Origin of the sequence: Rhizobium sp. NXC14, assembly GCF_002117485.1 — a bacterium.
Classification (GTDB): domain Bacteria; phylum Pseudomonadota; class Alphaproteobacteria; order Rhizobiales; family Rhizobiaceae; genus Rhizobium.
Genome location: NZ_CP021032.1, coordinates 1 through 57,671, shown reverse-complemented (window position 1 = coordinate 57,671; position 57,671 = coordinate 1). Strand labels below are relative to the sequence as shown.

Genomic DNA, 57,671 nt, shown 5'->3' with positions numbered 1-57,671 from the left:
GAGGGCCATAAATGGTCGGACGGAGCGCCGTTTACGGCCGATGATTTCCGCTACTGGTGGGAAGACGTCATCCTCAACGACAAGCTAACACCCGGCGGCGGTGCGCTCGAGCTTCGTCCACACGGCAGCCTGCCGCGCTTCGAGATGCTCGATCCGCTGACGGTGCGTTATACCTGGGAAAAACCCAACCCGATGTTCCTGCCGAGCTTGGCAGGCCCGCAACCCCTCGTCATCTTCGGGCCGGCGCATTACCTCAAGCAGTTCCACAAGAAGTATCAGCCCGACCAGGCGAAGATGGAACAGATGATGCAGGCCAACCGCGCCAAGAAATGGCAGGACCTGCACATCAAGATGGCGCGCTCCTACCGGCCTGAGAATCCCAACCTGCCGACGCTGGATCCCTGGCACAATACGACGGCGCTGCCAGCCGAGCAGTTCGTCTTCGAGCGCAACCCGTTCTTTCATCGCGTCGACGAAAACGGCAGGCAGCTTCCCTATCTCGACCGTTTCGTCCTCAACGTCTCTTCCTCGTCGATCATCGCCGCCAAAGCGGGTGCGGGCGAGGCCGACCTGCAGGCGACCGGCATCGATTTCAACGACTACACCTTCCTTAAAGAGGCGGAGAAGCGCTTTCCCGTAAAGGTCAATCTCTGGAAGGTCGCGCGCGGCTCGCGCATCACGCTCTTGCCGAATCTCAACTGCGCCGACGAGGTGTGGCGCGGCCTTTTCCGCGACGCGCGGCTGCGCCGGGCGCTGTCGCTGGCAATCAACCGGCACGAGATCAACATGGTCGCCTTCTATGGCTTGGGCACTCCGAGCGCCGATACCGTGCTGCCCGACAGCCCGCTCTTCAAGCAGGAATATGCCGACGCCTTCGTGAAGTTCGATCCCGATGAGGCCAACCGCCTGCTCGACGAGCTTGGCCTAGCCAAGCGCGGCGACGACGGCATAAGGCTGCTGCCTGACGGACGGCGCGCCGAGATCACCGTCGAGACCGCCGGCGAAAGCAATCTCGATACCGACGTGCTGGAACTGGTGCACGATCACTGGGCCGATATCGGCCTTGCGCTTTATACCCGCACCTCGCAGCGCGACGTCTTCCGCAACCGCGCCATGAGCGGCACGATCATGATGTCGATCTGGTATGGTCTCGACAACGGCGTGCCGACGGCCGACATGTCGCCGTCCGGTCTTGCGCCGACGCTCGACGATCAGCTGCAATGGCCGCTCTGGGGCATGCATTATCTCTCCGCCGGCCAGGAAGGCGTCGCACCAGACCTCCCGGAAGCTGCAGAGCTGGTGGACCTGCTCGGCCAATGGGGCTCGACGGCGAAGTTCGAGGAGCGTCAGGCGATCTGGCACAAAATGCTGTCGCTCTATACGCAGCAGGTCTTCTCTATCGGCCTCATCAACAGCACGCTGCAGCCGATCCTTCGCGCCGCCAAGCTGCAGAACCTGCCGGAGAGAGCACTCTACGGCTTCGATCCCACCTCCTATCTCGGCGTCTACATGCCGGATGTTTTCTGGTACAAGGAGGCCTGAGGCGTGCTCAGATATATTCTCTGGCGCATCGCCGCCATGGTGCCGACGCTCTTCGTCATTTCGGCGCTTGTCTTCACGATCATCGAGCTGCCGCCCGGCGACTTCTTCGAGAGCCAGATCGCCGAGCTGCGCGCCTCTGGCGAGACCGCCAATCTCCAGGAAATCGAGGAAATGCGGGAGCAATACGGCTTCGACAAGCCGGAAATCGTGCGCTACTTTTACTGGGTCGCCGGCATGCTGCACGGCGATTTCGGCTATTCCTTCGAATACCAGCTGCCAGTCTCGGACGTCGTCGGCGAACGGCTGTGGCTGACGATCCTCGTCTCCTTCACGACGATCCTGCTCACCTGGCTGATCGCCTTTCCGATCGGCATCTATTCGGCGACGCATCAGTATAGCTGGGGCGATTACGGGCTGACCTTTCTCGGCCTGCTCGGCATCGCTGTTCCGAACTTCATGCTGGCCCTGATCCTGATGTATTTCGCCAATGTCTGGTTCGGGCTGTCGATCGGCCACCTGATGGACCAGCAATATCTCAACGCGCCGATGAGCTGGGAAAAGGCGAAGTCGATCCTTGCCCATCTCTGGATCCCCGTCATCATCGTCGGCACGGCCGGCACGGCCGGCATGATCCGGCGGCTGCGCGCCAATCTTCTCGACGAGATGCAGAAGCAATATGTGACGACAGCCCGCGCCAAGGGCCTGCATCCGATGCGGGCGCTGGTCAAATATCCGCTGCGCATGGCGCTCAATTTCTTCATCGCCGACATCGGCTCGATTCTGCCGTCGATCATCTCGGGCGCCGAGATCGTCGCCATCGTCCTGTCGCTGGAGACGACCGGGCCGATGCTGATCAAGGCGCTGCAGAGCCAGGACATGTATCTGGCCGGCTCCTTCCTGATGTTCCTCGCTTTCCTCAACGTCATCGGCGTGCTGATCTCCGATATCGCCCTCGGCTTCCTCGATCCCCGCATCCGACTGCAAGGCAGGAGCACCAAATAATGTCGCCCCTTCCCGCACCCGGCGCGCCGCTGCCGCATTACGTCTCCACCGCGCCCTTCGATCCGCACGCGACCGAGAGCATGACGGCGGCGCAATCGCGCATCCATCTCGCCTCGCAGAAACAGCTGATGTGGTGGAAGTTCAAGCAGCACAGGCTCGCCTTGATCTCCGGCATCTTCCTTGCCGCCATCTACCTGATGATCCTGATCGTCGAGTTCCTGGCGCCCTACGGCCTGCACACGCGCAATGTCGATTTCATCCACGCGCCACCCCAGCGCGTCCATTTCTTCGACAAGGGCGAGTTCGTCGGTCCCTTCGTCTACGGCCGCAGCATGACGCTCGATCTCGACACGCTGCACCGCGTCTATACCGACAGGCCGAACGACGTGCAGCCGATCCGCTTCTTCTGCCGCGGCGATTCCTATAAGTTCTGGGGCCTCGTCGCCTCGAACTATCATCTCGTCTGCCCCGCGATCGGCGGCCAGATGTTTCTGCTCGGCACCGACCGGCTCGGCCGCGACGTGCTGTCGCGCATCCTCTACGGCGCGCGCATATCGCTGACGATCGGCCTGATCGGCATTTCGATCAGCTTCGTCCTCGGCATCGTCATCGGCGGCCTTGCCGGCTACTGGGGCGGCGTCTTCGACCTCATCGTCCAGCGCCTGATCGAGGTGCTGCAATCGCTGCCGAGCCTGCCGCTGTGGATGGCGCTCGCCGCCATCATGCCGGTGACCTGGAGTCCGATCGTCATTTATTTCGGCATCACCGTCATCCTCGGCATCATCGACTGGACCGGACTGGCGCGGGCCGTGCGCTCCAAGCTTCTCGCGCTGCGTGAGGAGGATTACGTACAGGCCGCGCAGCTGATGGGCGCCAGCACGCCGCGCATCATCGGCCGCCATCTGGTCCCGGGCTTCATGTCGCATCTCATCGCTTCGGCGACGATTTCGATCCCCGGCATGATCCTCGGCGAGACCGCGCTCTCCTTCCTCGGCCTCGGTCTTCGGCCGCCGATCACCAGCTGGGGCATTCTGCTCACCGAGGCAAAAAGCGTCAGCGTCATCGCCTTCTATCCTTGGTTGCTCTTTCCGATCATTCCTGTTGTTCTTGTCATTTTGGCGTTCAACTTTCTGGGAGACGGCTTGCGCGATGCGGCAGATCCCTACAAATAGCGGGACGCTCGGCGGCGCCTTCCGGCACCGCGCCCGCCTCTTGGCCTCCGGACGGTGGGGGTACTAATTCATGTTGTTCACCCCGGAGGGAACACCCATGGCCAGACGTCTCGAAGATGCTCGCATCCTCATGTACAGCCACGACACGTTCGGCCTCGGCCACCTCAGGCGCTGTCGCACCATCGCCCATGCGCTGGTCGAAGACTATCGCGGCCTCAACATCCTGATCATTTCGGGGGCGACGATCGCCGGCGCCTTCGATTACCGCGCCCGCGTCGACTTCGTGAAGATCCCGAGCGTCATCAAGCTGCGCAACGGCGAATATACGTCGCTCGCCAGCCATATCGATCTCCACGAGACGCTGAAGATGCGCGAATCGAGCATCCGCCATACGGCCGAGACCTTCCAGCCGGATATCTTCATCGTCGACAAGGAGCCGATGGGATTGAAGGGCGAGGTCGAGGATACGCTCGCCTATCTCAAGGCCCGCGGCACCGTGCTGGTGCTCGGCCTGCGCGAGATCATGGACGCGCCGCATCTGCTGGAGGCCGAGTGGAAGAAAAACAGCATCATGCAGAAGATCGACCAATATTACGACAGCGTCTGGGTCTACGGCCCGCCTGACTTCTACGATCCGCTCGTTGGTCTCGACGTGCCGGCCAGCCTGCGCCGGAAAATGGATTTTGTCGGCTTCCTGCAGCGCAGCGTTTCCAAGGGCAAGAGCTCGATCAACGCCCGCAAGGACAATTACCTGCTCGTCACCACAGGCGGCGGCGGCGACGGCTCCGATCTCGTCCACGACGTCATGAACGCCTACGAGGCCGATCCGACGCTGACGCAGAAGGCGCTCGTCGTGCTCGGGCCCTATATGCCGGCCGCCGAGCGCGCCAAGCTGGTGCAGAAGGGCGAAGCCATTCCCTATATAGAGGTGATCGAGTTCGACAATCATATGGAAGAGTTGATCGCCGGCGCCACCGGCGTCGTCGCCATGGGCGGCTACAACACCTATTGCGAGATCCTCTCCTTCGACAAGCCGGCCCTTATCGTGCCGCGCGTCAAGCCGCGCGAGGAACAGCTGCTGCGCGCAAAGCGGGCAAGTGAGCTAGGCCTCGTCGACATGCTGCTGCCGGAACAATCGGCCGATCCGGCCATCATGGCCGCGGCGCTGAAGCGCCTGCCCTCCCGGCTGCCGCCGTCGAAAAGCGGCAGCAATATGCATCTCGAAGGGCTGGACCACATCTCGCAGACTGTCGGCCGATGGCTCGACGGCCGCGCCACCCACCTTGCCGTCGTCGGCGCAGAATAGGGCACAGCCTTGCCGCCACGCCGCAAGATCCTCGTCGTGCTGAAAGGCTATCCCCGCCTTTCGGAAACCTTCATCGCCCAGGAACTGCTCGGCCTCGAACGGGCCGGCTTCGACCTGACGCTGATTTCCATGCGCCGACCGACCGACAAGAAACGCCATCCGGTGCATGACGAGATCAAGGCGCCTGTCCTCTATCTGCCGGAATATCTGCACGAGGAGCCGATCCGCGTACTCAAAGGCTTGGCAGCCGGCTTCGGCAAACCCGGCTTCAAGCCACTGATCAAGCGCTTCTTCGCCGACCTCAAGCGTGATCTCTCCCGCAACCGCTTCCGTCGCCTCGGCCAAGCGCTGGTGCTGGCGCGCGAGTGGCGTGACGGCGGTGAGTGGCTGCATGCCCATTTCATCCATACGCCGGCCTCGGTGACGGAATATACGAGCATCCTGACGGGCACGCCCTGGACCTGTTCGGCCCATGCCAAGGACATATGGACCTCGCCCGACTGGGAATTGAAGGAAAAGCTGAAGAGCGCCCGCTGGACCGTCACCTGCACCCGGACTGGCTATGAACACATGCGCATGCTGACATCGCGCAAGCAGGCCATACATTTGAGCTATCACGGCCTCGATCTCGCCCGCTTCGGCCATTTTTCCGGCGCGCATTCCGAGAGAACCGGCAACGACCCGGCCGATCCGGCCTTCATTCTCAGCGTCGGCCGCGCGGTCGAGAAGAAAGGCTACGACGTGTTGCTGCGGGCGCTGGCGCAGCTGCCGGCTGATCTCCATTGGCGCATGGAGCATATTGGCGGCGGCGACGAGCTTGCCAGGCTGAAGGCGCTCGCAGCCGAGCTCGGCCTCTCCGGCCGCATTGTCTGGAAGGGCGCCATGGCACAGGAAGACGTGCTCGATCACTACCGCCGCGCCGATCTCTTTGCGCTCGCCTGCCGCATCGCCGCCAACGGCGACCGCGACGGTTTGCCGAACGTGCTGGTCGAGGCCTCGAGCCAGCGCCTCGTCTGCATCTCCACCACGGTATCCGGCGTGCCGGAGCTGCTGACGGACGGCGAGAACGGCCTCGTCGTGCCGCCGGAGAATCCGGCGCTGCTCGCCAGCGCGCTGGAGGCGGCGATTCGCGATCCGGCGCTGCGCCAGCGCCTCGGCGACGCCGCCGAAAGGCGGGTGCGCGAGGACTTCGATTATCATTCCAGCATCAGGCAGCTCGCCGGCCTGTTCGAGGCCGAATGGCAGAAGGCGTCATGATGGCACCGCGCATCTTTTTCTATGTCCAGCATCTGCTCGGCATCGGCCACATCGCCCGCGCCAGCCGCATCGCCAATGCACTCGTCAGGGACGGCTTCGACGTCACCGTCGTGACCGGCGGCCTGCCGGTGCCGGGTTTTCCCGGCGAGGGCGTGAAGACCGTCGCCCTGCCGGCGGTCGTCGCCAGCAATGCCGGTTTCTCCGGCCTTGCCGATGCCGATGGCCGGCCGGCCGGCGAAGAATTCCTGGCCGCTCGCCGGAACTTGCTGCTCGACGCCTTCCATGCCGCAAGGCCCGATGCCGTCATCATCGAGGCCTTCCCCTTTGGCCGGCGGCAGATGCGCTTCGAACTTCTGCCCCTGCTTCAAGCGATCGAAGAGGCCGAACCGCGGCCAAAACTCGTCAGCTCGGTGCGCGACATCCTGCAGCAAAACCGCAAGGCCGGCCGCGACGCCGAGACGGTCGCCCTGGTCAAGGATCACTTCGACGCCGTGCTTGTCCATGGCGATCCCGGCTTCGTCAGGCTCGAGGATACCTTCCCGCTGACGCCTGAGATCGCCGACAGGCTGCGGTATACCGGCCTCGTCGCGCCGCCGCCGGCGCCCGAACCGACGGAAACCTTCGACATCATCGCCTCGGCCGGCGGCGGCGCGGTCGGCGCCGAGCTGATCGGCGCGGCGAAGGAGGCGGCGGCGCTGCTGCCGGTCGATCTTCGCTGGCTGCTGATCTCGGGTCCCAACCTGCCGGAGGCCGATTTCGCCAGACTGTCGCGGGACGCAGCCCCGAATGTGACGCTGGTGCGCTTCCGCAGGGATTTTCCTTCGCTCTTGCGCGGTGCCAGGGTATCGATCTCGCAGGCCGGCTACAACACCGTCGGCGACCTCTTGCGCACCGAGTGCCGGCCGATCCTCATCCCTTTCGTCGCCGGCGGCGAGACCGAGCAGACGGTGCGCGCCGAACGGCTGCAGGCGCTGGGCCTTGCCGATATCCTGCCGGAACAGGGGCTGACCTCGGCCCATATGAAAGAGGCTGTCGAAAAGGCGCTGGCAGCGCCTCGGCAGGAGCCGGTCTCGCTCGATCTCGACGGGGCGGAGAAGACGGCTGCCATCATTCGCTCGCTGATTGCCGAATCGCTCGCCTTATTTAAAAGTCCTGTGATATAAGCAGAGTTCCGGCGAGAATCGGCCTGTCTGCAGCCGGTCCCTTCGCCTTGTTTTCATTGCGATATCGGCGGTCCGGCTGCATGGTCCTGTTCTCGACAATTCCTACCCTCCCCGCGCCCGGATCGCGCCTTCGGAATTTCCCAGCACGCTGAAGGTTAGCCATGGAAAAGAGCCTCGCCCGCTATATCTGGAAGAACACGCGGCTGCAGCAGCTGTGGATCCTGGCTGTCGTCGCGGCCTCGATGATCCCCTATTTCCTGTCCTTCGATCTGCCGAAGCAGATCGTCAACGGACCGATCCAGGGCGACGGCTTTGAAGGCCCCGGCGCAACCCAGACTTTCATGCATATCGCCTATGACATTCCGCTGATCGGCCATGTGGAATTCTTCAAGGGCGTGCAGCTCGACCGTTTCCAGATGCTGATGGCTCTCAGTCTGGTATTCCTGGCGCTGGTGGTGCTGAACGGGCTCTTCAAGTTCTACATCAACACCTATAAGGGCCGGCTCGGCGAACGCATGCTGCGGCGCATCCGCTTCGAACTGATCGACCGGGTGCTGCGGTTTCCGCCGGCCCATTTCAAGCGGGTGAAATCGGCCGAGATCGCTACGATGATCAAGGACGAGGTGGAGCCGATGGGCGGCTTCACCGGCGACGCCTTCGTCTCGCCTGCCCTGCTCGGCGGCCAGGCGATCACCGCGCTCGCCTTCATCATCGTGCAGAATTTCTGGCTCGGCATGATCGCCGCCGCCATCGTCGGCGTCCAGGCGGTCGTCATCCCGCGCATGCGCAAGCGCCTGCTGGATCTCGGCCGCCAGCGGCAGCTGACGGCGCGCGAGCTTTCCGGCCGCGTCGGCGAAATCGTCGAAGGCATCGGCACGATCCACGGCAACGACACATCCAACCTCGAACGCGCCGATATCGCCTGGCGGCTCGGCCGCATCTTCTCGATCCGCTACGACCTTTACCAGTGGAAGTTCCTGGTGAAGTTCATCAATAACTTTCTCGCCCAGGTCACGCCTTTCCTGTTCTACGCGATCGGCGGTTATCTCGCGCTGCAGGGCCGGCTCGACATCGGCCAGCTCGTCGCCGTCATATCAGCCTACAAAGACCTGCCCGGGCCGCTGAAGGAGCTGATCGACTGGGACCAGATGCGCCAGGACGTGCAGGTGAAATACCAGCAGGTCTACGAGCAGTTCAACGTCGAGCCCCTGATTGACAGCCACATCCAGGAATTGGCGACCGCACCCGTGGGCCCACTGACCAGCGCACTCGTCGTCACCAATCTGACGCTCTCCGACGACAGCGGCGCCCGCCTCGTCGACCACGTCTCGGTCGAAATCAAGCCGAATGAGACGGTTGCGATCGTCGGTCCGAACGGCAGCGGCGCCGAAGCCTTCGCCGAAGCGCTCGGCCGGATGATCTGGCCCGACTCCGGCCGCATCACCATCGACGGACGCGACCTGCTCGAGCTGCCGGAATCGATCACCGGCCGCCGCATCTCCTATGCCTCGGCCGACACCTTCTTCTTCCATGGCACGCTCGCCAGCAATCTGCTCTACGGCCTCAAGCACGCGCCGATGATCGACGCCGTCTACGACGAGAAGGAAGCGCAGGAGTATAAATGGCATTCCATCGAGGCGGTGAAGGCCGGCAACCCGACGCTAGACCTCAACAGCGATTGGGTGGATTACCAGGCGGCCGGCGCCAATGGACCGGAAGATCTCCTGAAAGCGATCCGGCCGGTGCTCGACGCCGTGCAGATTTCGCAGGACATCCTCGATCTGGCGCTGCGCTCGAACGTCAATACCGAGGTGCATGTGGCGGTCAGCGACCATGTCGTGGCGCTGCGAGCCTCGCTGCGCGACCGGCTGCGCGACGAAGGTCTTGACGGCATCGTCGTGCCTTTCGATTTCGACGCCTACAATGCCCAGGCAACGGTCGGTGAGAACCTGCTCTTCGGCACGATGAAGCGGCCGCTGATGACCAACCGCCGGCTGGCCGCCCATCCCTATTTCCAGCAGCTGTTCCGCGAGACGGGCCTCAGCACCGATCTCTACGCCATGGGCCTGGAGATTGCCGAAAACGCCGTCGAACTCTTTCACGACCTGCCGCCGGATCATCCTTTCTTCCAGCAGCTGACCTTCATGACGGCGGATGACATTCCGACCTATCAGGCGCTGCTGCAGAAGCTGCAAAGCCGCCGCTTCGAGGATGCGACACCTGAGGAGCGCTCCGCCATCATCCGGCTGAGCTTCGCCTATATTGAGCCGCGCCATCGCTTCGGCCTTTTGACCAACGAGCTGATGGACAAGATCGTCAGCGCCCGCAAGCAGTTCCATGCGCATATTCCGGCCGATCTCGCCGAGCTGATAGAGCGCTACGACGCCGAGCGTTTCACCCCGTCGGCAAGCCTGATGGACAATGTGCTCTTCGGCCGTATCGCCTATCAGCAGGCCGACGCCTCCGACCGCATCCGCGCCATCATGGGCGAGCTCTTCGACGCACTCGACCTTTATGACGATGTTCTGTCGATCGGCCTCGAATTCGACGTCGGCTCCGGCGGCAAGCGGCTGACCATGGTGCAGCGCCAGAAGCTGAACCTGGCCCGCGCGCTTCTGAAGCGCTCGGACTATTTCGTCTTCAACCGGCCGCTGTCGGCACTCGACCAGCGCGTTCAGGATCAGATCACCCGCAACATCATCGAAGACCTGCATAAGGAAGGTGAGCGCCCGGCGATCATCTGGGTGCTTTCGAATGCGCGGCTTGCCGAAATGTTCGACCGGATCCTGCTCTTCGACCGCGGCGGGCTGGCGGAAGCGGGAAACTATCCGGAACTTTCCGAGAAAAACGGTATGTTCAAGGAACTGTTATCGTAATATTCTATGGGGGCGGCGATGGTAGGCGTTCCCGGGGGAACGCCCGGAATTGAGGCGCCTGGTTCCAAGAACCCTGCGTCAGGGGATTGAAACGCTCATGCTGTTGAGAGACGAAGTCGAAATGCTGCGCCGGGTGCCGATCTTTTCCAGGATTGCACCAGCGAAACTCAAGCTTTTGGCCTTCACCTCCGACCGCATGACCTACAAAGCCGGTCAGGATCTCTTCCACCAGGGCGATGTCGGCGATGCCGCCTATGTCATCCTTTCCGGCAGCGCCGACATCATCGTCTCCTCGCCGGCAGGCGAGATCAAGGTCGCCGACGTCGAGCTCAATTCCATCGTCGGCGAAATCGCCATTCTCTGCGATGTCTCACGCACGGCGACAGTGCGGGCCACCTCGCCCCTCGAAGTATTGCGCATCAGCAAAGAGCACTTTTTAAAGCTGCTCAGCGACTTCCCCGAAATGGCCGTGGAAATCATGCGCGTGCTCGCCGACCGCCTTAATCACACGACGGCGGAATTGACCGCAGCGCGGGCGGCAAAGCAGCCGCAGATGGCGCAGTAAGATCAAATCAAGATTTCGGCGGCCATTTCTGCGCGCCATCGACGAGGCGCAGCATTTCGACCTGTTTGATGTCCTGACGTGTTGTATTTGCAATGTCCAGCAGATGCAGGCGGCAGGCCACCGCTGCTGCAGCCTTTGTGCCGCGTGGCTGCCCCTCACCCTAACCCTCTCCCCGTAAACGGGGCGAGGGGACGTGCCCAGCGAGAGGCTGGCGAGGAACAGAGGGCTCGCCGCTTGCCCCCTTGGCCCCGCAGGCGGGGAGCAGGTGCTGGCAGGCGGATGAGGGGCTGTTGTCCGAGGCGCGAGCTCCCGTGTCCAAATCCGCCTATTCACGCTGCTCCAGCGCCCTGCTGAAAGGCGAGTGCTGCCGCGCGCAGATGGCGCCGGGCAGTAGTAATCGACGAAATTCAGGCCAAAGCGGCCAAGCGACACAGAATACGCCCTATTCAAACGGGCCTCGGCCTTCGACAAAGGCGGCAATATCCGACCTCAACGGAGATCGCACTGTAAGCGCATCGAGCCGATAAAAATCATGCTGCTTGCCGGCGTAGATTTTCCAGCACTGGGGAACAGCGTTGTTCCAGCTTTCAGTTGGCCGGTATGGATCGAGCTCTCCCCAGAAGACCATGGTGGGTATATCGAGGGGACACGTTTCGAAGCGCAACCTGGTTGATGACACGCAGATCAGCGCCTGGAGTTCAAGACCCTCTCTGACCGCATTCCACAGAGCCGTCCCACCGGCGCTAAAACCGATCCCCAAGCACCCGCGTCCGTCGATCTCACGAAGTGCCCGGATCGCATGCCGCATACCGTCCTGGTTGAAGAGATGGTCATGAAGCGCGTCCCCACGTAGATCAGGACGCCCGCTCAGGTCGGCCAGTTGCAAACCATGGCGCTGAAAGCTGCCAGCATCCAGCAGCTCGACAAAGGTTTCGGGAAAGCCGTGGATATCGCCAACGACCAAATGTTGCATTTCGACGATGCCGCTCTTCTCTGCGATAGATGCTAAGGCAGCCGCCGGTTTCCCGGCGGACTGTCTCGATCCTATTCCCGCTGTTCCAGCGCCTTGCTGAAGGCCAGCGCGGCCAGCGTGCAGATGGCGCCGGAGAGAAGGTAGTAACCGACGAAGGTCAGGCCGAAACGGCTGGAGAGGCTGAGCGCCACCAGCGGCGCAAAGCCTGCGCCGACCAGCCAGGCGAGATCCGAGGTGAAGGCTGCACCGGTATAGCGATAGCCGCGGCCGAAGCGCGACGAGATCGAGCCTGTCGCCTGGCCGAAGGACAGGCCGAGCACGCCGAAGCCGATGATGACGAAAGCGTCGTGGCCATTATTGCCGGAGGCGATCAGGATGGGCCCGATAAAGCTGAAGACGGCGATGATGACGGCGCAGATGGCAAGCTGGGCGCGGCGCCCGATGCGGTCGGCGATCAGGCCCGAGGCGATGATGGCGATGACGCCGACCATGGCGCCGATCACCTGCACCACCATGAAAGTGCCGATCGGCTGGTTGCCGTAAAGGCTCATCCAGCCGAGAGGGAAGATGGTGACCAGGTGGAACATGGCGAAACTGGCGAGCGGCACGAAGGCGCCGATCAGGATGTCGCGGCCGTGAACGCGCAGCACCTGGAGGATCGGTGCGGCCTCCAGCTCATGCTGCTCCAAAAGCGTGCCGAATTCCTTGGTCATGACCAGGCGCAGACGCGCAAACAGCGCCACGACGTTGATCGCGAAGGCGACGAAGAAGGGATAACGCCAGCCCCAGGAGAGGAAATCCTCGCTGGACAGGTTGGCGACGAAATAACCGAAGAGCGTGCTTGCCAGCGCAAAGCCGATCGGCGCGCCGAGCTGCGGGATCATCGCGTACCAGCCGCGGTGATTGGGCGGCGCGTTGAGCGCGAGCAGCGATGCCAGACCGTCCCAGGCGCCGCCGAGCGCGAAGCCCTGGCCGAGACGGAAGAGCGCCAGCAGGGCGATCGACCAGACGCCGATCTCAGCATATCCGGGCAGGAAAGCGATCGAGGCCGTGGAACCGCCGAGCAGGAAGAGTGCAATCGTGAGCTTCGTGCCGCGCCCGTACATCCGGTCGATGGTCATGAAGACCACGGACCCGACGGGGCGGGCGAGGAAGGCGAGCGAGAAGATGGCGAAGGAATAGAGCGTCGCCGTCAGCCTGTCCGGTGCGAAGGGAAAGACGAGCTGCGGAAAAACGAGGACCGAGGCGAGGCCATAGACGAAGAAATCAAAGAATTCCGACATGCGGCCGATCACCACGCCGATGGCGATACTGCCCGGCGAAACCGGCTTGTCGTCGTGAATGCGCCGCGCGTCGCGTTCGAGCGACGACGATGACGGTCCGTAATGCGATGTTGTAGCCATGAAAAACGCCTCCTCGTTAAGGCGCTTCCGGCAAGGCGCCCCAGGCTGATCTTGATCAAACCCGCAGGCTTATCAAGTCCGCAATATGGAAATAGTTCATCATCGCGGCGCAAATCGAGCCGTGTCAGGAAAAATTGCGTGGCCCCAGCCGCTATTTTTCCGGTGCAAAAGCTGGCCTGGCCGGCTCTTGCGGATATATTGAGGGGACATGCGCGCGCAAAAAATCCTTCTCGATTTCATCAGGATTTCAAAGCGGTAGCGCAACATGATTTCTACCGCACTGCGGCATCTTTGCTGCACTGCGACTTTCCGCCTCATGTCGCTATCGGGTTCAGTGCTTTAGTCGCGGTCAAAACGAAACAACAAGAGCTTAGAGACGTGCAAAAACTCGTGAAGTTTTCCCGCCTTCTATCCGTCTTGCCGCTGCTTTTCCTGGCAGGATGCAACATGGTCGTCATGGCGCCCTCAGGCGACATCGCCGTGCAACAGCGCGATCTCATCGTCATCTCGACGGTGCTGATGCTTTTGATCATCGTCCCGGTGATCTTCCTGACGCTGCTCTTCGCCTGGCGCTACCGCCGCTCCAACACGGCCGCCGCTTACGCGCCGGAATGGCATCATTCGACCCGCCTCGAAATCGTCATCTGGGCGGCCCCCCTGGCGATCATCATTGCGCTCGGGGCCGTCACCTGGATTTCCACGCATAAGCTCGATCCCTACCGACCGCTCGACCGCCTCGATGCCGAGCGCGCCATCCCGGCCGATACCAAGCCGCTGACCGTCGAGGTCGTGGCGCTCGACTGGAAATGGCTGTTCTTCTATCCCGAACTCGGCATCGCCACAGTCAACGAGATGGCCGCCCCTGTCGACACGCCGATCAATTTCAAGATCACCGCCTCCTCGGTGATGAACTCCTTCTACATCCCGGCTCTTGCCGGCCAGATCTACGCCATGCCCGGCATGGAGACGAAGCTGCACGCCGTCATCAACCGGGAGGGCGAATATGAAGGCTTCTCCGCCAATTACAGCGGCGCCGGCTTCTCGCACATGCGTTTCAAGTTCCATGGCCTAACCCGCGAAGGCTTCGACGCCTGGATGGCCAAGGTCAAGCAGCAGGGCACGATGCTCAACCGCGACGCCTATCTGACGCTTGAGAAGCCGAGCGAGAAGGAGCCGGTGCGCTACTATGCAGGCGCCGACGCCGATCTCTACGACGCCATCCTCAACATGTGCGCCACGCCAGGCAAGATGTGCATGAACGAGATGATGCACATCGATATGATGGGTGGCGGCGGCAAGGAAAGTGCTGAAAACCGCGAGAAGCTGCAATACGACAACCGCCATGCCGGTGAAGGCGTCGTCGAGCCTGGGGCCACCGTGCCGGCAACAGGCGTCCCGGCAAAGGCAGAGCCGCCGCGCAATTCCGGAGGCAGCATGCAGCACGACATGCCCGGCATGCAGGGCATGCCCGGGATGGATATGCAGCATGACGGCCATTCCATGCCGGGCTCGGGCAACGGCGCCGACCCGGCGCCGACGCAGCTCAACAACAACAATTAACCTGGCGCTTTGCGTCGCAAGACATAATGAACGGGTTGTTCCATGTTTTCCAATCCTGACCTCCTGAAGTTGATCTTCGGCCGGTTGACCCTCGACGCCATCCCCTATCACGAGCCGATTCTGGTCGTGACCTTCATCGGCGTCGTCATCGGCGGTCTCGCCGTGCTCGGCGCCATCACCTATTTCAAATTCTGGGGTCCGCTCTGGCACGACTGGATCTGCAGCGTCGATCACAAGAAGATCGGCATCATGTATGTGATACTCGCAGTGATCATGCTGCTACGCGGCTTTTCCGACGCGATCCTGATGCGCGTCCAGCAGGCGATCGCCTTCAACGGTTCCGAGGGCTACCTGCCGCCGCACCACTACGACCAGATCTTCACCGCCCACGGCGTCATCATGATCTTCTTCGTGGCGATGCCCTTCGTCACCGGTCTGATGAACTTCGTGGTGCCGCTGCAGATCGGCGCGCGCGACGTCTCCTTCCCCTTCCTCAACAACTTCTCCTTCTGGATGACCACCGCCGGCGCGATCATCATCATGCTGTCGCTTTTCATCGGCGAATTTGCCCAGACCGGCTGGCTCGCCTATCCGCCGCTGTCGGGAGCCGCCTACAGTCCGGGCGTCGGCGTCGACTATTATATCTGGGGCCTGCAGGTGGCGGGTGTCGGAACGACGCTGTCGGGAATCAACCTGATCGCCACCATCGTCAAGATGCGTGCGCCCGGCATGACGTTCATGAAAATGCCGGTCTTCACCTGGACGGCGCTCTGCACCAACGTGCTGATCGTCGCCTCCTTCCCGATCCTGACGGCAACGCTAGCGCTGCTGTCGCTCGACCGCTATGCCGGCACGAATTTCTTCACCAACGACCTTGGCGGCAATCCGATGATGTACATCAACCTCATCTGGATCTGGGGCCATCCGGAGGTCTACATCCTGGTGCTGCCGGCCTTCGGCATCTTTTCGGAAGTCGTCGCCACCTTCTCCGGCAAACGCCTGTTCGGCTATGCCTCCATGGTCTACGCCACCTGCGTGATCATGATCCTGTCCTACATCGTCTGGCTGCACCACTTCTTCACGATGGGCTCGGGCGCCAGCGTCAACTCCTTCTTCGGCATCACCACGATGATCATCTCGATCCCCACGGGAGCGAAGATCTTCAACTGGCTCTTCACCATGTATCGCGGCCGTATCCGCTACGAGGTGCCGATGCTGTGGACGGTCGGCTTCATGGTGACCTTCGTCATCGGCGGCATGACCGGCGTCATGCTGGCGGTGCCGCCGGCCGACTTCGTGCTGCACAATTCGTTGTTCCTCATCGCCCATTTCCACAACGTCATCATCGGCGGCGTTCTGTTCGGCATGTTCGCCGGCGTGAACTACTGGTTCCCGAAGGCCTTCGGCTTCAAGCTCGATCCCTTCTGGGGCAAGATGAGCTTCTGGTTCTGGCAGATCGGCTTCTGGTTCGCCTTCATGCCGCTCTACGTGCTCGGCCTGATGGGCGTCACCCGCCGCATGAGCCAGTTCGAGGATCCGTCACTGCAAATCTGGTTCATCATCGCCGCCTTCGGCGTCGGACTGATCGCGCTCGGCATCGCCGCTTTCCTGATCCAGATCGTCGTCAGCTTCGTGAAACGCGAGGAACTGCGTGACGACAGCGGCGATCCCTGGGACGGCCGTACGCTGGAATGGTCGACCTCCTCGCCGCCGCCGGACTACAACTTCGCCTTCACGCCCGTCGTCCATGACCATGACAGCTGGTACGACATGAAAAGGCGCGGCTACGAGCGCCCGCTCGGCGGCTTCAAGCCGATCCACATGCCGAAGAATACCGGCACCGGCGCCATCCTGTCGGCAATCAGCGTCGCGCTTGCCTTCGGCCTGATCTGGTACATGTGGTGGCTGGTGATCGTTTCCGCCATCGGGCTGCTTGCCGTGGCGATCGGCCATACCTTCAACTACAAACGCGACTTCTACATTCCCGCCGGCAAGGTGACCGAAACGGAAGGCAAGCGCACGGCGCTGCTTGCCGAGCAGGTGTAATGACCATGAGCGATCAAACCATCGATACGGCCGAAAAGCCTGAATTCTACCTGACGGAAGACCATCATCCGGAGGGGAGCACCAATCTCGGCTTCTGGCTCTACCTGATGAGCGACTGCCTGATCTTTGCGGTGCTGTTTGCGACGCACGGCGTGCTCGGCCGCAACTATGCCGCCGGCCCGTCGCCGGCCGATCTCTTCGATCTGCCGATCGTCGCCCTCAACACCTCGATGCTGCTCTTCTCGTCGATTACCTACGGCTTCGCCATGCTGCAGATGGAGCGGAACGCCAAGGCGGAAACGCTGTTCTGGCTCGCCGTGACCGGCCTGTTCGGCGCGGCCTTTATCGGGTTGGAACTTTACGAGTTCATACACCTGATCCACGAGGGCGCCGGGCCGACCCGCAGCGCCTTCCTCTCCTCCTTCTTCACGCTCGTCGGCACCCACGGGCTGCACGTCACCTTCGGCATCATCTGGCTGATCACGCTGATGGTCCAGGTGTCGATGCACGGGCTGATCGAGGCCAACCGCCGCCGCCTGATGTGCCTTTCGATGTTCTGGCACTTCCTCGACGTCGTCTGGATCGGCGTCTTTTCCTTCGTCTATCTGCTCGGAGTTCTCGGATGAGTTCGCAAGCACCCACCCATGAGGATGCCCACGAGGCGCATCACGGCCACAGCCACGGCCACCAGGCCGGCCATGGCACGTTCCGCAGCTATATGGTGGGCTTCGCGCTCTCCGTCGTCCTGACCGCCATCCCCTTCTGGCTTGTTATGGCCGGCGTGTTCGCCAGCCCGGCGCTGACGGCGGTGCTGGTGATGGGTATCGGCGCCATCCAGATCGTCGTCCATATGGTCTTCTTCCTGCACATGAATCCCAGGAGCGAAGGCGGCTGGACGATGATGGCGCTGATCTTTACCCTCATCATCGTCGCCATCGCGCTCTCCGGTTCACTCTGGGTCATGCATCATCTCAACTCCAATATGATGCCGATGAGCCCCGAGATGATGAAGAACATGCCGTAACGGCAAACGAAGGGCGGCGGCAGCGCCGCTCTGAGACCAATGAGCGAAGCCTCCACGCAAAAATCGGAAAGACGGCATTTCCGGGCAAAACGCGCGCTTTTCGCCGTCTGCCTGGCACTGCTCGCCGCCATCCTGTTTGGTCTCGGCACTTGGCAGGTTCAACGCCTGGGCTGGAAGCGCGACCTCGCCGCCCGCGTCGACCAGCGCGTGCACGCAGCCGCCGTGCCCGCCCCGGGGCGCGCCGACTGGGACAAGGTCAATGCCGGCAGCGACGAATACCGCCGTGTGACCGTCGAGGGAATGCTGGCAAACGACAAGGAAACGCTGGTCTACGCCTCGACCGTTCTCGGTCCGGGTTATTGGGTGATGACGCCGCTGATGCTCGCAGACGGCACCGCCATCCTCGTCAATCGCGGCTTCGTGCCGACGGACAGGCGCGACCCCGCCTCGCGCCGCGAGGGTCAGCTGTCTGATGTCATCGAGATCACCGGGCTGCTGCGGATGACCGAGCCGAAGGGATCGCTGCTCCAATCAAACGACGTCGCCGCCGACCGCTGGTATTCGCGCGATGTCGCCGCGATCGCCCAAAAGCGCGGCCTCGGCGCGGTCGCGCCCTATTTCATCGATGCCGACGCCGCTGCCAATCCCGGCGGTCTGCCCGTCGGCGGCCTGACGATCATCCATTTCCCCAACAACCATCTCGTCTATGCGATCACCTGGTACGGGCTGGCGGTGATGGTGCTGGTATTGCTGGTGTTTGTTGTTCGCGGCGAGATCGGAAGAGGCCGCCGGACGTAAGTCGCTGCCGCTTTGCAGCGGTGCAAGCGCTCCGGCAAGCAACAGTTGCACAGCGGTCGTCTCCGCGCTTCGGATTAATCTCTTGTAAAGCGATGTCCGATACTGCTTGCCTGAACAGAACTCATAAAGCTGCACATGAGCCGGCCGGATTACATCCCCAGTCTCGATGGTCTGCGCGGTCTCGCCGCGCTTCTGGTCGTGCAAGCGCATATCGGGCTTGTCTTTCCAAACACAGCCTTGCATTTCATCACAATGGGCAGCGAAGCCGTCGGCCTGTTCTTCGCCCTCAGCGGCTTTCTGATGGCCCATCTCTACGGCTCACGACCGGTCACCAAGGAAACCGTCCTGGATTTTCTTGTCAGCCGCTTTGCCCGCATCTATCCGGTCTATCTGGCTGCAGTCCTGCTCGTGGCGGCGCTGTCCGGCATGCAAAGTCTAAACTTCGTTCAGCCGATCATCGGCGGCACGGAGTTTCTCCGCCATGTCTTTCTTATGGGCTCGAGCGGGGTTTTCTGGTCAATTCCACCCGAAATTCAATTCTATCTGTTTTTCCCGATCCTTTGGCTCTGCTTGACCCGCCCGCAGCGCTATAGCGGTGTGATCGCAGGTTTGGCGGTGCTGGTCGTGGTGGAGGGTCTGCTCGAGCTGCCGGGACCAGGTATACTGCTTCTTTCCAAGCTCCCCTATTTTCTGTTCGGCGCGCTTGCCGGGGCGATGCATTCCTGCTGGGACAGGTGGAGGCCATCCGCCCTCACGGGCGCTTTCACGCTGTTCCTTCTGGCGGTGTTCTTCACGTACAGGCATGTCTTGCCCGGTTTCTCGCCTGTATTCTGGGGGCTTCAAAGTGCGCTCGCGTCAGCCGTCATCGTGGCGCTCGCCGCTCGACAGCCTCCGATCGCAGCCCATGTCCTGGCAGCGGCGCCCATGCGGTTCTTGGGCGCGATCAGCTTTTCGCTCTATCTTTTCCACGTCCCCATCACGTTCCTTGTACGCCGGGCTTTCGACGGTCTGATTCCGGAACCAGTACTCGTCCTGGTGGCGCTTGGCGTTGCGGTGGCAGGAGGATGGTTCATTCACGAGACGATAGAAGTCCCGAGCCGACGCCTGCTCTTCGCGTGGTGGCGGCATCATCGGCGGCGCGCAGCCTCGCGCGAAACTCCGGCTGAGACGATCGAACAGGCGATCCTCGACCTGCAAGAGACCGAAAAGCGCTTGCTGGACGGCGCAAATGCGGCCACGACGGATAAACAGCAAATCCCGATGACCTCAGAACTCGGAGCCGGCCGCACTGTCATTCAGAATAGTGACGACGAGAAGCTTCACGCCTAAAGCGCCGGTCAGCTTACGGCTAAACCGCAATCCGACTGATCGCTTCGGCAAGCTGCGCCTGCGAGAAGGGCTTGCCCAGGCGGGGCAGATCGGCGGCACCGGGCCCATCGGGCAGATCGGCGTAACCGGTGGCGAGAATGATCGGCATCTCAGGCCACTCGCTGCGGATCGCCTCGGCGAGCTGCGCCCCCGTCATTCGCGGCATGGCGTGATCGCAGATGACCAGATCGACAGGCTCCTTGCGCAGAATATCGAGCGCCTCCGGACCGGCCATCGCCTCGAAAACGGTGTGTCCGAGATCCTCCAGCATCAGCGTCGTATTCATCAGGACCAGGCCGTCGTCATCCACGGCGACGATGCGCAGCCCCTGCTGCGGGTTATCCGGTTTTTGTGGGATGTCTGCCGGTGCTTCGGCAGTCTGTTCGGCAATGACGACAGGAAACCATAGCTCGGCCGTCGTGCCTTCGCCCAGCGTGCTCTTCAGGATGAGCCGGCCGCCGGACTGGCTCGCGAGACCCTGCACCATGGAAAGGCCGAGGCCGGTGCCCTTGCCGACACCCTTGGTGGTGAAGAACGGTGTGACCGCCTGCTCCAGCGTCTTCGCATCCATGCCCTCGCCTTCATCGATCACCGCGATTCTTATATAGCGGCCGGCCGGCAGCGGCCCCTTGCCTGCGGCTATCGTTTCCTCGGATGCGCGAAGCATGATGCGGCCGCCGGAAGGCATGGCGTCTCGCGCGTTGACGACAAGATTGAGGATCGCCATCTCCAGCTGGTTGGGGTCGGTGAGGATTGTCGGCAGCCTGACTGGGAAGGAAGTCTCGATCGTGGTGAGGGGGCCGAGCGACCGGCTCAGAATTTCCATCATGCCGCGCACCAGGCCCGATACGTCGATCGGCTCCATGTGCAGCTCCTGCCGGCGGGAAAAGGCAAGCATGCGCTGCGTTAAGGCAGCACCCCGCTGAGCGCCCTGCATGGCATTGTCGACCAGCGACGTCAGCGAGCGGTCCTGCGGCATGCGCTTCTTCAGGAGTTCGAGACTGCCGAGCACGGCCATCAGCAGATTGTTAAAATCATGGGCGATACCGCCGGTCAATTGGCCGATCGCCTCCATCTTTTGCGATTGGAAAAGCTCTTCGCGCGCCTGCTCCAACGCCCGCTGCGTTTCCATCTTTTCGGTGATGTCGCGGGTGATCTTGGCGAAACCTAGTACTTCGCCGTCTTCGTCGCGGATAGCGTCGACGACGACACTCGCCCAGAAACGGCTGCCATCCTTGCGGACACGCCAGCCCTCCCTTTCGAACCGGCCTTCGGCGCGCGCGACCCGGAGCGCCTTCTCCGGCAGGCCGGCCGCGCGATCCTCGGGCGTATAGAAGGTCGAGAAATGCCGGCCGATGATTTCATCAGGCCGATAACCCTTGATGCGCTCGGCGCCGAAATTCCAGCTGCTGACATTGCCGTCAGGATCGAGCATGTAGATCGCATAGTCCGAAACGCCCTGAATCAGACGGCGAAATTGCTCCTCGCTCTGGCGGATCGCGTGTTCGGCGGCCCTGCGTTCCGTCAGATCGCGGGTGATCTTGGCAAAGCCAACCAGTTCGCCGGAGGGATGGCGGATGGGATCGATGACCACATGCGCCCAGAAGCGGCTGCCGTCCTTGCGCCGGCGCCAGCCCTCCCCCTCGTACCGGCCCTCTTCCACCGCCGTGGTGAGCGCGCGCTCGGGGATGCCCGCGGCTCGGTCCTCTTCCACATAGAAACGGGAAAAGTGCTCGCCCAGAATTTCCGAAGGTTTATAGCCCTTGAACCGTTGAGCGCCGGTATTCCAGCTGGTGACGATGCCTTCCGGGCTCAGCATGTAGATGGCATAGTCGGTGATGGCATCGACCAGAAGGCGAAAGCGTCCCTCTTCATCAAGAGACGTATCATGTCGATCCAGCACTTCCATCTGCCCCTCTCGGTTACCAGCGCTCTTAACGCTACACCGGGCAGAAGGTTCCCAAAATATCACACTTTTCACATGGCCCTGACCTGTGGATGGAACCGCTCACCGATGTGCTCGGCAGCGGCATAGGCCTGCGAGACGATCTCCGGCACGAGATCGATGTCGGGCAGGCTACCAAGCCCAAGCGGGCCGACGGCAAAAAGCCCGGCAACCGTCGAACCGTCCCCCAGGAAAGGCTCGCCGCGCGCATTGACCGCCAGCCCGAGCGAAAGTTCGTCCGGCATGGCGAGACCGGCGGAAAACAGGCTCTGCATCAGCGGCGCGGAAAGATCCGGCGCCCTGCAGCGGCAATCGATGATGCGCTCGGCATGGATGACCTCTTCGATAGAGGAGCCGGCTGGCGTGAAGAACAGGCCGCTCAGGCCCTGACGCCCGGCTCGGCCGCGGCGCAGCACCGTGCGGCCTTCGGCAAGCTCGCGTTTCAGGCGCAGGTGCATGGCCTCGGGCAGGCGATTGCGGTGGCTGTCGTAGATCGCCCGCAAATGACGGTTGAACTGATGTTTGTGGCGGGCCGGCAGCGATCTCCACAGAGAGCGCGCATGTTTCCTCAGACCGTTCATCACCGATTGCCAGCTTCGCCCCTCTTCTTCCGCCTCGCGACAGGCCTGGCGGATGAAACGCACAATGTCGGGCAGGCTCTCCGGCAGCGCTTCGGCCGGAAACACCGGATCGGCGGAATTCGGCGTATGGCTCTGGGGCAGGAAGCCGCGCCGGGAAATGATCGTCACCTGGCCGGCATAACCGGAATCGCGCAGCTGCAGCAACTGATCGACGACGCGAATGCCGCTGCCGAGCAACACGGTATGCGGCCGCGCGACGAGGCGCTGGGCCCTGACCGGCGACGCGCCCGGCTCCTCAGCATCCGGATCGCCCAGGCCGTAGCCGGTGGCGAGAATCACCGTATCGAACAGCGGATTGGCTGGATTGGCGCTTTCGAGCAGGAAGCGGTTGCCGTGGCTGCGGCGGATCGCCACCACGGGATCGTTGCAGACCTGGACGGTGATGTCCCGGCGCGCGGCGAGCGCTTCCGAAAAGCGCTGGTAGACATAATCGCTGAAGATCTCCTTCGGCACGAAGATTTGCCGGAAACCGGGAATGGCGGCCGGCACGGCGGCGCGGAAAGCGGCGTTGCTACAGAGCCAGTCGTTGAAATCGTCGCTGTCGCCCACCGAAACAGAGAGATCACGCACGCGGGTGTTGAGGATCGTCGAGGCGCGGGCCGAGGCCAGCGCCTGGCCGCCGCTGACCGACGAATTAGGATCGAACAATTGCAGATGGAAGGGTGCGCGCACCGTCTTCATCAGCGCAATGGCCGTCATCATTCCGGAGAAACCGCGGCCGACAATCGCTATGCGCGGCACGGCCGAGATCTGCGCTGCCGCCTTGGCTCTTCCGGAAAAAAGTCCCTGAACCGTCATCGCAACTCCTTTGCGCTTCATTCGCAGCCTGGGGTCGATCGAGGTTTCAACGCGTAAACAGCGGCTCACGCGTTGATGAGGGTCACGCGGCCATTGACGCCGCAGCTCGGGGTCCACCGGGAGCCCGCAAGTGAACGAGGGCCTGATCCCTGGCGATAGTCTATCAATCTGGTCGTGTATGAAAGCGCCAAAAACCGAAAGTGGCAAGAGATTTGTTGAACACGAGCTTAAACCACTGAGAACGCCAAGTATTTTCACACCGCGCCCAAAGTGGCCACGCCGCTGCCTTCGCCGCGGTCGTGCTTGCCAAGTCTGCTCGAACTGCTCAGGCGATCCTGAAGGCGACGTTCAATCAAGCGCCCCATACGCCAATTAACATCTTGAGAAACCTCTCCGCCGCGGGCGACAAGGTGCCGCCGCGGCGGCGAACCACGCCGATCGTACGAGATATATCGGGATTGCGAATGGGGCGGGTGATCAGGAACGGATGATCTTCCCGCGGGGTTGCCATTCGTGGCAGCACCGAGATCCCAAGGCCCGCCTCGACGAGCCCAAGGGAGGTGGACAGATGAGTTACCTCATAGAACCAGCGCAGCTTGATGTTCGACTTTGCCAGTGCCGCGTCGAGCAGCGTTCTGTTGCCACTCGACCGATGAACGGTGATCACGTGATAAGGCTCTAACTCCGCCCATTCGACCCATTGTTTTGCTGCAAGAGGATGATCCTTGCGCGCTGCAAGTACGAATGGGTCTTCCGCAAGCCGCTCGAAGGTAAGGTCCGGGTCGGAGGTACCCATGATATTTATACCGAATTCCACTTCCCCGCTTGCTACGGCTTGAAGACCGTCGGTTGCAGGCAGATCGAGGATACGAAAACGAATGTTCGGATATTCTTCATTGAACTGGCGAATGACCGTGGGCAGGAAGTAGAATGCCGCGGTCGGAAGACATGCAATAGTCACCAACCCCCCTCGATTGGGTCCAACGTCACGCACGGCAAAGAGGGAGCCATCGAACTCCTCCAGCATGCGTCGGACGAGGGGCACCAGTTCCGTGCCGAGCGCCGTCGCGGACACATGCCTGGTTGTGCGTTCCAGGAGCGGTGCGCCGATGGCCTGCTCCAGTTTTTGAATACGGCGGCTCAACGCGGGCTGCGACATGTGCAGGGCATCGGCGGCGCGATTGAAGCTCTCCAGTTCTACGACGCTCAGGAAGGCTCGCAGGTCGAGGATCTCACAATTAATGCTCATTTCGCATCAATCCTCCAAATCTTAGCATTTTACAAATAAAAAATTCTTTCAATAATCGGATCAAACGGCGCCGATTAATACGGTCGCAGCATAATTCCGGCGAAAGCACAACCGATGAACGATCTGATGCCTATTCCTTGCGTACTGATGAGAGGCGGCACCTCGAAAGGGCCGTTCTTCCTCGCCAGGGATCTTCCCGCGGACACCGACCAGCGCGACAAGATCCTGCTGTCGATCATGGGCTCGGGTCATCCGCTGCAAATCGACGGAATTGGAGGCGGCAACCCGGTTACGAGCAAGGTCGCCATTATCGGACCTGCCAGCATTCCCGGCGCAGACGTGGATTATCTCTTTGCGCAGGTACGAGTCGATCAACAGATCGTCGACACCTCGCCGAATTGCGGCAACATGCTCGCCGCAGTCGGCCCGTTTGCCATCGAGGCTGGACTAGTTCCGGTTCGTGGAGAAAAGACGCTCGTTCGGATCCATAACGTCAACACCAGCAAGCTGATCGAGGCCGAAGTTCCCACTCCGAATGGCAGCGTCTCCTATCTCGGTGAAGCTGCAATCGACGGAGTGCCCGGGCGCGCTGCGCCAATCGCGCTTACTTTCATGGACGCAGCCGGAGCTCGTACCGGACAGCTCTTTCCCACCGGCAAAGCCATCGACTTGATCGGCGGCGTGGCTGTCACCTGCATCGATTGCGCCATGCCGATGATGCTGATCGAGGCAGTTTCGATCGGCGCAACCGGCCTGGAATCGGCAGCCGAACTCAATGCTGACAGGGAATTGCTGGAACGGCTGGAAGAGCTGCGGATTGCGGCTGGCGAACGGATGGGCCTTGGAAACGTGCGCAATCAGGTAACGCCAAAGCCGGTGCTCATATCGCGGCCAAAGGCCGGAGGCGACCTCAGCGTACGTTATTTCATGCCGCATCAATGTCATCCGTCGCTGGCAACCACGGGCGCCGTCGGAATTGCCACAGCCTGCATCACCGAGGATACGGTCGCTTCGCGTCTGATCGGCCGGAGGGCCCCTCCGCTTGTTCTTTCCATCGAGCACCCCAGCGGCCACCTCGACGTCAAGCTGTATGAACGGGACGGCAAGACCGTCGCCGGCATCCTTCGCACCGCCCGCCGGCTGTTCGAGGGACATGTGTTAGCAAAACCTGTCACGCAACTGGGTTGCGCGGCATAATAGCTCTGGCCGCCAGGAGGGCGCCAACAACAGGAGGAGAATGTCATCATGCGCAAGCTTATGCTCGCCCTCGCAGCAACGGTCGCGCTCGCCGGCCCCGCACTTGCGGATCCGGTCCGTATCAGCGTCGGCTCTTACAACCTCAATAATCTTCCCTTTCCTGTCGCCCAAGGGCTTGGCCTTTATGAAAAGGAAGGGCTGGAGGTGACCGTTGAAAATTTTGCGTCGGGCGGTTCCAAGACGCTTCAGGCGCTTGTTGCCGGCTCAACCGATATCGGCGTCGGCTTCTACGATCATACGATCCAGATGCAATCGCAGAAGAAGGCCGTCGTCGCCTTCGTGCAGCTCGCCCGCAATTCAGGGCTCGTACTGGCTGGCGGCAAGGGCAGCAATTTCGATCCGGCAAAGCCGGAAACGATCAAAGGCGCAAAAATCGGAATTACGTCGCCGGGTTCGTCCTCCGATTTCTTTGTCCGCTATTACCTGCAGCGCAACGGCTTGTCCGCAAGCGACGTGTCGCTGATCGGTGTTGGCTCCGGCTCTTCCGCCGTCGCAGCACTCGAACAGCAGAAGGTCGACCTGCTCGTCAACTACGATCCGGCTGCGACGTTCATCGAAGCCAAGGGTGTTGGCAAGATCCTGATCGATGGGCGCAGCGACGACGGTGCGAGAGCGATCTATGGCGGGATTTACCCGACCTCCGTCCTCTATGCCACGCAAAGCTATATCGAGGAAAATCCCGAGACGATCCAGAAGGTCACCAATGCGACGGTCAAAGCGCTCGAATGGATGAATAGCCACTCCGCGGAAGAGATCGTGGAGAAGCTCCCGAAGGAGTTCATTTCAGGCGATCGTGACACCTACGTCAAGGCGGTCGAGAACGCGAAGGCGATCTTCTCGAAGGACGGGCGCATTAACGAGGATGACATTAAAATCCCGCTCGCCGTCCTGAAGAGCTTCAACGATAAAGTCGCCGCGGCCGACATCGACCTTGCAAAAACCTACACGAACGAGTTCGTCGGCAAAGTCCCGAATGCCGCTGCCAACTGATAGGAGGAGGTCATGGAATTGGCCGTCGTGAAAACTGCACCCCCGACCAACCGTCCGGATCATTCGAAGCCGATGGTTTCCATCGATGCAATCACCATGTCCTTTGGTGCTTACGTAGCGGTGCAGGATGTTAATCTTAGCGTCTCCAATGGCGAATTCCTGGCCATCGTCGGACCGACTGGATGCGGCAAAAGCACCATACTCAACGCGATTGCCGGTCTTCTGAAGCCTGCCAGCGGCACTGTTTCCATCGATGGTCAGCCGGTCCGCGGAGTTCAGACCGATATCGGTTACCTGTTCCAACAGGACGCACTGCTTCCGTGGAAGACCGCAATCGAGAATGTGGAACTCGGTCCCATGTTCAAGGGTGTCGGCGCTGCCGACCGTCGCGAGCAGTCGATGAGATGGCTGGCGAAGGTCGGATTAAAAGGGTTCGAGCATCGATATCCGCATCAACTTTCCGGCGGTCAGCGCAAGCGTGTGCAGATGGCACAGGCGCTGATCACCGGCCCCAAGGTCATCCTGATGGACGAGCCTTTCTCCGCGCTCGATATCCATACCCGCCACCTCATGCAGAACGAGCTGCTGCGGCTTTGGCAGGAGGAACGGCGCGCAGTGGTGATGATAACGCACGACCTCGAGGAAGCGATCGCCCTTGGCGATCGGGTCGTCGTGCTTGCCGCCGGACCGCGCTCGCGCGTCATCGACAGCTTCCCGGTCGACCTCGTACGCCCGCGTGATGTCGCCGAAATCAAGCTCGATCCGCGCTTCTTGGATCTCTATCGTAACATCTGGTCATCGCTGCGCGGTGAAGTGGAGAAAAGCTATGAACGTCATGACTGAACGCCTCATTCAAATCGTGCTGCTCGTGGCAATTGTCGGCGGTTGGCAGCTTGGTGTCGCGGCTGGCGTCATTGACGTCTTCTTTTTCCCGGCTCCTCTCGACATCTTCGACCAGGTCTTATCCTGGGTGGCCGACGTCAGCTTCTACAGCCATGTCGCCATCACGCTGACGGAAACCGTGCTCGGCTACCTCGTCGGAACTGCACTCGGGGTCGCCGCAGGCGTGTGGCTTGGTCTCAGCCGTTCGGCTGCGCGTATTCTCGACCCCTTCATCAAGGGGCTGAACGCAATACCGCGCGTCGTGCTCGCGCCGATTTTCGTGCTGTGGCTTGGCCTTGGGCTGTGGTCCAAGGTGGCGCTCGCCGTGACGCTGGTGTTCTTCGTCACCTTTTTCAACGCGATGCAAGGGGTGCGCGAAGTCAATCCGGTGGTGCTGTCGAACGCCCGCATTTTGGGAGGCAATCGGAGGGACCTGCTTCGCCATGTCTATTTCCCGGCAGCGGCGAGCTGGATTCTGTCGTCGTTGCGCACTTCGGTCGGCTTCGCCGTGGTGGGGGCGATTATCGGCGAATATCTCGGCTCCTCTGCCGGGCTCGGCTACCTGATCGCTCAGGCCGAAGGCAATTTCGATGCGGTCGGCGTCTTCGCGGGCATTCTGATCCTGGCGATCTTTGTCCTGATCATCGACAGCATTCTGGACATAGCCGAGAAGCATCTCATCAAGTGGCGCACAAGCGCTGCCGAACGGCCGGCCTGACAATCGTTATCGGCAACTTCAACACCTGCCAGCAAGCGCTCTCCCTTTCCTCAAAGGGAGAGCGCAAACATGTGAGCGACAGAGTGTCCCGGTCCACACGTCTTGGCGGCGCTGCGGGCCTTCAGCGTACGATGAGCGAGGCTTCAGCAACGGCCGGACGGAGGTGCTGCTGCAACCCACCCGCGCGTTGACTGTTCCCGCGGGGTAGCCTCACGTAAAAATAACCAGTTGGTGAATTCTTTACTTGAACCCCCAATTGGAATCGGCAAAAATGATGGTGCTATCAATCCCTTCATGGATTTGCCGTCTTTTCGGGCCAGCGTCCGAGCACCACATCTATTGGAAAAATACCGTGAGCAGCGATGCGTCAACACGCGCGACGAAGCCTTCGGCTTCGATGGCGCTTGCAACTGCGGCAGGCTGGGGCCGAGGCCTCTATACACTGGTGCGCATCACCGTGATGGCCTTCCGCCACCCCTGGCAGGCGGGCTTTGCGATCGGCGCCACCCTCATTGCCTCCACCTTCCAGCTGATGATCCCCCGGCTTCTCGGCCGGGCCGTCGACCACACCCAGATGGCGATGGGCGGCGGCGCGGACGGCCAGGCGGCGCAGGATGCGCTTCTGACCACGGCGCTGCTGCTGCTCGGCTCCAGCGTGCTGCGCGGTCTCTTCACCATGGTGCAGAACTATTTCAGCGAATCCGTCGGTCACCACATGGGCTACGAGCTGCGGCTGGCCTGCTACGAAAAGATCCAGCGCCTCTCCTTCAGCTTTCACGACACGGTCCATTCCGGCGACCTGATCACCGTCGGCCTGCTCGATCTCGAGGGCGTGCGCATGTATTTTTCGACGGCGCTCGTCCGCATGATCCTGCTGTCGATCCTCATCGGTATCGGCGCCTATATGCTGCTGTCGACCGACGTGGTGCTCGGCCTGCTGGCGCTCTCCTTCGTGCCTTTCGTCGGCTGGCGCTCCTCGGTCACGCAACTCAGGCTGCGCGCGACCTGGCTAGAGCTGCAGGAGCGGCTTTCGGTACTGACCCGCATCATGGAAGAGAATCTCGGCGGCATCCGCGTCGTGCGCGCCTTTGCCGCACAGGAGCACGAACTGTCGAAATTCGAGGCGGCCTCGAAGAACGCGCTGGCGCTCGCCCATCAACGCGTCGGCATCCGTGTCGTCAACACCAGCGCCATGACCTTCTCCTTCTTCGCCGCCATCGGCCTCGTGCTGTGGGTCGGCGGCGGCAAGGTGATGTCGGGCGAGATCACCGTCGGCACGCTCGCCTCATTCCTGACCTTCATGACCATCCTGCAGATGCCGGTGCGCCAGCTCGGCCTGATGGTCAACGCCTTTGCCCGCGCCTCCACCTGCGGGTCGCGCCTCTTCGACCTTCTCGACCTCGACATCGCGATCAAGGACGCGCCGGATGCCAGAGAATTGGCGGTGACGGACGGCGTGCTGCGCTTCGAAAATGTCAGCTTCGCCTATCCCGGCGCGGAAAAGCGCAGTGTGCTTCACGACGTCTCCTTTGAAGCCAGGCGCGGCCAGACCATCGGCATCGTCGGCCCTCCCGGCAGCGGCAAGTCGACCATCGCCCATCTCATTCCGCGCTTCTACGATGTCAGCCGCGGCAGGATCACCATCGACGGCCAGGACATCCGCAAGGCGACGCTGCAGTCGCTGCGCCGTTCCGTTGCGGTCGTCCAGCAGGATTCCTTCCTGTTCACGACGACGATCGAGAACAACATCGCCTATGGCGATCCCTGGGCGAAGGAAAGCCGCATCGAACGCGCCAGCGAGAGCGCTCAGCTGCATAATTACGTCCTGGGCCTTCCCACCGGCTACGGCACCGTCGTCGGCGAGCGCGGCGTGTCGCTCTCCGGCGGTCAGCGGCAGCGGCTGTCGATCGCCCGCGCGCTGATGCTCAAGCCGGCTGTCATGGTGTTCGACGACTCGACGGCGGCGATCGACGCGGCCACCGAGCAGCGCATCCGCAGCGCCATGCGTCGCTATGCCGCCGACCGCGTGACGATCATCGTCGCTCATCGCCTGAGCTCTCTGATGCATGCCGACCTGATCCTGTTCGTCGAAGACGGAAGGATTGTCGAGCGCGGCACGCATCAGGCGCTCCTTTCGCTCGGCGGGCGCTACAAGGCGCTCTACGACCTGCAGGTGCGGCCGGGCGACGAGGTGTTGAGCGCGTAATCATACCCGCTTCTCCCCAGCTGGGAGAAGTGCCGAGCAAAGCGAGGCGATCAGGGGGCGAGGAGCGACGAGTGTCCTGAGCGGAAGCGAAGGGCAAATAGGGCGTGCCGTGCGGCCCCCTCATCCGCCCTCGGGCCACTGACCAGGGTCGAGCCGCGGTCGACTCGTCCTTCGGACCCCCGCTGGGGAGAAGGGGGACAAGCAATGGGATGCAGGCCACCCGACGTCATGGCCGCAGGAGGAATGTGATGGCCGAGGAACTGGAAACCGAGCGTCCCGACGTTCGCGAGGATGGCCGCCGCCCGCCGCGGGCGGTGGTCGGTTCGCATCGCGTCGAGGAGGAAATGTTCGGCAAGGCCTTCGACGGCAATATCATCAAGCGGATCTGGGCTTTCGTTCGCCCTTACCGTACCCAGGTCCTCTGGGCTGTTGTCGCGGTATTGACTTTCACCACGATGCAATTGCTGATTCCGCTGATCATCCGCTACGCCATCGACCACGGCATGTCGCCGGGCGGCAATCATGCGGCGCTGATCTGGGCGATAGCCGCCTTTGCCATCGCCATCCTGATCAACTATGCGGCAAGCTACGCCCAGGAGACGCTGGTCGGCAATGTCGCGGAAGAGGTGCTCTTCGACATCCGGAAGGCGATGTTTTCGCATCTCCAGCGGGTTTCGCTCTCCTTCATGGACAAGACCGAGGTAGGCCGGCTGATGTCGCGCCTGCAGGGCGACGTCAACTCGATGCAGGAATTCCTCGAAACCTCGGTGCTGTCAGTCGGCGACATCGTGCTGCTCTTCGGCATCATCTTCGTGATGCTCTATCTCGATTTCAAGCTGGGGCTGCTGACCCTCTCCGTGCTGCCGGTGCTGTTCATCGTCCGGCTATTCTGGCTGCCGCTCGCCCGCAAGTCCTTCATGGCCGCGCATGAGACCAATTCGGTTGCGAATGGCGCGCTCGCCGAAGCCATCCACGGCGTGCGCGCCGTCCAGAGCATGGACCGGCAGGGCGTCAACTTCATGCTCTACGACGACAAGGCGCATGCCAATCTCAAGACGCATCTGACCGCGGCGCGTTATGCGCAGGTCATGGTGCCGATCGTCGACAGCCTGACCGGCGTGGCGATGGCGCTCGTCATCGTCGTCGGCGGCGCCCGCGTTCTCAACCAAGCGCTCGATGTCGGCGTGCTCGTCGCCTTTCTGTTTTATATCCAGCGCTTCTTCGACCCCATCCGTTCGCTGACGTTGCAATATTCGGTGATGCAGCGCGCCATGGCCTCGGGCCAGCGCCTGACCGAAGTGCTCGACGTGCCTGTTGACATCAAGGACGCACCCGACGCCAAGGCATTGTCGCGCGACATGGACGGCTCGGTGGAATTCAAGGATGTCGTCTTCGGCTACAATCCGAAGCATCCGGTGCTGAAACATGTGAGCTTCAAGGTCAATCCCGGCGAGACGGTGGCGCTTGTGGGTCCGACGGGATCGGGCAAATCGAGCTGCATGTCGCTGATCCATCGCTTCTACGACGTGCAGCAGGGCCAGGTGCTGGTCGGCGGCCACGATGTGCGTGACCTGACGCAGGATTCGCTCGGGGCACAGATCGCAATGGTGCTGCAGGAGCCCTTCCTCTTTACCGGCACCGTCTTTGAAAACATCCGCTATCACAAGGTAGATGCGACCCGCGAGCAGGTGATCGAGGCGGCCAGGGCCGTCGGCGCGCATGATTTCATCATGCGTCTGGCCGATGGCTACAACAGCGTTCTCGGCGAGCGCGGTGGCAATCTCTCCCTCGGCCAGCGCCAGCTTTTGAGCTTTGCCCGCGCCCTTGTGGCGGATGCGAAGATCCTGGTGCTCGACGAGGCGACGGCCAATATCGACAGCTATACCGAGATGCTGATCCAGAAGGCGCTGGTGAAGCTGCTCGAAAACCGCACCGGGCTCGTCATCGCCCACCGCCTGGCGACGATCCGCGAAGCCGACCGCATCATCGTGCTGCAGAACGGCGAAATCATCGAAAGCGGCGACCACCGCCAGCTGATGAAGAATGGCAAGCTCTATTCCAGGCTCTATAGCCTCAACTACGCCTCGTTCGACGATATTCCCGAGGATGTGCTGGAAGAGGCGACGGCTGAAGGATCGGCGACCTGACGGGGGATGACTTGCATTAACGCGTGTCGTAAAGATTGAACGAACAAACGCGTTCCTGCCGCATTTCCCTCTTATCCGGGGCAAGTGCCACTGAGGAGAATGTCATGAAGAGAATTATTAGCAGCTTGTTGATCGCGACGGCCCTTGTTGGATCGGCTATTCAGCCTGCTGCCGCACGCGATCACCATCACCATCACGATAACACCGGCCGCATCATCGCCGGCGGCGTCGCAGCAGGTGTCGTCGGAGGCCTGATCGGCGGTGCACTCGCCAATGGCGGTCCGCGCTACGTCGATGAGGGGCCGCGGTATGTCGAAAGCCCCCGCTATGTCGAACCGAGATGCTGGTATGAGGACCGCGACGTGCGCAACCGCTATGACGGCGGCTACCATGCCGAGACCGTACGGGTCTGCGAGTAGTCCCGAATTGTTGCGACGGCCGGTTAGCGCCGCCGGTTTGCCTTCAGCCGAGGTTGCGTCCCGCAGCCTCGGTATTTTTTTGCTCACCATCGGCCACATCCGGGCAGCGGATCAGCCCGGTCTTCCGGCTGCCGCTCACCCCTCCCCAACCGCACCGCTTTAGGCAGCATCAACAGAGCCTCAAGCCTTAGCTTTTCGCAGGCGCCGTCCTGTGGCAAGAAGGATTTGGCAATCGAGGTATTACGTCCTTTGCGCGTTTCGATCGCGCGGCGTTGTCAGGGAGGAAGATCGCTGCAGATGAAAGGAATTCGCCAGCTCGCCGAGCATCTCGACATTTCGATCGGGACGGTGTCCCGGGCGCTGAACGGCAAGCCGGATGTCAATGAAGACACGCGCCGGCGCGTGCTCGCCGCCGCCGAAGAGCTCGGTTACGTCGCCAACCAGTCGGGCCGCAGCCTGCGCCAGGGCATGACCAATGTCATCGGGCTGATGCTCGAGGTCAGCCGGGAGACGGTCGAAAACAGCGACGATTTCTTCCTCGGCGTCACCGACGGGCTGCAGAGCGTCTTTTCCCGTCACAAACTCGATCTGGTCATGCTGCCCTGCCCCGACGACGAGGATCCGCACGAATATCTGAAACGCATGGTGGCCCGCCGGCTGGTCGACGCGCTGATCATTTCGGCGACGCGGCGCACCGACCGGCGCATCGAACTTCTGGAAAAGGCCCGTATCCCCTTCGTGGCGCTCGGCCGCAGTGCGTCGGGCGGCAGTTATACCTGGATGGATCTGGATTTCGAGGGCGTAGCGGCACGCGGCGTTGACCGGCTCGTTGCCAAAGGCCACCGGCGGATTGCCGTGGCGGCCCCCTCCTCCGATATCAATCTCGGCTATATCTTCCTCGACAGTTATCGTCAGGCGTTGAAACGCCACGGCATTCCCTTCGACCCCGCCCTCATCATCCGTGTAAAGTCGAGCGAGCAAGGCGGCTACCAGGCCGGCCACGAACTGCTGATGCTCGAAGAGCGGCCGACCGCGATCATCCTGATCCACGAACTGATGGCGATCGGGCTGTACCGGCGGCTGGCCGAGGCCGGCATCGTGCCGGGGCGCGACCTTGCTGTCGTCGGCTTCCGCGAAGAGCCGCGCACCCATTTCCTGCAGCCGACGCTGACCTCTTTCCGCATGTCGCTGCGTGATCTCGGCGCCCAGCTCGGCGAAACCCTGCTCGCCACCATGCCGGCCTATGCCGAGCATTATCCGCAGGGAGCCCGCAACAGGATCTGGCCGATGGAGCTTGTTCCAGGCGAAAGCGACGCTTTCACGCTGGCGGGCTGAGACCAAGGCCGATTTCAGGCCCGGCTCGGCGCCGACTGTTCCCGGTTCGCCAGCTGATGTGCGACGACGAAGACCAGCAGGGCGCCGGCAGCAAGGCAGCCGGCCAGGAAGAACATTGGCGCGATCGTGCTGCCGCTCTCATCCTTGATCCAGGGCACGACGTTCTGGGCGACGAAGCCGCCGAGGTTTCCGACCGAGTTAATGGCGGCAAGGCCGGCCGCCGCACCTGCCCCTTTCAGGAAACGCGAGGGCAGGCTCCAGAACACCGGCTGGGGCGCGAAAATCCCGGCGGCGGCGACGCAGAGGAAGGCGAACTGCACCGTATGGTTCGGGATCAGCGCCGACAGCAGCAGGCAGGCAGCGCCGATGAAGGCCGGGATGACGATATAGGGCGTCTTCAATTGCGCCTTGTCGGCCATGGCGGGCACTGCATAGAGCCCCACCGCCACCAAAAGCCAGGGAATGACGTTGAGGAAACCGTTCACCGTATTGCTGACGCCGAAGGCCTTGACGATGGTCGGCAGCCAATAGCTCAGCCCATAGGCCGACAGCGGAAAGGCGATATAGCAGAGCGCCATCAGCACGACGCGCGGATCGACGAGCGCCTTGAAACCGTTTTCGGCATTTTCGCCCATGCCGGCATTTTCCGAAGCGAGCCGGCGCTCGAGCCAGGCCTTCTCCTCGCCGGTCAGGAAACCTGCGCTCTCCGGCCGGCCGGGAAGATAGAAGAAGGTGACGACGCCGGCGATGACGGCCGGTACACCGGTCGCCAGGAAGACCCATTCCCAGCCGGCAAAACCATAGAGACCGTCGAGATCAAGCAGCACGCCGCCGAGCGGTGCGCCGACGGCATTGGCGATGGCGCTGAAGATCATGAACAGCCCGACCATCCGGCCGCGATAGGCCGAGGGGAACCAGAGCGTCAAGAGGTAGAGGACGCCAGGGAAGAAACCGGCTTCGCAGACACCGAGCAGGAACCGCAGGATATAAAACATCGTCGCGTTCTGCGTGAAGGCGAGCGCCACGGTGACAAGCCCCCAGGAGACCAGGATGCGCGCGAACCAGACACGCGCGCCGAGCCTGTCGAGGAAGAGATTGCTCGGCACCTCGAAGAGAAAATAGCCAATGAAGAAGAGCGAAGCGCCAAGGCCATAGGCGTATTCGCTCAGCCCGAGCGCATCGACCATCTGCAACTTGGCGAAGCTGACGTTCTGCCGGTCGATATACGCAATCAGATAGAGGATGCCGAGAAACGGCATCAGCTTCCAGGTGATTTTCGAAATCAGCCGCTTCTCGTCGACCATGCTCATCCTCCGGTATCACAATGCATCGTCAGGCGTAGATAGCGCAGATCGCCGATAATCAATCGCTCGTTGTACTTTCCTAAAAGATGGCGGGGCCGCACCCGCTGCCGTGTGCGGCCTGTTTTCCGGCTATTCGGCCGCGGCTACGGCGGCGCGGCGGCCGATCGTCGCCTGCGTCAGCACGAAGGCCGAGAAGGCGCAAAGCGCAATACCGGCGGCCATCGGAACGGCGGTGCCGTCGAAGAACAGGCTCGAAATAACCATGGCGACGGCGGCGATGACGAAATGCAGCGTGCCCATCAGCGACGAGGCGGTGCCGGCGATCGCGCCGTGTTCCTCCAGCGCAAGCACCGCGCTCGTCGGAATGACGAGGCCGAGGAAGCCGTAGCCGATGAACAGGAAGGTCGCCATAACATGCAGCTGGTTGAAGCCTGCAGCCATCACCACAGCCATGACGATCATGGCCAGCGCAAAAGCGCTGACGGCAATCCGCATGACGCGCACTAGGCCGAAACGCTCCCCGAGCCAGCCCGTCGCCTGCGATACCGCGAAGAAGGACACGGCATTGATCGAGAAGGCGAAGCTGTACTCGGTCGGCGTCAGCCCGTAATGCTGGATCAGCACGAAGGGCGAGTTGGCGAGATAGACGAGGAAGCTCGAAATGCCGAGGCCGCCGATGAAGGTCAGCGTCAGGAAATTGCGATCGGCGAGCAGCAGACGATAGGCCTTCATGGCGCTGCCGAGGCCGCTGCCATTGCGCTCCTCGGCCGGGCGGGTTTCGTCAAGCTGGGTGGAAAGCAGGACGAGGCCGATTACCGCCGCACCCGTCACGGCCCAGAAGACGCCACGCCAGCCGGAGAGTTCGATGACGGCGCTGCCCGTCAGCGGCGCCAGGATCGGCGAGATCGAGAAGACCAGCATCAGCAGCGACATCAGCCGCGCGGCCTGGACGCCGGTGTGCATGTCGCGGACGATGGCGCGCGGAATGACCATGCCGGCGGCACCGCCGATGCCCTGGACGAAACGGAAGGCGATCAGCGTTTCGATATCGGTCGCAAATGCGCAGCCGATCGACGCGACGGCGAAGAGACCGATACCGAGATAGAGCGGCAGCTTGCGGCCCCACATGTCCGACAGCGGCCCGTAGACGAGCTGAGCAAGCGCAAAGGAGATGAAGAAAGCGAGCAGGGTCAGCTGGGTGACGCTGTTATCGGCATGCAGGTCCTGGCCGATGGAGGGCAGCGCAGGCAGATACATGTCAATGGCAAAGGGACCGATGGCCGACAACAGGCCGAGAATGAGGGCAATGCGAAAGAAGGAAGCCGTCATAGTGGTGATCTTTCGTAAAAGCGCAGCGGAGGCGCCGGATCGTCGCTCCGCACTCTTTGGAATCGACGCATCCTGCTCTCCGAAAATCAGTGCGATTTTCGCGCCGATGCGATGGGTTCAATGAGATCGTTCGCGCGAAGATGAAGTTGGGAGATCTCCAGCAGCGAACTCAAGAGTGTCAATAAATTTGGACACGCCTGTAAAACTAGACGCCATTGTCTAAATCGTCAAGACGTCTTATCTTCGCTCGATGAAAGATAGCATGACACCGGCAGTCCGGATGATGGGGCATACGCGGCGTGGACAATGCGCCAAGCGTATGTCGATCCTTGACGCCGCCGCCGATGTCTTCTGCCGCCAGGGTTTTGCAGCCGCCAGCATCGACGAGATCGCCGCCGTCGCCTGTGTCTCCCGCCAGACGATCTACAATCACTACCGTGAAAAGGAGACGCTGTTCGTCGCCGTGGTCGAGGATGTGATGAACCGCGCCAACGCCATGCTCTTTTCCGTGCTGTCGACTTTTCCTGACAGCGCCGACGATCTGGAGGACGGCCTGACGGCGTTTGCCGTGCGCCTCAACAAAAATTGCATCTGCAATCATGACGGAAAATTCCTGCGCAAACTCGTGCAGACGGAGGGCGAGCGATATCCGCACCTCTTCGAAAGCTGGCGCCAACAGGGGCCGGGCAAACTGACCACTGCGCTTTCCGCGCTTCTGGCGCGGCTTGACCACAAACAGGCGCTTGCCATCGATGATTTCGACGTCGCCGCCCGGCAGTTCGTGGCGCTCGCCAATGCAGACCTGCAGATGATGACGCTGTTCGGCGGCACACCCAGCAATGAAGAACTGGAAAAGGCGGCACGCAATGCGGTGCGGACCTTTCTGAAGGCCTATGGCAGGCCGAAAGCCGAAAAAGCCGGCGGAGAGCCGCAGCTCGCGGCCATACCAGGCTGATCACACCCTGTGATCAGCTAAAAACCGTCATCTGCGCCGGCACGACCGCAAACATGCCGACACGGCGCGCCGCAAGATATTTCAACAGCTGTTCGACAAGCCAAGGCATCACCGGCTTCTGGACGACGCCGACCGCTCCCTTGACGCCGTCGGCGACGGTCTCGGGATTGCCCGTCATGAAGACGACGGCGATACCATGCTCTTCCGCCAGCCGCCTGCCAAGCTCAGGCCCGGTCGGGCCATCGGCGAGATTGACGTCGACGAAGGCGATATCGGAGGACGGCGCCAGCCGTAGCGCCTGTTCGCGGTCATTCGCAAGGCCGGCGACCTGCATGCCAATGCCTTCCACCGTCGCGCCGAGATCGAGCGCGATCAGGAATTCATCTTCGACGATCAACACTCTCTGCTTCATGAGATCATCTTGTTGGTAGCGCCGCACGACATTGGTGGCCATGATCCGTCCTCTTGTTACGCATATACTTCGAAAGAAGGAGCCGCTTCGGTAGTCTGTCCCTGCCGAAACTCATTGTCGTAACGGGGAACCTGGCGATATGTTCCGCGGTGGAACGCGATTTTCGCCATTTAAGATGTTGTTAACGTTTACAAATTCTTAACAGGAAAAGCCGCAAAAACAAAACCCGCCGCTTAATCATTTGAATTTCACCTAACTACTTCTGGATGAGAGCGGGCAATGATACGATCGGATTATTCCATCGGGCTCGGCGATTGAGGACCAGCTTGCGAAGCAAATTTATCGTCCTTTTCATCGTGGCCGTCAGCCTGTTCGCCTATACCAAAGTGATGGCCAGGATCGGTTCGGGCTTGCCGCCCGCGGATGCACCTCCGGAGCAACGCGCCGACCTCATTCGCGTTTACAAGTCCGAATGCCGCATGGTCCTTTTCAGAGGCGACGCTGCAATCTCGGCCTATCAGATTTCCCTTGGAAGTGCTGCCGATGCGGGTCCCAAGCAACGCGAAGGCGACGAGAAAACACCGGAAGGGCGCTACGAGATAGACTGGCGCAATCCGAAATCCGTGGCGCATCTCAGCCTGCACATTTCCTATCCGAATCCGAATGAGCAGCATGAGGCTAAAGTCAATGGCTATCCGCCCGGCGGCAGCATCATGATCCACGGGCTGCCCAATGGCTGGGGCCTGCTCGGAGGGATCCATCGCCTGTGGGACTGGACGGATGGCTGCATTGCGGTGACCGATGCGGAGATGCGCGATGTCTGGGCTCGCGTTCCCGATCATACGCCCATCGACATCATGCCTTAAGCGGCTGCGATCCGGTTCACCGGCATCGACCCCGAAACCGAGCAGGCTCAGATCAGCCCTTGGTCTTCCCGACGAGCACCGGCTGGCTGCGGTAGTCGGTGGGAAACAGCGACTTCAAATTCTCGATCTTCGCCAGGTCGTTATAGACGATATAGGGATAGGTCGGATTGCGCGTCAGGAAATCCTGGTGGTAGGCCTCGGCGGGATAGAAGCCGGCGGCCTCGGACACCTTGGTCACGATCGGCTGCGGGAAGACGTGCGCCTTGTCGAGCTGGTCGATATAGCGCTCGGCCACCTCTCGCTGCTCGGGAGCGGTGACGAACAGCGCCGAGCGGTACTGGGTGCCCCGATCCGGTCCCTGGAAATTCAGCTGCGTCGGGTTGTGGGCCACCGAGAAGAAGATCTGCAGCAACCTGCCGTAGCTCACCTTCTTCGGATCGAACCTCACCTCGACGGCCTCTGCGTGACCGGTCGAACCGGTACTGACGGTTTCGTACTGTGCCGTTTTAGCCTCGCCGCCGGCATAACCGGAAACGGCGCTCTCGACGCCCTTCACATGCTGAAAGACCCCCTGGACGCCCCAGAAACATCCCCCGGCGAAAATGGCGGTTTCAGTAGCGGACCCGGCGGTTTCGTCAATGGTCGGCGGCGGAATGACGACCGCTTCCTCAGCGGCACATGCCACGCCCGCACCGAGCGAGACGACGACAGTGACGAGGAGCGAGGTAAGGTTGGAAGAGATGGGCATCGCGCTACCTCCTGAGGGTCGCTCAAATCCTTGCTCATCCTTGTAAAAGCGGCAAATCACAAGACGTTCACTCACGCCGATGTGACAACTAAATGAAAGCGTGTGCTTGAAGGCGAAACAGCGCTCAAGTTGAGTTGACAATCTCGTGAGGAGTGAGGAGAGTGCCGCCGATCTGAGCCAGCATTCCGGGGGGAACCTATGTCCGTGCGCTCGTTCTTTGCTTTCGCCACCATCGCATTTTTTTCCGCGATCGCCGTCGGTCTTCCAGCCGCCGCTGCGGAGACCAAGCGTGACATCCAGACGATCAAGGATGCCGATTTCTTCGGCTTCGATCTTCGCACCGAACAGAACGTCTCGCTCGATCAATGCAAGACCTCCTGCATCGGCGACAAGAGCTGCAAGGCCTTCACCTACAATCCCAAGGTGAAATGGTGCTTCCTGAAGTCCGATTTCAAGACGATGAACGCCTTCCCCGGCGCCGTCGCCGGCAAGATCGTCGAGACATCAGCCAAGCAGGAGCCGGATCTCGGCGCCGCGCCGCGTCTGACCTTCCTGAGCAACGACCTCATTCAGCAGGCTCACGACTTCAAGGACAATCTCGCGCTTGCTGACGACCAGCAGGGCCAGGGCGTCGACAGCCTGACGGCCAATGCCCGCATCGATCTCACCGGCAACAATCTGGCCGACGCGCTGAAGTCCTTCCATGGCGCGCTGTCGATCACCCCTGACGACGCCGATCTCTGGCTGGAAACCGCCCGCGCCGCCGCTTCGCTCGGTAGCGCCGAGACCAACACATCAGGCCAGGCCGTGCTCGACGCGCTGAACGGCTACGAGCTGACGCGCACCAAGCCCAAGCGCGCGGAGGCGCTCGCCGTCCTCGCCGACGCCCTGGATCGAAACGCAAATTACCGCGCGGCGCTCAACGCCTACAAGGCGAGTCTGGCGCTGGTTGCCTCCGAGGATGTGCAGGCGGCTTACCTGCAGTTGAAATCGACGCAGGGCTTCCGCATCACCGAACACACGGTCGACGCCGACAGCGCCACGCCGCGGGCCTGCGTCACCTTCTCGGAGGCGCTGATCAAGACCACCGACTACACGCCCTTCGTGACGCTGAACGGCGAGGCGCCAAAGGCGGTCGAAACCAAGGATAAGCAGATCTGCGTCGAGGGCCTGACGCACGGCCAGACCTACAAGATCGCCTTCCGCAACGGCCTGCCGTCGTCGGTCGACGAGACGCTCGATGCACCTGTTACCATCGACGTCTATATCAAGGACCGCAGCCAGATGGTGCGCTTCACCGGCGACAGCTTCGTGCTGCCCTCGACGGCGCGCCGCGGCATCCCGATCGTTTCGGTCAACCTGACTTCCGCCAATCTCAAGCTCTACCGTATCGGCGATCGCGCCATCGCGCCGCTCTTGACCAACTCGCAGTTCCTGAGCCAGCTCGACGGCTACAGCGCCCAGAATATCGAGGATCAAAGCGGCGAACTCGTCTGGCAGGGTTCGATCGACATCGCCAACGAGCTCAACAAGGACATCATCACCAGCTTCCCCGTTGACGAGGCGCTGCCCGAGCGCAAGCCCGGCATCTACGTGATGACGGCGACGGCGCCGAATGGACCGACGCAGGAGTGGGATTCGCAGGCGACGCAATGGTTCCTCGTCTCCGACATCGGCGTCACCACCTATGCCGGCACCGACGGGCTCAATGTCTTTACCCGTTCGCTCGCCTCGGCCAAGCCGATATCGGGCGTCGAATTGCAGCTGCTTGCCAAGAACAATGAAGTGCTCGGCACCGCCACCACCGACGAAAACGGCCGCGCCACCTTCACTGCCGGCCTCATCCGCGGCACGGCGGCCCTGACACCCGCCGTCATCACCGCGAAAAACGGCGCCTCGGACTACGTCTTCCTCGACATGACGCGCGCCGGCTTCGATCTCTCCGACCGCGGCGTCACCGGCCGCGCCTCACCGGGCGCGATCGACGTCTTGACCTTTACCGAACGCGGCATCTATCGCGCCGGCGAAACGGTCCACGCTCAGGCGCTTGCCCGCGACACCGACGGCAACGCCATCGAGAACCTGCCGCTGACCTTCATCTTCAGCCGCCCTGATGGCGTCGAAGACCGCCGGATCGTCAGCCAGACCAGCAATCTCGGCGGTTATTCCGTCGATTTCACCACCCAGGCAAACGCCATGCGCGGCACTTGGACGATGAACATCTACACCGATCCGAAGGGCAGCGCGATCGCCAGCAAGAGTTTCCTCGTCGACGATTTCGTGCCCGATCGCACCGACATGGAGATCAAGACCGAGGCCAAGGAGATCGGCCCGGATACGCCGGCGAACATCACCATCTCAGGCAAATATCTCTATGGCGCGCCGGCCGTTGGCCTGACGCTCGAGGGCGACGTCGTCGTCAAGCCGACGCGTGAGAGCGCCGCCTATAAAGGTTTCTTCTTCGGGCTTGCCGACGAGGACGCCAACGAGGATTCGCGTCTGCCAATCGAGGGTCTGCCCGAACTCGACGAAAACGGCGAAGCTTCGACCGACCTCACCGTCGGCGACCTGCCGGCAACGACGCAGTTGCTCAACGCCACCGTCTATATGCGCATGCAGGAAGCGGGCGGGCGCGCCATCGAGCGCTCGCTTGTCCTTCCGGTGAAGAACGAGCGCGCTTCGATCGGTATCAAGCCGGAATTCTCCGACGAGCTGCCCGAGAATTCCATCGCCAACTTCACGGTGATTGGCGTCAATGCCGACGGACAGAAGCAGGAGACCAAGGGTCTGCGCTGGCAATTCTACAGCCTCAACCGGGAATACCAATGGTATCGCGAGGGGACGGCCTGGAAATACGAGCCGGTCTATACCGCCGAGCAGATTTCCAACGGCAGCGTCGACGCGACGATGGATGGCGGCAAGATTTCCGTGCCGGTCACCTGGGGTCGCTACCGCCTCGAAGTGGAAAGCCCTGACGCCGATGGCCCCACCTCCAGCGTGGAATTCGACGCCGGCTGGTTCGTTGCCTCGACGTCGACCGAAACGCCGGACGGCCTGGAAATCGCCCTCGACAAGGACAGCTACAAGATCGGCGAAACAGCCAAGCTGAAAATCACGTCGCGCTATGGCGGCGAACTGATGGTGACGGCCGGAACCGAAAAGCTCGTGGCCGTAGAGAACGCCACGATCGGCGAGACCGGCGGCGAGATCGACATCCCGGTCACGGCAGACTGGGGCGCCGGCGCCTATGTCACGGCGACGCTCTTCCGCCCAGGCGACGCGCAGGACAGCCACATGCCGATGCGCTCGATCGGCATAAAATGGCTGAAGGTCGATCCCGAACAGCGTGCACTTGCGGTAAAGATCGATACGCCGGAAAAGATGCTGCCGCGCGGGCCGCTTGATATCGGCCTGCAGGTAACCGGCGCCGGCGCCAACGAGGATGCCTACGTGACGGTTGCCGCCGTCGATGTCGGCATTCTCAATCTGACGCGTTATGAACCGCCGAACCCAGAAGACTGGTATTTCGGCCAGCGCCAGCTCGGTCTCGAGATCCGCGACCTTTATGGCCGGCTGATCGACGGCTCTCTGGGCGCGACCGGCAAGCTCAGGACCGGCGGCGACGGCGGCGCCATTGCGCTGCAGGCAAGCCCGCCGACGCAGAAGCTCGTCGCCTTCTTCTCCGGTCCGGTCAAGCTCGACTCCGAGGGCAAGGCGAAGGTCTCCTTCGACATTCCGCAGTTCAACGGCACGGCGCGGGTCATGGCGGTCGCCTGGTCGAAGACGGGCGTCGGCCACGGCGTCAAGGACGTCATCATCCGCGATCCCGTGGTGGTGACGGCGAGCCTGCCGAAATTCCTCGCTCCCGGCGACAAGGCCAATCTGCGCCTCGACATCGCCAATACCGATGCGCCGGCCGGCGACTACAAGCTGCAGCTGACCGGCAATGATGCGGTCGGCATCGAGCAGGCTTCAGCCTCGCAGACGATCCGCCTCGAGGCTGGCGCGAAATCCGAACTGACGCTTTCGCTGATCGGCAAACAGCCGGGCGCCGGCAGCGTCTCGATCAACCTGTCCGACGCCTCCGGCCTCTCGCTCGACCAGGCCGTCGACGTGCCGGTGCGTCCCTCCTCCCTGCCGATCACCCAGCGCCGGGTGCTGGCGCTGAAGCCGGGGGCCAAGCTGACGGTGGACAAGAACCTCTTGGCCGACAGTGTCCTGCCCGGCGCCTCGATCAGCGTCAACGTCACCCGCTCGGCGGCCTTCGACATTCCGGCGCTGCTGATGACGCTTGACCGCTACCCCTTCGGCTGCGCCGAGCAGACCACCAGCCGGGCGCTGCCGCTGCTCTATTTCGCCGAAGTGGCGAAGCAGGCCGGCATCGAAAATGATGACGACGTTCACAGCAGAGTGCAGGACGCGATCTATCGGGTGCTCTCCTACCAGGCCTCGGCCGGCAGCTTCGGCCTCTGGGGTCCGGATTCCGGCGACGTCTGGCTCGATTCCTACGTCACCGATTTCCTGACGCGGGCCCGCGAAATGAAATATGACGTGCCGGAAAAGGCCTTCGTGCAGGCGCTCGAAAACCTGCAGAACGCGCTCTCCTACACCACCGACATCAAGGGCCAGGGCGACCAGATCGCCTATGCCATCTATGTTCTCGCCCGCAACAAGAAGGCCGCGATCAGCGATCTGCGTTATTATGCCGACACGATGATCAACGACTTCCCGACGCCGCTTGCCAAGGCGCATATCGCCGCCGCACTGGCGCTTTATGGCGACGCCCAGCGTTCGAAGAATATTTTCATCGACGCGCTGCAGATGTCGCAGCAATCGATGGTGTCGCGCGTCAACCTGACGCGCACCGATTACGGAACGATCCTGCGCGACGGTGCGGCGATCCTGGCGCTCGCCGCCGAAAGCCGGCCGGTACCGCCTGTCATCCCGGATCTCGCCAAGGCCGTTGCCAAGGAATGGGGCCGCAGCAAATATAAGAGCACCCAGGAAGAGGCCTGGATGCTGCTTGCCGCGCGCGCCCTCCAGGGCGGTGATGACGGTCTGAAGATCGATGTCAATGGCGCCGCCCACAGCGGCGCCTATATGGCACGCATGACCGGCGATGCGCTCGCCGATCATCCGCTGACGCTGACCAACCAGACGAACGACTCCGTCTCCGCTGTCGTCACCACCGTCGCCGCCCCCACCGTGCCGCTGCCGGCCGGCGGCGACGGCTTCCTCATCGAGCGCAGCTATTACACGCTCGACGGCGAGGGGGCCAATATCAGCGAGGCGAAGCAGAACGAGCGCTACGTGGTCGTAATCCACGTGCGCGAGACCAATGACTGGCAATCGCGCATCGTCATCACCGACCTTCTGCCGGCCGGCTTCGAGATCGACAATCCGAATCTCGTCGACAGCGCCCAGATGACGAATTTCGACTGGATCGGCGAAATATCAGCCGCCCATACCGAGTTCCGTTATGACCGCTTTGTCGCCGCCTTCAACCGCGCGCCGGGCGACGAGCGTGAATTCAACGTCGCCTATGTCGTGCGCGCCGTCACCCCCGGCACCTACGACCATCCGGCGGCAAGCGTCGAGGACATGTACCGGCCGGAGCTTTCGGCCCGCACGGCGACCGGCAAGATGGAGGTCGTAGCAGCGCAAAAATGAGGCTGTGGCACAAGCTCGCGATCGGCTCCGCCGCCGGCATCCTTCTTGCCGGCGGGGCTCTCCTCGTGCTCGACGCCGCCGACCGCGCCTTTCCGCCGCCGCTCGACAAGGCGGCTGTGGTTTCACCCGAGGTGCTGGATGCCGATGGGCAGCTGTTGCGCGCTTTCGCGACGCCGGAGGGCCGTTGGCGGCTGAAGACTGTGGTCGCCGACGTCGATCCGCAATTTCTGCGCATGCTTGTTGCCTATGAGGATCAGCGTTTCTACGATCACCGCGGCATCGATATCTGGGCGCTCGGGCGCGCCAGCCTGCAGTTCGTCCGCAACGGCCACATCGTCTCCGGCGCCTCGACGCTTTCGATGCAGGTGGCCCGGCTGATCGAGCCGCGCGCCGAACGCTCGTTTTCAGCAAAGCTTCTGCAGCTCGCACGCGCCGTGCAGATCGAACGGCGGCTGTCGAAGGAAGAGATCCTCGACCTCTATCTGACGCATGCGCCCTATGGCGGCAACCTCGAGGGCGTGCGCGCCGCAAGCCTTGCCTATTTCGGCAAGGAGCCGCGCCGCCTGACAGTGGCCGAGGCGGCGCTGCTCGTCGCCCTGCCGCAATTGCCGGAACGGCGTCGGCCGGACCGCAATCTCAATGCCGCGCAGGAGGCACGCAAGCGCGTGCTCGACCGCGTCGCAGTGGCCGAAGCCGTCGGCGATGGCGAGGCGGAACGGGCCGAAGCTGTCGCCATTCCGCCGCGGCGCCTGCAACTGCCTGCCCTTGCCGCCCATGTCGGCGAAGCCGCATTGCGCAAGGAGCCTCTGGTCCTCAAGCATCGGACGACGCTGAAGAAGCAGGTGCAGCAGGGGCTGGAATCCGTCGCGCGCGCCGCGACGACGAAACTCGGCCCGAAGCTTTCGCTCGCCATGGTAATGGCGGATGCGCAGACCGGTGCGATCGTCGGCGAGGTCGGCTCGGCCGATTATTTCGATGCCAGCCGCTCCGGCTGGATCGACATGACCCGCGTCAACCGCTCGCCGGGCTCGACGCTGAAGCCCTTCATCTACGGGCTCGCCTTCGAGCAGGGCCTCGTTTCCCAGGAGACGATCATCGAGGACCGGCCCGCCGACTTCTTCGGCTACCGGCCGCGCAATTTCGACATGAGCTACCAAGGCGATGTCACCGTGCGCGAGGCCTTGCAGCTCTCCTTGAACGTGCCGGCCGTCAAGCTGCTCGACGCCGTCGGGCCGTCGCGGCTGCTGGTGCGCTTCCGTCGCGCCGAGGTTCGCCCGGTCCTGCCGCCGAACGAGACGCCCGGACTGGCGATCGGTCTTGGCGGCGTCGGCATCACGCTGAAGGATCTGGTGCAGCTTTACACGGCGCTCGCCAACCGCGGCCAGCCGGCACGGCTTGGCGACGGTGTCACCGGCACACCGGGCAAGCTCGACGGCGAACCGCTGCTGGAACCGGCCGCGGTCTGGAACGTCGCCGATATCCTCTCCGGCGTCATTCCCCCCGCCGGCGCGCCGCAGCGCGGCATCGCCTATAAAACCGGGACGAGCTACGGCTATCGCGACGCCTGGTCGGTCGGCTATGACGGCCGGTATGTGCTCGGCGTCTGGGTCGGACGGCCCGATAACAGCGCGGTGCCCGGTCTGACCGGCTATGGCACCGCCGCGCCGATCCTGTTCGAGGCTTTCGCCAGATCCGGCATCGCCACCACGCCCCTGCCCCGCCCGCCGGCAGGCGCCGTGCGCATCGCCCAGGCCGAGCTGCCGATTAGCCAGCGGCGTTTTGCGCTGAATGCCAGCGGCCTGCTCGTCGCTTCCAGCCGCGAGCCCGCGCCGCAGATCGTCTATCCGCCCGAGGGCGCCCATGTCGATCTCGGCGCGAAGGGGGGCGATCTGTCGCCGCTGCTGTTGAAGCTGCAGGGCGGCCGTGCGCCCTTCCGCTGGCTTGCCAACGGCAAGCCCTTACCCGATCTCTCGCGCCGTCGCACCCAGCAATGGCTGCCCGACGGCGGCGGCTATTCGAAACTGACCGTCATCGATTCAGTCGGACGCGCCGCAAGTGTCGGCGTTTTCATCGACTGAAGGAACCAAATTAGTCCGACAACCGTTGGAAAAGGTCTCCCTCCAACGTCAGACGGCCTCATGACTCTTCCGACAGCGACCTACCGGATACAGTTCCGCAACGGCATGACTTTTGATCGTGCCTGCGACCTCGTTCCCTATCTCAAGACGCTCGGCATCAGCCATCTCTATGCCTCACCGATCTTCACCGCCGTCAGCGGCTCGACTCACGGCTATGACGTCATCGACGCCAATGAGATCGATCCGGCGCTTGGCGGCCGCGCGGGGTTCGACCGGCTGACGGAGCGCCTCGCCTCGGCGGGCATGGGATTGGTTCTCGACATCGTTCCGAACCATATGGCCGCTTCGCCTGACAACGCCTGGTGGCGGGACGTGCTGACCTTCGGCCCGCAGAGCGCCTATGCCAGCCATTTCGACATCGACTGGGGCGAGCCGCTGACCCTGCCGCAACTCGGCCAGGATTTCGAAGAGGCGCTGGCTTCAGGCGAACTGCGCCTCGTGCGCGACGAGATGCACGGCAACTTCGCCTTGGCATATTTTCAGACGCTATTGCCGGTCAAACCCGGCAGCTACGGCGCGATCGCAAATCGGCTCGATGATCCGGTCGCAACCCGAATGGCCGAGGCCGCGGCCGTGACGTCAGGCGAGGACTTCGACCGCGCATTGCGCGACATCCTCTTCGAGGGCGGCGATCAGGCAGTCCTTCGGGAGAAACTCGAGGATGTCTCGTCCGATCGCGATTTCGTGAGAAGCCTGCACGACGAGCAGCATTGGCGGCTGATGCATTGGAAGGAAGCGGCGCGGCATCTGAGTTACCGTCGCTTCTTCGAGGTGACTGGACTGGTCGGGACCCGCGTCGAGGATCCCCAGGTATTCGAGGACATGCATCGGCTGGTGCTCGAACTCGTGCGCCATGGCAAGGTGCAGGGCCTGCGCATCGACCATGTTGACGGGCTTGCCGAACCCAAGGCCTATCTCGACAGGCTGAGGGCAGCTGTCGGGGCCGACACCTACATCGTCGTCGAAAAGATCGTCGGCGCGGGCGAGGTCCTGCCGGAAAGCTGGCCGGTTGCCGGCACCACCGGATATGAATTCATCGCCGCCCTCGGCGAGCTCTACATCGACGCCGACGGCCTGCGGATACTGGACGGTGCCTATCGCGGCCTCGCCGGCGAGGCGGGCGATCTCGAGGAGGGCCGGCGGCTAGCCAAACGACAGATGGTCGAGCGCAATTTTGCCGGCGAGACCGGCCGGCTGGTCGCGATGGCAGCGGGGATCTTTCCCGAGATAAACCGGGAAGAAATCGCCACCGCCGTGCGCGAGCTGCTGATCGCATTCCCCGTCTACCGCACCTATGGCGACGGCGGTCCGCTGAGCTGGCAGGATTCGGCCGTCCTTGCCGCGACCGCATCGCAGGTCATGCCGCGTCTCGACGACCGGCGCGCGCTCGATCACGTGCTGAAGCTTCTCGAAGGCAAGATTGACGGTGACGCAGCCCACGAATTCCGGATCCGCTTCCAGCAGCTGAGCGGGCCTGTCATGGCGAAGGCGACAGAGGATACGCTGTTCTACCGCTATAACAGGCTGCTTGCCGCAAACGAGGTCGGCGGCGAACCCGGAAAGGCACCCGAGGGGCCGGAAGGATTCCATCGTCGCATGGCCGAGCGGGCGCGGCTGCAGCCGCACGGGCTTTCGGCAAGCTCCACTCACGACACCAAACGCGGCGAGGATGCACGCGCGCGGCTCTATGTCTTGAGCGAGGGTGCGGATGTTTTTGCTCAGGCGGTAGGGCGGTGGCGCGACATGAACCGGCCGTGGCTGAAGCATCTGCCGGATGGTGCAGCGCCGGAGACGAACACCGAATGGATGCTGTATCAGGCGTTCGCCGGCGTCTGGCCGGAGGAATTCGACAGAGCACAAAGGGAAGACCTTCGCGCGCGCTTCACCGACTACGCGGTCAAGGCGGTGCGCGAGGCGAAATTGCGAAGCGACTGGACCGAACAGGATGACGCTTACGAGGAGGCGATCACAGACTATGCGGCGGCGCTGGTGTCGCCGGACAATGACGCCTTTCTGGAAGATTTCGAAAGAGTGCTGCAGCCCTTCATTGCGGCGGGGTACGTGAACAGCCTTTCGCAGACGCTGCTCAAGCTGACCGCGCCGGGAATTCCCGACATTTACCAAGGCGCGGAAGGCTTCGATTTCAGTCTTGTCGATCCTGATAATCGCCGGCCGGTCGATCATGCACAGCTGGCCGCCTGGCTTGATGAAGCCGGACCGATCGCCAAGCTTCAGGCGGCGGCCTTGAAGCAGCGCATCATCGCAATCGGCCTGCAGCTGCGCCAGCGGCACCCGGTTCTCTTTGCCCGGGGTGACTATCTGCCGTTGAAGACGACCGGCAGCCGCCGTGATCACGTGCTGGCCTTTGCCCGCGTGCACAACAGCGAATTCGCGATCACCGTCGCCCCGCGGCTGATGTTCGGCTGGCTCGATCCCGGCGCGCTTTTTGCCGGCCCGGAGTTCTGGGAAGATACGGCGATCGCGGTCCCCTCCCCTCTTCATGGGTTGAAGGCGGATCTCGTGACCGGAAAAACGATCGAGCCGGGAGGCAGCATTTCGGTGGCCGCACTGCTCGGGAGCCAGCCGCTCGGTCTGATCAGCCCGATTTGAGGAACGGGCGGGACCTGAGAAATCGGGCATGCCACCACAGCGACACGCGAAGCGGCAGTTTTCGATAAATCGACATCGTTAAATTTGGTGCTTGACCTTCCAGTTGCTGGAAGGTGGATAAGCCTCTCCAAGTGCCCTTCGGGCATAGGAGATAGTCATGGATACCAAGCACGAACACGACCACCATCACCACAGCCACGGCGACGGTCACTGCCATTGCGGCCATGATCATCAGGAGAAGGCGACCGAAGTGGTCATCCGCGATCCCGTCTGCGGCATGACGGTCGATCCGCAAGCCGGCAAACCCTCGTTCGACCACATGGGTCGTGTCTATCATTTCTGCTCCGAGAGTTGCCGGACGAAGTTTGCGGCTCAGCCGCAGGATTATCTGACGGCGAAGGATCCCGTCTGCGGCATGACCGTTGATCGTTCGACGGCAAAATACTTCGTCAAATTCGAGGGCGAGAAATTCTACTTCTGCTCGGCCGCTTGCCAAACCAAATTCGAGGCCGGTCCGTCGGCCTATCGCGACGGCGCCCGTCCGGCGGCAAAGCCGGCGCCGAAGGGTACGCTCTATACCTGCCCGATGCATCCGGAAGTCGTCAGCGACCGGCCCGGCGATTGCCCGAAATGCGGCATGGCGCTGGAGCCGATGGGCATTCCTCCGGCCGATGAAGGACCGAATCCGGAGCTTATCGACTTCATCAGGCGGCTTTGGGTCAGCGCCGGCCTTGCCCTGCCGCTGCTGGCCCTCGGCATGGGGCCGATGCTCGGCCTGCCGCTTCGCGAAGCGATCGGCGAACTACGGGCAACCTATATCGAGCTAGCCCTCGCAACGCCGGTCGTGCTGTGGGCCGCCCTGCCCTTTTTCCGCCGCGCATGGGCCTCTCTCGTCAATCGCAGCCCGAACATGTGGACGCTGATCGGCCTCGGCGTCGGCACCGCCTATGTCTACAGTGTCATCGCCACACTTGAGCCCGGAATTTTCCCGATGAGCTTTCGCGGCCATGGCGCCACCGTGCCTGTCTATTTCGAGGCGGCCGCCGTCATCGTCGCCCTGGTCTTCGTCGGCCAGGTGCTGGAATTGAAGGCACGCGAGCGGACCGGCTCGGCGATCCGCGCGCTGCTCGACCTCGCGCCGAAGACGGCGCGGCGCATTGATGCCGACGGCAGTGAGATGGACGTGCCGGTAGAGGAGATCCGGACCGGCGACCGGCTGCGCGTGCGCCCGGGCGAGCGCGTACCGGTGGACGGTTCCGTCCTGGAGGGCCAGTCGACGGTCGACGAATCGATGATATCGGGCGAGCCCCTGCCCGTCGAGAAGACGACGGGCGACGGACTGACCGGCGGCACGATCAACAAGAACGGCTCTCTCGTCATGTCGGCGGAGAAAGTCGGCGCAGACACGGTGCTGTCTCGTATCGTCGACATGGTCGCCAAGGCGCAGCGTTCGCGGGCGCCGATTCAGGGCGCGGTCGACCGGGTGTCGGCCTACTTCGTGCCCGCCGTCGTCGCCGTCGCCATGCTTGCCTTCGTCGTCTGGGCAGCGATCGGGCCGGAGCCGAGCCTGGCAAACGCGCTGCTTGCCGCCGTCGCCGTTCTGATCATCGCCTGCCCCTGTGCGCTCGGTCTTGCGACGCCGATGTCGATCATGATCGCGACCGGGCGCGGCGCTGGCGAAGGCGTGCTGATCAAGGACGCCGAAGCGCTGGAGCGCTTTTCCAAAGTCGACACGCTGATTGTCGACAAGACCGGCACGCTGACCGAAGGCAAGCCCGTGCTCACCGACATCGTCGCCGCAGGCGGCGTCGAGGCGAACCGGCTGCTGTCGCTGGCCGCAAGCCTTGAGCGCGGCTCGGAACATCCGCTGGCCGAGGCGATCGTTGCCGGCGCCGAAGAGCGCGGTGCCGCCTTCGTGGAGGTGAGCGGGTTCGAGGCGAAGACCGGCAAGGGGGTCCAAGGCATAGCCGACAGTACAAAGGTGGCACTCGGCAATGCGGCGCTGCTCACCGATCTCGGCGTCGATCCGTCGGCGCTGTCGGAGAAGACCGAAGCCCTGCGCGGCGATGGCAAGACGGTGATGTTCGTGACCCTCGACGGCAAGCTCGCCGGTCTCGTCGCCGTCGCCGACCGGATCAAGCCGACGACATCAGCTGCCATCAAGGCGCTGCACGACAGCGGGCTGAAGATCATCATGGCGACCGGCGACAACGAGCGCACGGCGCGGGCGGTCGCGAAAAGCCTCGGCATCGACGAGGTCCGCGCCGACGTGCTGCCGGAAGGCAAGAAAGCGCTGATCGAGGAACTGCGCGCCAAGGGCGCGGTGATCGCCATGGCAGGCGACGGCGTCAACGACGCCCCGGCTCTTGCGACAGCCGATGTTGGCATCGCCATGGGCACCGGCGCCGATGTTGCAATGGAAAGCGCAGGCATTACTTTGGTCAAAGGCGATCTCAATGGAATCGTCAGGGCACGGCGGCTGGCGGAGGCGACGATGCGCAATATCCGCCAGAATCTCGGCTTCGCCTTCGGCTATAACGCGCTCGGCGTTCCGGTCGCTGCCGGGATCCTCTATCCCGTTTTCGGCTTGCTGCTCTCACCGATGATCGCGGCGGCGGCGATGAGCCTCTCGTCCGTATCGGTGATCGCTAATGCGCTGAGACTGCGCTTTTCAAAATTATAGGAGACGGCCATGAATATCGGCGAAGCATCTGAGCGGTCCGGCCTGCCTTCGAAGACCATCCGCTACTACGAGGATATTGGCCTGATCCGCCCCGAAAGGGGCGGAAACGGCTATCGCGACTATGCTGCGGCCGATGTTCACAAGCTGCGCTTCCTGCAGCGTTCGCGCGGCCTCGGCTTTTCCGTCGAGGAATGCCGGCAGTTGCTGGCGCTTTATGAGGACAAAGCCCGGGCGAGCGCCGATGTCAGGGACATTGCCGAGACGAAACTCGGAGAAATCGACCGCAAGATCCGCGAGCTGACGGAACTTCGCCGCACCCTCGAGCACCTCGTGCATGCCTGCCATGGCAACGACCGACCGGATTGCCCGATTCTCGAAGAGCTCTCGGAGGGTCGCTGACCATCCTGGGAAAGCCGGAAGGCTCTAGCTGACCGTCTGGAACGGCGCCGGTTCGGCGGGCTCGTCATCGTCGCAGTCGTCAAACACGCCCTCATCGAGGCGGTGCTTGATCGCAAGCGCGTAAATCACGTCGAGAATATTGCGGTCTTTGAGATGAGGATCGGTCAGAGCGAGAAGCGAAGCTCTGACGATCTTCTTGCTGGTGGCTTTCGGGCATCGCGCCTTGACGAAATCATAGAGTGCCTCACCCGTCAGCCCTTCCATGGCGCCGTCCACGAGAGCTTCGTAGACCCGCTTCTTTTCCTTCATCCTATATCGTCCCCGCAAATCAGCGGCGTGATGATCTGTCATGTAATTGTCATAAACAATCGCCGATTTAAGAGCCTGCGCTGACGGGTGGTATTTCCCCGCATCATTTTTTATGCCGCCGGGAATAAAATCCGCAGCGGTTGCGTATACTCAAGCATGGAACGCAAAGACCGCCCCTTCGATGTCATCGGACAGCTTGCAGCGCTGCGGCGCTATGCGCGCGCCCTGGTGCGCAACTCGGACGAGGCGGAGGACCTGGTGCATGATGCTCTGGTGCGCGCCTTAGAGAAGAGAAAAAGCTTCCGAAGCGGTGGCAATCTGCGCACCTGGCTGCTTTCCATCCTGCACAATGCCCATATCGATCGTCTTCGCCGGAACCGGTCGCTGACGCGTCGCCACGACGAAGCGGCTGTCGAAGGCGAGCAGTCGCTGCCGGCCGGCCAGGAACATGCGGTGCGCCTGCAGCAGGTGCGCGACGCCTTCTTCGACCTGCCGGAGGAACAGCGCGAGGCGCTGCATCTCGTTGCCATCGAAGACCTTTCCTATCAGGAAGCCGCCAATGCGCTCGGTATTCCGATCGGCACCCTGATGTCGCGCATCTCCCGTGCCCGGGCGCAACTGCGCGAATTCGAGGAGAAGACGCCGCGCGTTTCGCATCTCAAATTAATCGGAGGGAGCGGCAATGAAAGCAGTTGATCCGATCATCGATGCCGATCTCGATGCCTATGTCGATGGCGAGCTCGATGTCGCGCGCCGTATTCAGGTCGAGTCCTATCTCTCGGAGAATCCGGCGATTGCCGCCAAGGTCATGGCCGATCTCAGCATGAAAGGTGAGCTGCGCTTGGCGCTTGCCGGCGAAAATGCCCTCGGCCGTCCTGAGACCCGCGATGCCGCCCGCCGGCTGGAGCGCGGCCTTTCCTATGGCCGTATCCTTCATTCCATGCAGCGCATCGCCGCCGTCGGCATTCTGGTCGCCGCCGGCTGGGTGGCGCATAATTCCTTCGGCGCTTTTTCGGCGACCGAGGTGGCGGCTTCCGTTCCGGCGCCTGCTTATGTCGAGGATGCCGTCCGCGCCTATCAGACCGCGGCCCTTCGCGCCTCGATGCCTTCGCAGACCCCGACCAGCTACAGTGCCGAGGACATCCGCGCCGCCACCGCGATCGTCATGCCTGAGTTGCCGAAAGACTGGAAGATCGCCGACGTGCAGATATTCCCGTCCGAATTCGGACCGAGCGTCGAGATGGCGATCACGGTGGCCGATGGAAAACGGCTGTCGCTTTTCGCCGTCCGGCCGGGAGCTTTCGAAGTCCGGCCGGTCAGCCATCTCGCACTCGAAAAAGCAGAAGCCGCCTATTGGCAGATCGGCGACGTCGCCTATGCGCTGATCGCCGACGATAGCGGCCTCAATCTCGATCAGGCGGCCGAACGGCTCGCCCGCTCGCTCTACTAGTTCAAACCGAGGAGATCAGCATGAACCCGATCAATCCCCGCTATGGAGCCGTCGCCGGCTCACAGGCCCTTTTCGACGAGGGTCTGCGTCAGCATATGCTGCGCGTCTACAACTATATGGGCCTTGGCCTCGTCATCACCGGCATCGTTGCCTTCATCGTCGGCTCGACGCCGGCGCTTTATGTCCCGATCTTCGGCTCACCGCTGAAGTGGGTGGTGATGCTCGCGCCCCTCGCCTTCGTCTTCTTCTTCTCCTTCCGCATCCAGACGATGTCGGCGAGCACCGCTCAGATCACCTTCTGGGCCTTCTGCGCCGTGATGGGTCTGTCGCTTGCCTCCGTCTTCCTGGTCTTCACCAAGACGAGCATCGCCCAGACCTTCTTCATCACCGCGGCCATGTTCGGCTCCACCAGCCTTTACGGCTACACCACCAAGCGTGACCTCTCGAAGATGGGCTCGTTCCTGATGATGGGTCTCTTCGGCATCATCATCGCCGCCATCGTCAACATCTTCCTGGGTTCGAGCGCGCTGCAGTTTGCCATCTCGGTGATCGGCGTCGTCGTCTTCGTCGGCCTGACCGCCTACGACACGCAGAACATCAAGGAACAATATTCGGAAAATTTCGATCAGGAATCGAACCAGAAGCTTGCCGTTTTCGGTGCGCTCTCGCTCTACCTGAACTTCGTCAACATCTTCCAGCTTCTGCTCAACTTCACCGGCGAGCGGGAATAGGACCGCGCTTCTGGGGGCAATGGAAGCGCAAGAGCGTCCGGTCTGCAATCTGTGACAGGATGGCAGACCGGGCGCTCACTCTCAAAGGTACGGCCGGAGGTCCACCCGGCCGGTTTTTTATTTCAGATGATGCCCCAGGCGCGATAGCGGCCGCGGCCGGTGATTTCACGAATGCCGATCTCGTTGACGAGGTTCAGCGCGCCGCGCGGCGTGATGCGCAGCTGACGGGCGATCATCGCTGCCGACACCATCGGCCGCGACAGGATGAAATCGGCAAGCTCCGGCAGGCTGCTGTTCGAGCGACGGCCGCGAAAGCGCAGCTCCATTTGCGTGCGGGCCAGCGATAACCGGTCGATTTCCTTGAGGCCGGCCGCCGCAGCCAGCTGCATCGCTTCGAGAAAGGCTTGCAGCCGCGTCACCCGGTCACGGGCCCGACGCCGCTCGTGGCGCACCAATTTCAGCCCGCCGTAAAAGGAAAAGAGATGCGAAGCGACCTTGCCGCGGGCGCGCAGGTAGCTTTCGACCAGAAGCCCGCCGAGCCAATGCTGACGCCGCAACGGCTCGATCCTGTCCCAGGCTTCGAACAGGATCACGGCGCCTAGAACCGGCGGCAGGTTGTCGGCCAGGGGCAGCACACACCGCCACTCCGAAAGCCGCTGCTCCTCATCCCATTCCTCGTCGCCAAGCAGGCCGAGAGGGTCATCGTTGCGCTTGGCCGGCGATATTGCGGCCGCCTCGCCGGGCGGCGCTTTGCCCGTATGGATGTCGATGAGCTTCTGCGAGCGGGCAAGAATGGCATCGATCTCGGCCATTTCGGCGGCGAGCGGCGCGTCTTCATCCTCGCCCTCATCGTCGGCCTCGACCGCAGCCACCCCGCTCTTGGCTTCCTGAGTGAGGCCCTCCCCTTCCCCTGTGGTCGCTGTCAGCGTTGCCAGCCCCGAGGCGCCGAGAGCCCAGGACGGTTCGCCGGTCCATATGCGCCGACGCGTCCGCAGCACCGAATGGGCGATCGTCAGCTCGTGGCTAGGAGCGCGGCTATCCATATGCGCGTCGTGCAGAACGAGATCCTCGACATGAACGAGCTCGCCGGCGACCCATAACGCACCTGCGGCATCGAAAAAGTGACTGCGTTCAGCAAATCCCTCACCAACCGACGAACGCAACACCCGCTCGTCCAGTCGCGCCACCGCATCCTCCGCCGCGGCAAGCAATGGAAGCAGGGTTTGAAGCATTACACCGTCGATATCATAGCGCATTGTTAAGCTTTATGGTTTTTCACAAATGGAAGCAAAATAGCCATTTCCTTCCGCCATCTATGACATGGTTAACGGTTTGTTTCAACAAGCGCGCGGGGAAGGAAGCGAAGAAGATCGCCGATCCACAATCCCTTTAACCTCTGCAACTGACGCGAAGCTTTTGGGGCGT

Annotated in this window: 43 protein-coding genes (1 of these 43 running past the window's edge); 32 read left to right on the top strand and 11 right to left on the bottom strand. The window is 62.3% G+C overall.

Annotated elements, in window-relative coordinates:
- From NXC14_RS24550 to NXC14_RS24515, 8 genes are all read left to right on the top strand, one after another.
- Nucleotides 1-1,542: the 3' portion of an ABC transporter substrate-binding protein gene (locus NXC14_RS24550; protein ID WP_085780651.1), read on the top strand. Its footprint begins 366 nt before the window's first position; only the last 1,542 of its 1,908 coding nucleotides appear in the window; its start codon lies beyond the left edge, outside the window; the stop codon is at nt 1,540-1,542.
- 3 nt (nt 1,543-1,545) lie between these two features.
- A complete protein-coding gene (locus NXC14_RS24545) occupies nt 1,546-2,544 on the top strand; it encodes an ABC transporter permease (protein WP_085780650.1) in 999 nt (332 codons plus the stop codon).
- Nucleotides 2,544-3,716, top strand: a complete 1,173-nt coding sequence (locus NXC14_RS24540) for an ABC transporter permease (RefSeq protein ID WP_085780649.1) — start codon at nt 2,544-2,546, stop codon at nt 3,714-3,716. Before NXC14_RS24545 ends, NXC14_RS24540 begins: the two co-directional genes overlap by 1 nt.
- A gap of 97 nt (nt 3,717-3,813) precedes the next feature.
- Nucleotides 3,814-5,022, top strand: a complete 1,209-nt coding sequence (locus NXC14_RS24535) for a glycosyltransferase family protein (RefSeq protein ID WP_085780648.1) — start codon at nt 3,814-3,816, stop codon at nt 5,020-5,022.
- 9 nt (nt 5,023-5,031) lie between these two features.
- On the top strand, nt 5,032-6,279 hold the full coding sequence (locus NXC14_RS24530; RefSeq protein ID WP_085780647.1) for a glycosyltransferase: 1,248 nt from the start codon (nt 5,032-5,034) through the stop codon (nt 6,277-6,279).
- Complete coding sequence (locus NXC14_RS24525) at nt 6,276-7,442, top strand: glycosyltransferase (RefSeq protein WP_085780646.1); 1,167 nt, start codon at nt 6,276-6,278, stop codon at nt 7,440-7,442. The genes NXC14_RS24530 and NXC14_RS24525 overlap by 4 nt, the downstream gene beginning before the upstream one ends.
- A 161-nt stretch (nt 7,443-7,603) precedes the next feature.
- Nucleotides 7,604-10,318 (top strand): ABC transporter ATP-binding protein, encoded by a 2,715-nt coding sequence (locus NXC14_RS24520; RefSeq protein ID WP_085780645.1) that lies wholly within the window; start codon nt 7,604-7,606, stop codon nt 10,316-10,318.
- 97 nt (nt 10,319-10,415) lie between these two features.
- Nucleotides 10,416-10,883 (top strand): cyclic nucleotide-binding domain-containing protein, encoded by a 468-nt coding sequence (locus NXC14_RS24515; RefSeq protein WP_004679746.1) that lies wholly within the window; start codon nt 10,416-10,418, stop codon nt 10,881-10,883.
- A 442-nt stretch (nt 10,884-11,325) separates the two neighbouring features.
- Here NXC14_RS24515 and NXC14_RS24510 read toward each other — a convergent pair whose 3' ends face one another.
- Nucleotides 11,326-11,856: an alpha/beta hydrolase gene (locus tag NXC14_RS24510; protein ID WP_085780644.1), complete on the bottom strand. Its 531-nt coding sequence runs from the start codon at nt 11,854-11,856 to the stop codon at nt 11,326-11,328.
- A 71-nt stretch (nt 11,857-11,927) separates the two neighbouring features.
- Nucleotides 11,928-13,259 (bottom strand): MFS transporter, encoded by a 1,332-nt coding sequence (locus tag NXC14_RS24505; RefSeq protein ID WP_085780643.1) that lies wholly within the window; start codon nt 13,257-13,259, stop codon nt 11,928-11,930.
- Between the two features lie 378 nt (nt 13,260-13,637).
- On the opposite strand from NXC14_RS24505, the gene cyoA reads away from it, so the two are divergent.
- From cyoA to NXC14_RS24475, 6 genes are all read left to right on the top strand, one after another.
- A complete protein-coding gene (cyoA, locus tag NXC14_RS24500; protein WP_085780642.1) occupies nt 13,638-14,819 on the top strand; it encodes a ubiquinol oxidase subunit II in 1,182 nt (393 codons plus the stop codon).
- 42 nt (nt 14,820-14,861) lie between these two features.
- Entirely contained in the window at nt 14,862-16,865 is a 2,004-nt protein-coding gene (gene cyoB, locus NXC14_RS24495; RefSeq protein WP_085780641.1) for a cytochrome o ubiquinol oxidase subunit I, read from the top strand.
- Between the two features lie 5 nt (nt 16,866-16,870).
- Nucleotides 16,871-17,491 (top strand): cytochrome o ubiquinol oxidase subunit III, encoded by a 621-nt coding sequence (gene cyoC, locus NXC14_RS24490; protein ID WP_085781247.1) that lies wholly within the window; start codon nt 16,871-16,873, stop codon nt 17,489-17,491.
- Nucleotides 17,488-17,889: a cytochrome o ubiquinol oxidase subunit IV gene (cyoD, locus tag NXC14_RS24485; RefSeq protein WP_085780640.1), complete on the top strand. Its 402-nt coding sequence runs from the start codon at nt 17,488-17,490 to the stop codon at nt 17,887-17,889. Before cyoC ends, cyoD begins: the two co-directional genes overlap by 4 nt.
- Nucleotides 17,890-17,928: 39 nt before the next feature.
- Nucleotides 17,929-18,687, top strand: coding sequence for an SURF1 family protein (locus NXC14_RS24480; protein ID WP_085780639.1), 759 nt, complete (start codon nt 17,929-17,931; stop codon nt 18,685-18,687).
- 135 nt (nt 18,688-18,822) lie between these two features.
- The gene (locus NXC14_RS24475; RefSeq protein WP_085780638.1) at nt 18,823-20,016 is read left to right on the top strand and encodes an acyltransferase; all 1,194 of its coding nucleotides are present in this window, start codon (nt 18,823-18,825) and stop codon (nt 20,014-20,016) included.
- A gap of 19 nt (nt 20,017-20,035) precedes the next feature.
- Here NXC14_RS24475 and NXC14_RS24470 read toward each other — a convergent pair whose 3' ends face one another.
- The 3 genes from NXC14_RS24470 to NXC14_RS24460 form a co-directional block, all read right to left on the bottom strand.
- Nucleotides 20,036-21,964 carry a PAS domain-containing sensor histidine kinase gene (locus NXC14_RS24470; RefSeq protein WP_085780637.1) on the bottom strand — a complete coding sequence of 643 codons (1,929 nt, stop codon included), beginning with the start codon at nt 21,962-21,964 and terminating at the stop codon, nt 20,036-20,038.
- Nucleotides 21,965-22,032: 68 nt separating this feature from the next.
- Nucleotides 22,033-23,439, bottom strand: coding sequence for an FAD/NAD(P)-binding protein (locus tag NXC14_RS24465; RefSeq protein ID WP_085781246.1), 1,407 nt, complete (start codon nt 23,437-23,439; stop codon nt 22,033-22,035).
- A 352-nt stretch (nt 23,440-23,791) separates the two neighbouring features.
- Nucleotides 23,792-24,688, bottom strand: coding sequence for a LysR family transcriptional regulator (locus NXC14_RS24460; RefSeq protein ID WP_085780636.1), 897 nt, complete (start codon nt 24,686-24,688; stop codon nt 23,792-23,794).
- A gap of 114 nt (nt 24,689-24,802) precedes the next feature.
- On the opposite strand from NXC14_RS24460, the gene NXC14_RS24455 reads away from it, so the two are divergent.
- From NXC14_RS24455 to NXC14_RS24420, 8 genes are all read left to right on the top strand, one after another.
- Nucleotides 24,803-25,885 (top strand): 4-oxalomesaconate tautomerase, encoded by a 1,083-nt coding sequence (locus tag NXC14_RS24455; protein WP_085780635.1) that lies wholly within the window; start codon nt 24,803-24,805, stop codon nt 25,883-25,885.
- 48 nt (nt 25,886-25,933) lie between these two features.
- Nucleotides 25,934-26,935: an ABC transporter substrate-binding protein gene (locus NXC14_RS24450; protein WP_085780634.1), complete on the top strand. Its 1,002-nt coding sequence runs from the start codon at nt 25,934-25,936 to the stop codon at nt 26,933-26,935.
- A gap of 12 nt (nt 26,936-26,947) precedes the next feature.
- A complete protein-coding gene (locus NXC14_RS24445) occupies nt 26,948-27,778 on the top strand; it encodes an ABC transporter ATP-binding protein (RefSeq protein WP_085780633.1) in 831 nt (276 codons plus the stop codon).
- Complete coding sequence (locus NXC14_RS24440; protein WP_085780632.1) at nt 27,762-28,535, top strand: ABC transporter permease; 774 nt, start codon at nt 27,762-27,764, stop codon at nt 28,533-28,535. The genes NXC14_RS24445 and NXC14_RS24440 overlap by 17 nt, the downstream gene beginning before the upstream one ends.
- Nucleotides 28,536-28,779: 244 nt before the next feature.
- Nucleotides 28,780-30,741, top strand: a complete 1,962-nt coding sequence (locus NXC14_RS24435) for an ABC transporter ATP-binding protein (RefSeq protein WP_198175574.1) — start codon at nt 28,780-28,782, stop codon at nt 30,739-30,741.
- Between the two features lie 248 nt (nt 30,742-30,989).
- The gene (locus NXC14_RS24430) at nt 30,990-32,888 is read left to right on the top strand and encodes an ABC transporter ATP-binding protein (RefSeq protein ID WP_085780631.1); all 1,899 of its coding nucleotides are present in this window, start codon (nt 30,990-30,992) and stop codon (nt 32,886-32,888) included.
- 104 nt (nt 32,889-32,992) lie between these two features.
- Entirely contained in the window at nt 32,993-33,307 is a 315-nt protein-coding gene (locus NXC14_RS24425) for a hypothetical protein (protein ID WP_085780630.1), read from the top strand.
- 297 nt (nt 33,308-33,604) lie between these two features.
- Nucleotides 33,605-34,642 (top strand): LacI family DNA-binding transcriptional regulator, encoded by a 1,038-nt coding sequence (locus tag NXC14_RS24420; RefSeq protein ID WP_085780629.1) that lies wholly within the window; start codon nt 33,605-33,607, stop codon nt 34,640-34,642.
- A gap of 14 nt (nt 34,643-34,656) precedes the next feature.
- Here NXC14_RS24420 and NXC14_RS24415 read toward each other — a convergent pair whose 3' ends face one another.
- Nucleotides 34,657-35,946, bottom strand: coding sequence for an MFS transporter (locus tag NXC14_RS24415; RefSeq protein WP_085780628.1), 1,290 nt, complete (start codon nt 35,944-35,946; stop codon nt 34,657-34,659).
- Between the two features lie 129 nt (nt 35,947-36,075).
- On the bottom strand, nt 36,076-37,275 hold the full coding sequence (locus NXC14_RS24410; RefSeq protein ID WP_085780627.1) for a multidrug effflux MFS transporter: 1,200 nt from the start codon (nt 37,273-37,275) through the stop codon (nt 36,076-36,078).
- 250 nt (nt 37,276-37,525) lie between these two features.
- Between NXC14_RS24410 and NXC14_RS24405 the strand changes: the two genes are divergently transcribed.
- The gene (locus NXC14_RS24405; RefSeq protein WP_085780626.1) at nt 37,526-38,230 is read left to right on the top strand and encodes a TetR/AcrR family transcriptional regulator; all 705 of its coding nucleotides are present in this window, start codon (nt 37,526-37,528) and stop codon (nt 38,228-38,230) included.
- A gap of 13 nt (nt 38,231-38,243) precedes the next feature.
- On the opposite strand, the gene NXC14_RS24400 is transcribed toward NXC14_RS24405, so the two are convergent.
- Nucleotides 38,244-38,684 (bottom strand): response regulator, encoded by a 441-nt coding sequence (locus tag NXC14_RS24400; protein WP_085780625.1) that lies wholly within the window; start codon nt 38,682-38,684, stop codon nt 38,244-38,246.
- 284 nt (nt 38,685-38,968) lie between these two features.
- Here NXC14_RS24400 and NXC14_RS24395 point away from each other — a divergent pair, with 284 nt between their 5' ends.
- Nucleotides 38,969-39,508, top strand: coding sequence for a L,D-transpeptidase family protein (locus tag NXC14_RS24395; RefSeq protein ID WP_085780624.1), 540 nt, complete (start codon nt 38,969-38,971; stop codon nt 39,506-39,508).
- 52 nt (nt 39,509-39,560) lie between these two features.
- Here the strand turns inward: NXC14_RS24395 and msrA are convergent, their stop codons facing one another.
- A complete protein-coding gene (msrA, locus tag NXC14_RS24390; protein ID WP_085780623.1) occupies nt 39,561-40,256 on the bottom strand; it encodes a peptide-methionine (S)-S-oxide reductase MsrA in 696 nt (231 codons plus the stop codon).
- Nucleotides 40,257-40,454: 198 nt separating this feature from the next.
- Between msrA and NXC14_RS24385 the strand changes: the two genes are divergently transcribed.
- The 5 genes from NXC14_RS24385 (at nt 40,455) to cueR (ending at nt 53,756) form a co-directional block, all read left to right on the top strand.
- Nucleotides 40,455-45,926: an alpha-2-macroglobulin family protein gene (locus NXC14_RS24385; protein WP_085780622.1), complete on the top strand. Its 5,472-nt coding sequence runs from the start codon at nt 40,455-40,457 to the stop codon at nt 45,924-45,926.
- Nucleotides 45,923-48,004 (top strand): penicillin-binding protein 1C, encoded by a 2,082-nt coding sequence (pbpC, locus tag NXC14_RS24380; protein ID WP_085780621.1) that lies wholly within the window; start codon nt 45,923-45,925, stop codon nt 48,002-48,004. The genes NXC14_RS24385 and pbpC overlap by 4 nt, the downstream gene beginning before the upstream one ends.
- A gap of 60 nt (nt 48,005-48,064) precedes the next feature.
- Nucleotides 48,065-50,674 (top strand): malto-oligosyltrehalose synthase, encoded by a 2,610-nt coding sequence (gene treY / locus NXC14_RS24375; protein ID WP_085780620.1) that lies wholly within the window; start codon nt 48,065-48,067, stop codon nt 50,672-50,674.
- A gap of 157 nt (nt 50,675-50,831) precedes the next feature.
- The gene (locus NXC14_RS24370) at nt 50,832-53,357 is read left to right on the top strand and encodes a heavy metal translocating P-type ATPase (RefSeq protein WP_085780619.1); all 2,526 of its coding nucleotides are present in this window, start codon (nt 50,832-50,834) and stop codon (nt 53,355-53,357) included.
- Between the two features lie 9 nt (nt 53,358-53,366).
- Complete coding sequence (gene cueR / locus NXC14_RS24365) at nt 53,367-53,756, top strand: Cu(I)-responsive transcriptional regulator (RefSeq protein ID WP_085780618.1); 390 nt, start codon at nt 53,367-53,369, stop codon at nt 53,754-53,756.
- A 24-nt stretch (nt 53,757-53,780) separates the two neighbouring features.
- Here cueR and NXC14_RS24360 read toward each other — a convergent pair whose 3' ends face one another.
- Complete coding sequence (locus NXC14_RS24360) at nt 53,781-54,065, bottom strand: hypothetical protein (protein ID WP_085780617.1); 285 nt, start codon at nt 54,063-54,065, stop codon at nt 53,781-53,783.
- 156 nt (nt 54,066-54,221) lie between these two features.
- Between NXC14_RS24360 and NXC14_RS24355 the strand changes: the two genes are divergently transcribed.
- The 3 genes from NXC14_RS24355 to NXC14_RS24345 are packed head-to-tail and all read left to right on the top strand — an operon-like array spanning nt 54,222 to nt 56,246.
- Entirely contained in the window at nt 54,222-54,761 is a 540-nt protein-coding gene (locus tag NXC14_RS24355) for a sigma-70 family RNA polymerase sigma factor (protein ID WP_085780616.1), read from the top strand.
- The gene (locus NXC14_RS24350; protein WP_085780615.1) at nt 54,748-55,515 is read left to right on the top strand and encodes an anti-sigma factor; all 768 of its coding nucleotides are present in this window, start codon (nt 54,748-54,750) and stop codon (nt 55,513-55,515) included. Before NXC14_RS24355 ends, NXC14_RS24350 begins: the two co-directional genes overlap by 14 nt.
- A 20-nt stretch (nt 55,516-55,535) precedes the next feature.
- On the top strand, nt 55,536-56,246 hold the full coding sequence (locus tag NXC14_RS24345) for a Bax inhibitor-1/YccA family protein (RefSeq protein WP_085780614.1): 711 nt from the start codon (nt 55,536-55,538) through the stop codon (nt 56,244-56,246).
- A gap of 122 nt (nt 56,247-56,368) precedes the next feature.
- Here the strand turns inward: NXC14_RS24345 and NXC14_RS24340 are convergent, their stop codons facing one another.
- The gene (locus NXC14_RS24340) at nt 56,369-57,502 is read right to left on the bottom strand and encodes an RHE_PE00001 family protein (RefSeq protein ID WP_085780613.1); all 1,134 of its coding nucleotides are present in this window, start codon (nt 57,500-57,502) and stop codon (nt 56,369-56,371) included.
- Between the last annotated feature and the right edge of the window lie 169 nt (nt 57,503-57,671).

Coding starts and splice junctions, on each gene's coding strand:
- NXC14_RS24345 (WP_085780614.1), top strand. CDS start 55,536: ATGAACCCGATCAATCCCCGCTATGGAGCCGTCGCCGGCTCACAGGCC.
- pbpC (WP_085780621.1), top strand. CDS start 45,923: ATGAGGCTGTGGCACAAGCTCGCGATCGGCTCCGCCGCCGGCATCCTT.
- msrA (WP_085780623.1), bottom strand. CDS start 40,256: ATGCCCATCTCTTCCAACCTTACCTCGCTCCTCGTCACTGTCGTCGTC.
- NXC14_RS24425 (WP_085780630.1), top strand. CDS start 32,993: ATGAAGAGAATTATTAGCAGCTTGTTGATCGCGACGGCCCTTGTTGGA.
- NXC14_RS24420 (WP_085780629.1), top strand. CDS start 33,605: ATGAAAGGAATTCGCCAGCTCGCCGAGCATCTCGACATTTCGATCGGG.
- NXC14_RS24340 (WP_085780613.1), bottom strand. CDS start 57,502: ATGCGCTATGATATCGACGGTGTAATGCTTCAAACCCTGCTTCCATTG.
- treY (WP_085780620.1), top strand. CDS start 48,065: ATGACTCTTCCGACAGCGACCTACCGGATACAGTTCCGCAACGGCATG.
- NXC14_RS24535 (WP_085780648.1), top strand. CDS start 3,814: ATGGCCAGACGTCTCGAAGATGCTCGCATCCTCATGTACAGCCACGAC.
- NXC14_RS24405 (WP_085780626.1), top strand. CDS start 37,526: ATGAAAGATAGCATGACACCGGCAGTCCGGATGATGGGGCATACGCGG.
- cyoD (WP_085780640.1), top strand. CDS start 17,488: ATGAGTTCGCAAGCACCCACCCATGAGGATGCCCACGAGGCGCATCAC.
- NXC14_RS24465 (WP_085781246.1), bottom strand. CDS start 23,439: ATGACGGTTCAGGGACTTTTTTCCGGAAGAGCCAAGGCGGCAGCGCAG.
- NXC14_RS24475 (WP_085780638.1), top strand. CDS start 18,823: ATGAGCCGGCCGGATTACATCCCCAGTCTCGATGGTCTGCGCGGTCTC.
- NXC14_RS24515 (WP_004679746.1), top strand. CDS start 10,416: ATGCTGTTGAGAGACGAAGTCGAAATGCTGCGCCGGGTGCCGATCTTT.
- NXC14_RS24430 (WP_085780631.1), top strand. CDS start 30,990: ATGGCCGAGGAACTGGAAACCGAGCGTCCCGACGTTCGCGAGGATGGC.
- NXC14_RS24460 (WP_085780636.1), bottom strand. CDS start 24,688: ATGAGCATTAATTGTGAGATCCTCGACCTGCGAGCCTTCCTGAGCGTC.
- NXC14_RS24370 (WP_085780619.1), top strand. CDS start 50,832: ATGGATACCAAGCACGAACACGACCACCATCACCACAGCCACGGCGAC.
- NXC14_RS24540 (WP_085780649.1), top strand. CDS start 2,544: ATGTCGCCCCTTCCCGCACCCGGCGCGCCGCTGCCGCATTACGTCTCC.
- NXC14_RS24445 (WP_085780633.1), top strand. CDS start 26,948: ATGGAATTGGCCGTCGTGAAAACTGCACCCCCGACCAACCGTCCGGAT.
- NXC14_RS24410 (WP_085780627.1), bottom strand. CDS start 37,275: ATGACGGCTTCCTTCTTTCGCATTGCCCTCATTCTCGGCCTGTTGTCG.
- NXC14_RS24400 (WP_085780625.1), bottom strand. CDS start 38,684: ATGGCCACCAATGTCGTGCGGCGCTACCAACAAGATGATCTCATGAAG.
- NXC14_RS24360 (WP_085780617.1), bottom strand. CDS start 54,065: ATGAAGGAAAAGAAGCGGGTCTACGAAGCTCTCGTGGACGGCGCCATG.
- NXC14_RS24480 (WP_085780639.1), top strand. CDS start 17,929: ATGAGCGAAGCCTCCACGCAAAAATCGGAAAGACGGCATTTCCGGGCA.
- NXC14_RS24385 (WP_085780622.1), top strand. CDS start 40,455: ATGTCCGTGCGCTCGTTCTTTGCTTTCGCCACCATCGCATTTTTTTCC.
- NXC14_RS24525 (WP_085780646.1), top strand. CDS start 6,276: ATGATGGCACCGCGCATCTTTTTCTATGTCCAGCATCTGCTCGGCATC.
- NXC14_RS24520 (WP_085780645.1), top strand. CDS start 7,604: ATGGAAAAGAGCCTCGCCCGCTATATCTGGAAGAACACGCGGCTGCAG.
- NXC14_RS24455 (WP_085780635.1), top strand. CDS start 24,803: ATGAACGATCTGATGCCTATTCCTTGCGTACTGATGAGAGGCGGCACC.
- NXC14_RS24415 (WP_085780628.1), bottom strand. CDS start 35,946: ATGGTCGACGAGAAGCGGCTGATTTCGAAAATCACCTGGAAGCTGATG.
- NXC14_RS24450 (WP_085780634.1), top strand. CDS start 25,934: ATGCGCAAGCTTATGCTCGCCCTCGCAGCAACGGTCGCGCTCGCCGGC.
- NXC14_RS24350 (WP_085780615.1), top strand. CDS start 54,748: ATGAAAGCAGTTGATCCGATCATCGATGCCGATCTCGATGCCTATGTC.
- NXC14_RS24470 (WP_085780637.1), bottom strand. CDS start 21,964: ATGGAAGTGCTGGATCGACATGATACGTCTCTTGATGAAGAGGGACGC.
- cueR (WP_085780618.1), top strand. CDS start 53,367: ATGAATATCGGCGAAGCATCTGAGCGGTCCGGCCTGCCTTCGAAGACC.
- cyoB (WP_085780641.1), top strand. CDS start 14,862: ATGTTTTCCAATCCTGACCTCCTGAAGTTGATCTTCGGCCGGTTGACC.
- NXC14_RS24440 (WP_085780632.1), top strand. CDS start 27,762: ATGAACGTCATGACTGAACGCCTCATTCAAATCGTGCTGCTCGTGGCA.
- NXC14_RS24355 (WP_085780616.1), top strand. CDS start 54,222: ATGGAACGCAAAGACCGCCCCTTCGATGTCATCGGACAGCTTGCAGCG.
- NXC14_RS24510 (WP_085780644.1), bottom strand. CDS start 11,856: ATGCAACATTTGGTCGTTGGCGATATCCACGGCTTTCCCGAAACCTTT.
- NXC14_RS24505 (WP_085780643.1), bottom strand. CDS start 13,259: ATGGCTACAACATCGCATTACGGACCGTCATCGTCGTCGCTCGAACGC.
- cyoC (WP_085781247.1), top strand. CDS start 16,871: ATGAGCGATCAAACCATCGATACGGCCGAAAAGCCTGAATTCTACCTG.